This is a genomic window from Desulfosarcina sp. (assembly GCF_046496365.1).
Taxonomy (GTDB): Bacteria; Desulfobacterota; Desulfobacteria; order Desulfobacterales; family Desulfosarcinaceae; genus Desulfosarcina.
The window spans coordinates 1-49,038 of the sequence record NZ_JAWOHB010000125.1 but is presented as its reverse complement, the minus strand read 5'-3'; the positions used below and the strand labels follow the sequence as shown (position 1 = coordinate 49,038).

The 49,038-nt window shown below is 56.9% G+C and carries 44 protein-coding genes and 2 tRNA genes; 17 read left to right on the top strand and 29 right to left on the bottom strand.

Features of this window, described 5'->3' with window-relative positions; all coding sequences use genetic code 11:
- The 5 genes from recR to R6V78_RS11490 form a co-directional block, all read right to left on the bottom strand.
- Window positions 1–529, bottom strand: a 529-nt coding sequence (gene recR / locus R6V78_RS11510; RefSeq protein WP_410289505.1) for a recombination mediator RecR, incomplete at its 3' end; no start/stop codon positions are given.
- Window positions 529–840, bottom strand: a complete 312-nt coding sequence (locus R6V78_RS11505) for a YbaB/EbfC family nucleoid-associated protein (RefSeq protein ID WP_410289504.1) — start codon at window positions 838–840, stop codon at window positions 529–531. The genes R6V78_RS11505 and recR, both read right to left, overlap by 1 nt.
- A 12-nt stretch (window positions 841–852) precedes the next feature.
- The gene (dnaX, locus tag R6V78_RS11500) at window positions 853–2,529 is read right to left on the bottom strand and encodes a DNA polymerase III subunit gamma/tau (RefSeq protein ID WP_410289503.1); all 1,677 of its coding nucleotides are present in this window, start codon (window positions 2,527–2,529) and stop codon (window positions 853–855) included.
- A gap of 159 nt (window positions 2,530–2,688) precedes the next feature.
- Window positions 2,689–2,782: transfer RNA gene (locus R6V78_RS11495), tRNA-Ser, on the bottom strand.
- Window positions 2,783–2,882: 100 nt separating this feature from the next.
- Window positions 2,883–2,975: transfer RNA gene (locus R6V78_RS11490), tRNA-Ser, on the bottom strand.
- Between the two features lie 206 nt (window positions 2,976–3,181).
- Here R6V78_RS11490 and R6V78_RS11485 point away from each other — a divergent pair.
- Window positions 3,182–4,510, top strand: coding sequence for a DUF1015 domain-containing protein (locus tag R6V78_RS11485; RefSeq protein ID WP_410289502.1), 1,329 nt, complete (start codon window positions 3,182–3,184; stop codon window positions 4,508–4,510).
- Window positions 4,511–4,572: 62 nt separating this feature from the next.
- Here the strand turns inward: R6V78_RS11485 and R6V78_RS11480 are convergent, their stop codons facing one another.
- Together R6V78_RS11480 and R6V78_RS11475 are read right to left on the bottom strand one after the other, a co-directional pair.
- On the bottom strand, window positions 4,573–5,295 hold the full coding sequence (locus tag R6V78_RS11480) for a tRNA1(Val) (adenine(37)-N6)-methyltransferase (RefSeq protein WP_410289501.1): 723 nt from the start codon (window positions 5,293–5,295) through the stop codon (window positions 4,573–4,575).
- A 48-nt stretch (window positions 5,296–5,343) separates the two neighbouring features.
- The gene (locus R6V78_RS11475) at window positions 5,344–5,661 is read right to left on the bottom strand and encodes a DUF721 domain-containing protein (protein WP_410289500.1); all 318 of its coding nucleotides are present in this window, start codon (window positions 5,659–5,661) and stop codon (window positions 5,344–5,346) included.
- Window positions 5,662–6,076: 415 nt separating this feature from the next.
- Here R6V78_RS11475 and hflK point away from each other — a divergent pair, with 415 nt between their 5' ends.
- Window positions 6,077–7,048, top strand: a complete 972-nt coding sequence (gene hflK / locus R6V78_RS11470) for an FtsH protease activity modulator HflK (protein WP_410289499.1) — start codon at window positions 6,077–6,079, stop codon at window positions 7,046–7,048.
- A complete protein-coding gene (gene hflC / locus R6V78_RS11465; RefSeq protein WP_410289498.1) occupies window positions 7,045–8,037 on the top strand; it encodes a protease modulator HflC in 993 nt (330 codons plus the stop codon). Before hflK ends, hflC begins: the two co-directional genes overlap by 4 nt.
- Window positions 8,038–8,128: 91 nt before the next feature.
- Here the strand turns inward: hflC and R6V78_RS11460 are convergent, their stop codons facing one another.
- A complete protein-coding gene (locus tag R6V78_RS11460; protein ID WP_073474648.1) occupies window positions 8,129–8,227 on the bottom strand; it encodes a 30S ribosomal protein bS22 in 99 nt (32 codons plus the stop codon).
- Between the two features lie 133 nt (window positions 8,228–8,360).
- Here R6V78_RS11460 and R6V78_RS11455 point away from each other — a divergent pair, with 133 nt between their 5' ends.
- The 5 genes from R6V78_RS11455 to R6V78_RS11435 all read left to right on the top strand — a co-directional run bounded on the left by R6V78_RS11455 (window position 8,361) and on the right by R6V78_RS11435 (window position 12,842).
- The gene (locus R6V78_RS11455; protein WP_410289497.1) at window positions 8,361–8,912 is read left to right on the top strand and encodes a hypothetical protein; all 552 of its coding nucleotides are present in this window, start codon (window positions 8,361–8,363) and stop codon (window positions 8,910–8,912) included.
- 115 nt (window positions 8,913–9,027) lie between these two features.
- Entirely contained in the window at window positions 9,028–9,312 is a 285-nt protein-coding gene (locus R6V78_RS11450; protein WP_410289496.1) for an FmdB family zinc ribbon protein, read from the top strand.
- A gap of 290 nt (window positions 9,313–9,602) precedes the next feature.
- Complete coding sequence (groES, locus tag R6V78_RS11445; RefSeq protein WP_410289495.1) at window positions 9,603–9,890, top strand: co-chaperone GroES; 288 nt, start codon at window positions 9,603–9,605, stop codon at window positions 9,888–9,890.
- Window positions 9,891–9,930: 40 nt separating this feature from the next.
- Window positions 9,931–11,592, top strand: coding sequence for a chaperonin GroEL (gene groL, locus R6V78_RS11440; RefSeq protein ID WP_410289494.1), 1,662 nt, complete (start codon window positions 9,931–9,933; stop codon window positions 11,590–11,592).
- Between the two features lie 185 nt (window positions 11,593–11,777).
- Complete coding sequence (locus R6V78_RS11435; RefSeq protein WP_410289493.1) at window positions 11,778–12,842, top strand: LysM peptidoglycan-binding domain-containing protein; 1,065 nt, start codon at window positions 11,778–11,780, stop codon at window positions 12,840–12,842.
- Window positions 12,843–12,923: 81 nt separating this feature from the next.
- On the opposite strand, the gene R6V78_RS11430 is transcribed toward R6V78_RS11435, so the two are convergent.
- Together R6V78_RS11430 and R6V78_RS11425 are read right to left on the bottom strand one after the other, a co-directional pair.
- Window positions 12,924–14,738 (bottom strand): GspE/PulE family protein, encoded by a 1,815-nt coding sequence (locus R6V78_RS11430; RefSeq protein WP_410289492.1) that lies wholly within the window; start codon window positions 14,736–14,738, stop codon window positions 12,924–12,926.
- An 18-nt stretch (window positions 14,739–14,756) separates the two neighbouring features.
- Complete coding sequence (locus tag R6V78_RS11425; RefSeq protein ID WP_410289491.1) at window positions 14,757–16,175, bottom strand: hypothetical protein; 1,419 nt, start codon at window positions 16,173–16,175, stop codon at window positions 14,757–14,759.
- Between the two features lie 315 nt (window positions 16,176–16,490).
- On the opposite strand from R6V78_RS11425, the gene R6V78_RS11420 reads away from it, so the two are divergent.
- On the top strand, window positions 16,491–17,855 hold the full coding sequence (locus tag R6V78_RS11420) for an NTP/NDP exchange transporter (RefSeq protein ID WP_410289490.1): 1,365 nt from the start codon (window positions 16,491–16,493) through the stop codon (window positions 17,853–17,855).
- A 2-nt stretch (window positions 17,856–17,857) separates the two neighbouring features.
- A complete protein-coding gene (locus R6V78_RS11415; protein ID WP_410289489.1) occupies window positions 17,858–18,793 on the top strand; it encodes an aldo/keto reductase in 936 nt (311 codons plus the stop codon).
- A 48-nt stretch (window positions 18,794–18,841) separates the two neighbouring features.
- Here R6V78_RS11415 and R6V78_RS11410 read toward each other — a convergent pair whose 3' ends face one another.
- The 9 genes from R6V78_RS11410 to R6V78_RS11370 all read right to left on the bottom strand — a co-directional run bounded on the left by R6V78_RS11410 (window position 18,842) and on the right by R6V78_RS11370 (window position 30,714).
- Window positions 18,842–19,243: an SET domain-containing protein-lysine N-methyltransferase gene (locus R6V78_RS11410; RefSeq protein ID WP_410289488.1), complete on the bottom strand. Its 402-nt coding sequence runs from the start codon at window positions 19,241–19,243 to the stop codon at window positions 18,842–18,844.
- A 9-nt stretch (window positions 19,244–19,252) separates the two neighbouring features.
- A complete protein-coding gene (locus R6V78_RS11405; RefSeq protein WP_410289487.1) occupies window positions 19,253–22,480 on the bottom strand; it encodes an Npt1/Npt2 family nucleotide transporter in 3,228 nt (1,075 codons plus the stop codon).
- Between the two features lie 130 nt (window positions 22,481–22,610).
- Entirely contained in the window at window positions 22,611–23,498 is an 888-nt protein-coding gene (locus R6V78_RS11400; protein WP_410289486.1) for a formylglycine-generating enzyme family protein, read from the bottom strand.
- A gap of 76 nt (window positions 23,499–23,574) precedes the next feature.
- Window positions 23,575–25,008: an adenylate/guanylate cyclase domain-containing protein gene (locus tag R6V78_RS11395; RefSeq protein ID WP_410289485.1), complete on the bottom strand. Its 1,434-nt coding sequence runs from the start codon at window positions 25,006–25,008 to the stop codon at window positions 23,575–23,577.
- A gap of 103 nt (window positions 25,009–25,111) precedes the next feature.
- Window positions 25,112–26,095 carry an ABC transporter ATP-binding protein gene (locus R6V78_RS11390; RefSeq protein WP_410289484.1) on the bottom strand — a complete coding sequence of 328 codons (984 nt, stop codon included), beginning with the start codon at window positions 26,093–26,095 and terminating at the stop codon, window positions 25,112–25,114.
- 1 nt (window position 26,096) lies between these two features.
- Window positions 26,097–27,071 carry an ABC transporter ATP-binding protein gene (locus R6V78_RS11385; protein ID WP_410289483.1) on the bottom strand — a complete coding sequence of 325 codons (975 nt, stop codon included), beginning with the start codon at window positions 27,069–27,071 and terminating at the stop codon, window positions 26,097–26,099.
- Entirely contained in the window at window positions 27,068–28,024 is a 957-nt protein-coding gene (locus R6V78_RS11380; protein WP_410289482.1) for an ABC transporter permease, read from the bottom strand. The genes R6V78_RS11385 and R6V78_RS11380 overlap by 4 nt, the downstream gene beginning before the upstream one ends.
- A 1-nt stretch (window position 28,025) precedes the next feature.
- On the bottom strand, window positions 28,026–29,003 hold the full coding sequence (locus R6V78_RS11375; RefSeq protein WP_410289481.1) for an ABC transporter permease: 978 nt from the start codon (window positions 29,001–29,003) through the stop codon (window positions 28,026–28,028).
- Window positions 28,993–30,714: an ABC transporter substrate-binding protein gene (locus R6V78_RS11370; protein WP_410289480.1), complete on the bottom strand. Its 1,722-nt coding sequence runs from the start codon at window positions 30,712–30,714 to the stop codon at window positions 28,993–28,995. The genes R6V78_RS11375 and R6V78_RS11370 overlap by 11 nt, the downstream gene beginning before the upstream one ends.
- A gap of 355 nt (window positions 30,715–31,069) precedes the next feature.
- Here R6V78_RS11370 and R6V78_RS11365 point away from each other — a divergent pair, with 355 nt between their 5' ends.
- The 3 genes from R6V78_RS11365 to R6V78_RS11355 are packed head-to-tail and all read left to right on the top strand — an operon-like array spanning window position 31,070 to window position 34,368.
- A complete protein-coding gene (locus R6V78_RS11365) occupies window positions 31,070–32,305 on the top strand; it encodes an N-acetyltransferase family protein (RefSeq protein WP_410289479.1) in 1,236 nt (411 codons plus the stop codon).
- Between the two features lies 1 nt (window position 32,306).
- On the top strand, window positions 32,307–33,215 hold the full coding sequence (locus tag R6V78_RS11360) for a RimK family alpha-L-glutamate ligase (protein ID WP_410289478.1): 909 nt from the start codon (window positions 32,307–32,309) through the stop codon (window positions 33,213–33,215).
- A 1-nt stretch (window position 33,216) separates the two neighbouring features.
- Window positions 33,217–34,368 (top strand): hypothetical protein, encoded by a 1,152-nt coding sequence (locus tag R6V78_RS11355; protein ID WP_410289477.1) that lies wholly within the window; start codon window positions 33,217–33,219, stop codon window positions 34,366–34,368.
- A gap of 36 nt (window positions 34,369–34,404) precedes the next feature.
- Here the strand turns inward: R6V78_RS11355 and R6V78_RS11350 are convergent, their stop codons facing one another.
- The 10 genes from R6V78_RS11350 to R6V78_RS11305 all read right to left on the bottom strand — a co-directional run bounded on the left by R6V78_RS11350 (window position 34,405) and on the right by R6V78_RS11305 (window position 44,863).
- Window positions 34,405–34,893, bottom strand: coding sequence for an iron-sulfur cluster assembly scaffold protein (locus tag R6V78_RS11350; protein WP_410289476.1), 489 nt, complete (start codon window positions 34,891–34,893; stop codon window positions 34,405–34,407).
- Entirely contained in the window at window positions 34,859–35,749 is an 891-nt protein-coding gene (gene rnfB, locus R6V78_RS11345) for an RnfABCDGE type electron transport complex subunit B (protein ID WP_410289475.1), read from the bottom strand. Before rnfB ends, R6V78_RS11350 begins: the two co-directional genes overlap by 35 nt.
- 42 nt (window positions 35,750–35,791) lie before the next feature.
- Complete coding sequence (locus tag R6V78_RS11340; RefSeq protein WP_410289474.1) at window positions 35,792–36,748, bottom strand: electron transport complex protein RnfA; 957 nt, start codon at window positions 36,746–36,748, stop codon at window positions 35,792–35,794.
- A 1-nt stretch (window position 36,749) separates the two neighbouring features.
- Window positions 36,750–37,373: an electron transport complex subunit RsxE gene (rsxE, locus tag R6V78_RS11335; RefSeq protein WP_410289473.1), complete on the bottom strand. Its 624-nt coding sequence runs from the start codon at window positions 37,371–37,373 to the stop codon at window positions 36,750–36,752.
- A gap of 22 nt (window positions 37,374–37,395) precedes the next feature.
- On the bottom strand, window positions 37,396–38,310 hold the full coding sequence (locus tag R6V78_RS11330) for an FMN-binding protein (protein WP_410289472.1): 915 nt from the start codon (window positions 38,308–38,310) through the stop codon (window positions 37,396–37,398).
- Complete coding sequence (locus R6V78_RS11325; RefSeq protein ID WP_410289471.1) at window positions 38,307–39,365, bottom strand: RnfABCDGE type electron transport complex subunit D; 1,059 nt, start codon at window positions 39,363–39,365, stop codon at window positions 38,307–38,309. The genes R6V78_RS11330 and R6V78_RS11325 overlap by 4 nt, the downstream gene beginning before the upstream one ends.
- The gene (gene rsxC, locus R6V78_RS11320) at window positions 39,365–40,819 is read right to left on the bottom strand and encodes an electron transport complex subunit RsxC (protein WP_410289470.1); all 1,455 of its coding nucleotides are present in this window, start codon (window positions 40,817–40,819) and stop codon (window positions 39,365–39,367) included. Before rsxC ends, R6V78_RS11325 begins: the two co-directional genes overlap by 1 nt.
- Window positions 40,819–41,343, bottom strand: coding sequence for a 4Fe-4S dicluster domain-containing protein (locus tag R6V78_RS11315; protein ID WP_410289469.1), 525 nt, complete (start codon window positions 41,341–41,343; stop codon window positions 40,819–40,821). Before R6V78_RS11315 ends, rsxC begins: the two co-directional genes overlap by 1 nt.
- A 33-nt stretch (window positions 41,344–41,376) precedes the next feature.
- Window positions 41,377–43,464, bottom strand: a complete 2,088-nt coding sequence (locus R6V78_RS11310) for a molybdopterin-dependent oxidoreductase (protein WP_410289468.1) — start codon at window positions 43,462–43,464, stop codon at window positions 41,377–41,379.
- Window positions 43,465–43,840: 376 nt separating this feature from the next.
- The gene (locus R6V78_RS11305; RefSeq protein WP_410289467.1) at window positions 43,841–44,863 is read right to left on the bottom strand and encodes a hypothetical protein; all 1,023 of its coding nucleotides are present in this window, start codon (window positions 44,861–44,863) and stop codon (window positions 43,841–43,843) included.
- A 513-nt stretch (window positions 44,864–45,376) separates the two neighbouring features.
- Between R6V78_RS11305 and R6V78_RS11300 the strand changes: the two genes are divergently transcribed.
- The 4 genes from R6V78_RS11300 to R6V78_RS11285 form a co-directional block, all read left to right on the top strand.
- Window positions 45,377–45,958 carry a chalcone isomerase family protein gene (locus tag R6V78_RS11300; RefSeq protein ID WP_410289466.1) on the top strand — a complete coding sequence of 194 codons (582 nt, stop codon included), beginning with the start codon at window positions 45,377–45,379 and terminating at the stop codon, window positions 45,956–45,958.
- Window positions 45,959–45,963: 5 nt separating this feature from the next.
- Window positions 45,964–47,352, top strand: coding sequence for an MFS transporter (locus R6V78_RS11295; RefSeq protein WP_410289465.1), 1,389 nt, complete (start codon window positions 45,964–45,966; stop codon window positions 47,350–47,352).
- A 9-nt stretch (window positions 47,353–47,361) separates the two neighbouring features.
- Window positions 47,362–48,156 (top strand): DUF1295 domain-containing protein, encoded by a 795-nt coding sequence (locus tag R6V78_RS11290; RefSeq protein ID WP_410289464.1) that lies wholly within the window; start codon window positions 47,362–47,364, stop codon window positions 48,154–48,156.
- 613 nt (window positions 48,157–48,769) lie between these two features.
- Window positions 48,770–49,038 (top strand): neutral zinc metallopeptidase (locus R6V78_RS11285; protein ID WP_410289463.1); only part of this gene is annotated, 269 nt, incomplete at its 3' end.

Genomic DNA, 49,038 nt, shown 5'->3' with positions numbered 1-49,038 from the left:
CAGCGGTCGGCGGCGGGGTGCAGCGGTCGGCGGCGGGGTGCGGGTGGCGGTGCCGCGGCCGCGGGGCGGCCGTGGCTTCACCCTCCACATTGGTGCCGGTGGCCAGAATGATTTCGCGCAGACCTTCTTTTTCCACCCGGGCCACCAGTTCCGCAATTTTTATATCCTTGGGACCGATGCCATCCATGGGGGAAAGGACACCCCCCAGAACATGGTATCGTCCCCTGAAGGCGCCTGACTTTTCGATGGACGCCATATCGGCAGGCTGCTCCACCACACAGATCAGGCTACTTTCACGGGAAGCGTCACTGCATATCCGGCAAAGCACATCATCACTGAGCGAAAAACAGCGCACACACAGGCGCAGCTTCTTTTTCAGTTCCACAATGCTTCTGGCCAGCTGGTGCGCATCTTCATCCGGTTGCTGGAGGATGTGCATCGCCAGACGCTCGGCGGTTTTCTGACCGATGCCCGGTAGTCGGGCCAAGCTTCTGATCAAGGTTTTGATCGAGCCCGGGTAATGGTCCATCACATCAATCCGGGGATCTTCATGCCCCCGGTGAGCTTGCCCATCTCTCCGGAAACCATCTCCTGGGATTTCGCCAGGGCGTCATTCACCGCGGCCAGGATCAAGTCCTGAAGCATCTCCACATCATCTGGGTCGACGACCTCTTTTTCGATCCTGATGGAGACGATTTGCTGGGCGCCGTTAGCCACCACGGTGATCATCCCGCCGCCGGCTGTCGTTTCAACGGTTTTAGCGGCCAGTTCCTCCTGCATGCGCAGCATCTTGGACTGCAGTTTCTGGGCCTGCTTCATCATGTTTCCCATGCCCTTCATCGACGTCCCCTCCTAATTTATTTTTATCTCTTCGATTTTTCCCTTGAAAATATCAACCGCATCCGCAACCAAGGGGTGATTGAGCAGTTGCTGTTTGATGTCGTTGACCTGCTGTTTCCCCGCTGCAGCATGCTTGACACCCGCGTCATCGCTGGAAAAGGTGACCTGAATCCCCCTGCCGGCATGGTCGCGGCAAACCGCGTCGATCATGGCCAGATTCTTTTTTACCAGGTTCATGGTGTAGTCGCTGTCATGCACCGCCACCTGGAAGGCCTGTTCCGAAACAGACACCAATTGCGACCGCGAAAGCGCGGCGGCAATCGACGGCTTCGTTTGTGCGATTATGGCAACCATCCGGCCCCAGTCGGCATCGCCGGCCGGCCGAAGCGCATCTGGATCAGCCGACGGTTCATCCTCCACGGGGTTGACAGTCGTCTCCTGATCACCCGCCCGCGTATGGCCGTCTGGATCCGACACAGGCGCTGGCGCCTTGAGGTCGCCGTAGGTTGACTGAGCCTCCACGATCCCCGCCGGCGGCTTCAGATTGGGGCCTTTTAAAAGGCTGTCCAACCGTTCGATCAATAAATCGATGGGTAGCGCCGGGATGACCTGATGGATCTTGAAAAAGGCCAGCTCGATAGCCAGTCTGGGCTGGGAGGCATGCCGAACACTGGCCTCGGCGTTGAACAGCAAGGAGAATACCTGATCGATATGGGCAATGGAAACCCCCTCCGCTTGCCGGGTCAGGGTTTCAATTTCGGTGGCGCAAAGATCCACCAGCAGTTCGGGGCGGGCATTCATTTTGACCAGCATCAGATGGCGAAAATGCATCAACAGATCGGTGTAGAACCGCTTTAAATCCTGACCGCTGTTAAAGATGGCGTCGATCAGGGCCAATATGCGCGAGATGTCCCTGGCGAAAACAGCCGCGGAAAGATCGAAAAGCAGTTGGCGGTCCATGCCCCCCATCAGATTGGTCACATATTCGTCATCCACGTTGCCGTTGCTGCAGGCCAGGATCTGGTCCAGCAGGCTCAGGGCATCCCGCATGCTGCCGCCGGCCTCACGGGCGATGGTGCGTAGATTGCCTTCAGAGACGGAAACCGCCTCCTGCCGGCAGATGGTCTCCATCTGCTGCGAAATGGCTGCAAGATCGATCCGCCGCAGATCGTGGCGCTGACAGCGGGAGAGAATCGTGATCGGTATTTTATGCACCTCGGTGGTGGCGAAGCAAAACATGACGTGGGCCGGTGGTTCTTCCAATGTTTTGAGCAGGGCATTGAAGGCGGCAATGCTCAGCATATGAACTTCATCGATGATGTAGATCTTGTAGCGGCTGTGGGCCGGCATGTACCGACTGTTGTCGCGGAGCTCCCTGACCTGGTCTACACTGTTATTGGAGGCGCCGTCAATTTCGAACACATCCACGCCGCGCCCAGCGGTAATATCCTCACAGGACCGGCAGGTGTTGCACGGTGTCGGCGTCGGTCCGGATTCGCAGTTCATGGCCTTGGCCAGAATCCGGGCAACGGTGGTCTTGCCGGTTCCACGCGGTCCGGAGAACAAAATGGCATGCGCCACCCGGTTGCCGCGGATGGCATTTTTCAGCGTCCGGGTGACATGCTCCTGGCCGACCACGTCTTCAAATGTCTGCGGCCGGTATTTGCGTGCTAAAACCAGATAAGCCATTTGATCGGTCCCTTGAACGCCAATTTGCCGCCTGCATGTATCCCGGCTGCCGTTGGACGGCGAACCGCGATATCCTGGATTCCGTCCGTCAGGGGCCATGGGAATCGGTCTGAAAAAACGGATCCGCGGGGTGCAAGGTGGGACGGATGTAAAAAACAGTGGCGGAGAGAGAGGGATTCGAACCCTCGGTGCCGCTATAAACGACACACACGATTTCCAGTCGTGCTCCTTCAGCCAACTCGGACATCTCTCCGCGTGAGGCAGACAAAACTGAACGCTGCTGGTGCGAATCCTCAAGAAGCAGGGGGCAGGCAGCGGGTGCGCCCTCCCAGGACCGTGAAGACAACCGGTATTGGCGGAGAGGGTGGGATTCGAACCCACGATCCCGCTTTTGGCAGGATACCGCTTTTCGAGAGCGGGGCCTTCAGCCTCTCGGCCACCTCTCCTTCCCCCTCACAGGCACCAGGCTAAAAAACGCTTCGATATCCTTTTTGCGATCGGTTTGTCAACCCTCAAATTCGCCCTTCCGTCCGGTTCAGCGGACCACGGCGGCCAACGCATAAAAGGATTGTTCTTGAATGAATTGCATCTCCTATAGTATTAGACCCGATTTGTGATCCGACTTTGGGAAAAAGAAAGGAAATGACGATCCATGGCCACCGTTGAACCCTTTAGGGGCGTCCTTTACAATCCGGAAATAGTTGCCGACAGCGCGGCCGTCACCGCACCGCCCTACGATGTGATCACGCCTGAAGAGCAGGTGACCTTTTACGAAAGGCACCCCTACAATATTATCCGCCTGATCCTGGGCCGCAGCGAAGCGGGCGACACCGCCCGAAACAACCCCCACACGCGATCAGCGGCCTATTTCCGGCAATGGATGTCAGCAGGCATTCTCAAACAGGACGATCAAGCGGCCGTGTACCTCAAAGCCATCACCTACGTCCATGAGGCACGCACCATCACCCGCTTTGGCTTAATTGCACGGGTCGGTTTGGAGCCGTTCGAAAAAGGCGTGATTCTGCCCCATGAGAAAACCTTTTCTAAAGTCAGGTCCGAAAGACTCGAACTGATCAAGGCCACCCACTGCAACTATTGCCCGATCTTTTCACTGTATCCGGATGATGACGGAATTCTGGGCACACTCGAGCAATCTGTGGACAAATCCGCACCCATCGTGAATTTCATGGATGACCAGGGCCACCGGCACCGGTTGTGGCGAATCCTCGATCCGGCAATCCACCGGCGCGTGGCTGAAGCCATGCAGGACAAGCGGCTGTTAATCGCCGACGGCCACCACCGCTACGAAACCGCCTTGAATTTCAGAAAATACCTGCAGGACACCGATCCGTCCTTTAGCGACCAGCATCCGGCCAACTATGTCATGATGTACCTTTGCAGTATGCGCGATCCGGGAATGATTATTTTAGCGGCCCATCGCCTCCTTAAAGCGGTCGGTGTCGAGAATCTGCGACGGGCGATGGAAATTATCCCCACCTACTTCACGGTCGCCGAATACCCCTTTTCCCCAGTTGACCGCCGACAGATCCAAGGCACCTTTTTGGCCGATCTGGCGGCTGGCAAAGACCGACAGTCGATCGGCATGTATGCCCACAAATCGACGGCTTTCCACCTCTTGACACTCAAAGCCGGCATTATGGATCAGTTGTTCAAAAACGAACTGGATGAATCCTTGCGGTTGCTGGATGTATCGGTTCTGACCCACCTGGTGTTGATGAAGGTGCTTGGATTTGACCAGGCACGACTGGACAACGAACAGCTCATCGGTTACACCAGCTCGGCAGACAAGGCGCTGTCTTCAATCGACAGCGGTGCCTACGATGCGGCATTTATTCTCAACCCCACCCGCATCGAACAGGTCCAAGAGGTCGCCCACAAAGGGTTGATCATGCCCCGCAAGTCCACCTACTTCTACCCGAAGGTGCAATCCGGCCTGGTCATCAATACGCTGATGGAGTGACGCGGGCCGGGTTTGAAAACCAACCCGGCTGCGCCGACAGCCGTATTCGATCCGGATGCAGATCAGGCGGAAAACATCGCTTCGACAGCCCGGGTGTAGGCGCCATCCATACGATACAGGGTAAGCGGCGGGCCAGTCTCGAGCCCCGGTCGACCCCCTTTAATCCCCGTAATCGCCACCAGTCGGGCCGATGAGGCCGCACTGGCGTGGATCAACGTCATGGTTTTGGGCTCCAGCCCGGTTGCGCGCATGGCCGCCATGAGATCCACCGCCCGGGCCGACGGGTAAATGATGGTAATCCGCCCGGACTTGCGCAATAACCGCCGTGCGGTCAGCAGCAGCGACTCAAGATCGATCGCCAGTTCATGCCTGGCAAGGGCCCTCTGGTTGTCGGGATTGATCCGGCCGCTTTCGCGTTTGCGGTACGGCGGGTTGGTCACCACCAGATCAACCGGCCCCCCAATATCCGTTGGCGACAGATCGATCATATCCTTTCCCATGATACGGATCCGGTCGGTCATCCGGTTGTCGGCCACATTCTGTCGGGCGAGGCTGGCCAGCTCGGGCTGAATCTCAATTCCGATCACCTGGATATCGGCATGCCGAAAGGCCAGCATGATGGCAATCACGCCGCAGCCCGTGCCCAGATCCAGAACAGTCTCACCGGGTGCCGGACCGGCCAGGTGAGCGAGAATAACCGCATCAATGGAGAACCGGTAACCGCTCTTTGGTTGATTCAAGATGATGTTGCCGTTGAAGAAACGGTCATGCGTCAGCGGTTGCATACCAATGGGCGCCCATCCGGAAAAGGTGGATTCTGGTTCAGGCCGGCACTACAACGGGCCGATTTTGAATTTTATATCCTCGACCCGTTGGTTTTTGAGTCGGAGGTTGAGTTTGTCCAGCAATTCGGTTTTCAGAAACTGCAGTTGGTGCAGCCATGCAGAACTGGATACATGCACCAGCAACAGCGATCCTTTTACGGCAAAGGGCTTGGCATTGTCTGAAATCGGTGGCCCCACTGCGTTTTCCCACACATGTCTCAGGTGCAGGATACCGCCGGCGCTGTCGGACCGGCATTGATCCAGAATCGATTCCAGCACCCGGCCAATGGGTGTAAAGGTTTTGTTGGAAAGACGCTTTTTCTCCATGCAGTATGAAACTCCCAGGGTGGCTTGCGCGATGGAGTCGATATAGAAACTGCCTTTGCGGAAGTCAAGACAAACCGGGACCAGGCGCCCTCAAAATGGAAATCAAGGCGGCAACCAAATGATCGGAAGCGCTGTGCCAACCGATTTCCCTTGACTTAGCCGGACGCCAATCTTAAATTATCGTACGTTCACAAATTGTCTAGGGCCAGTAATACGCTTTCTACCGTCGCAATAAAAAATCCAGCCGAAACATCGTTGTTGTCACCACTGCCCGCGATTCGTAGGGCATGCCAACCACCATGCGGGCGACGGTAATAACCATGCAGGCAACACAACCACACAAGGATAAAAAATGGCTTGGGATTGGGAAAAGCTAAACCGGCAACATCAGCAACCCGGCGGGGTTCCCCCGCAAATGGATGATATTATCAAACAGTTGAAAAAATTCAAGCTGCCGGGTGGATCGCTGCTGATCATCATTGCCATCGCGGTATTGATGTTCGGCTACTCGGTCTTTTTCACCATCGAGTCGGGTTCGGTAGGCGTGATTCAGCGTTTCGGCAGGTTTATCCGGATTGCGGAACCCGGGGCCAACTTCAAAATGCCCTTCGGCATTGAAAAGGTCACCAAAGTGCGCCTTGACCGCGTTTACCGGGAAGAGTTCGGTTTTCAGTCGGATAATGGTCAATCCAGCCGCGAATTCACATCGGCGGCGGAGGAGAGCGACATCTCCTTGATGCTCACCGGTGATCTCAACGTGGCGGTGGTGCCCTGGATCGTTCAATACCGAATCAAGGATCCCTACGACTACCTGTTCAAAGTCAAGGACCCCAACGGTCTGCTGCGCGACCTGTCTGAATCGAGCATGCGTCTGGTGGTGGGAGACCGCAGCATCAACGAGGTGATCAGCAAGCGGGACGAAATTGCCGTGGAGGCGCACCAGGTGCTCCAGGAGGAACTGGACCAGGCGGAGACCGGCATCAACGTGGTCACGATAGAGATGAAAAAGACCAATGTCCCCTTAACCGTTCAGCCCTCCTTCAATGAAGTCAACCAGTCCACCCAGGAAAAGGAGAAAATGATCTACCAGGCCAGGGAAGACTATAACAAGGCCATTCCGGCCGCCAGGGGTGAAGCGGAGCGGACCATCAAGGCCGCCGAGGGCTATGCCCTGGATCGTGTCAACCGCGCCCAGGGTGATGCGGCCCGCTTCCAGGACCTTTACCGGGAATATGTCAAAGCCCAGGATGTGACCAAACGGCGGCTTTATCTGGAATCGTTGAAGGAACTGCTGCCCAAGATCGATCGCAAGTTCATCGTCGATGCCGACCAGAAGAATGTTCTGCCGCTCCTGAACCTCGGAAACAGTGGGGGTGAATCCAAATGAAAATTAAAATATTGCTGGTCATCGCCGGTGCAATTGTATTGACGCTGTACATCACTGCCTTCACGGTGGACGAAACCCAGCAGGTCGTGATCACCCGTTTCGATCGAATCCATCGCTCCTCGACCACACCCGGTCTGAAATTCAAACTTCCGGTCATCGAAAAAGCCATCATTTATCCCAAAAATCTGCAGGAGTGGGACGGGGATCCCGGACAGATTCCCACCCGTGAGAAGACCTATATCTGGGTGAACGCATTTGCCCGCTGGCGGATCGTCGACCCGGAGGTCTTTTTCAAGACGGTGGGATATCTTCACCAGGCCCAGCAGCGGCTGGACGAGATCATTGACCCCACGGTCAGAAACTTCATCACCGCCAACCGTCTCATCGAGGCGGTGCGCAACAGCAACCGCGAACTGGACACTTTCGAGGATTTGGGAACCATCACTGAAGCAGTTGTGGGCGAAAATCAGGAAACCGAAGCGGCGGACCAAATGCCGGTGAGGTATTCCCAGGTGATGATCGGCCGGGATGCAATTGACAACGGCATACTGACTCAGGCCAGGCCCAAGCTGATCAATTTCGGCATCGAACTGATGGACGTCAAGATCAAACGGGTCAATTACGTCGAGGAAGTCAGAAAATCGGTCTACGACCGGATGATCGCCGAGAGAAAACAGATCGCCCAGAAATTCAGGTCCGAGGGAAAAGGTGAAGCCCAGAAGATCCTTGGAGACAAGGAGCGCGACTTAAAGCGCATCGAATCGGAGGCCTACCGGACGGCCCAGGAAATCAAGGGCAAGGCGGATGCGGAATCAACCAAACTCTATGCACAGGCCTACGGGCTGGATCCGGAATTTTATTCCTTCGTGAAAACACTGGAGGTATACAACGAGGCGCTCTCCGAAAACAGCTCAATCATCTTGTCGACGGACTCGGAAATCTTCAAGTACATGAAAGGCTATGAAGGTCGGACGCCAAGCAGACCCTGACCTTGTTTTTAAACCAAGCCGGCAAAAGCACCGACGCGGGTTGTGTCGGTGCTTTTTTATCGGTATCCATCACAGAAGGGTGCAGGTAGCATTATTTACCCTTTCTTCTCTGATGCCGCGTGCGGGCCAACAGCTTACGGTGCTTATGCTTGCGCATTTTTTTTCTGCGTTTCTTGATTACGCTGCCCAACTGATCACCCCCATTCACAATATGGTATTCGGTTAAACCTGTTCTTTTATACCATCACCCTTGCCTTGTCCATATTTTTTTCCGGGGCCCTAAAGCCATTGATCCTTGAAAAGGTGTATGCTACAGGAATTTCATGCAAAAAAAGGCTGGCCTGACCCCATTTAAGCACGATGAACTGAATCTGGTCAACACTGCCGTAGCCATGGCGGAAGAGCTGGTCAGCAATCACTATAAAATGTCGGCCAGTCAATGGCTGCACCCGAAATACGATGTCAAAACCCTGGCAGACCTGACCGAAGATGAAATCGTCAGCGGTCCCTTTGCCCAAATCATCCGCTATGAGGGCAAACTCAAAGGCGGCGTTTTAGGATCAAGCGCATACGACTTCTACAAAATCTGTATTCAGGACCATGCCATCCTGGAAATATTGAAGGCTCATCCACAAATGGCGCTCGCCCCCTTCGCCTTGTACGTGGTCACCCATGAACTGGTCCACATCGTGCGTTTCAGCCGCTTCCTGCAGAACTTTAAGGCCAACGAGACTGAAAAACTCGTTGAAGAACGCCGCGTACACCGCATCACCCACGATATCCTCGACCCTGTAAAAGCCCATGGATTGGACATCGTACTAGATTTTTACGCCACATGGCGCACCCCCGTGGATGGATTGAAAACCATCCCCTGATTTTCATCTGCAGATTCTTGACAAGCATGAAACATGACATATATTAGTGCAGTCCAATCGACGGAACATCCTATTATATTTAATTTTTTGCGTTAATTTACAGGAGATTCGGATCATGCCGCTGTACGAATACCAATGTACGAAGTGCGGAGAAATTCAAGAGGCCATCCAGAAATTTTCAGACGCCCCGCTGAGCACATGCAGGTATTGCTCGGGAAAATTGAACCGACTGATTTCCCAGAGCAGCTTTCACCTGAAGGGCACCGGTTGGTATGTGACGGACTATTCCAAAAAAGCGGCATCCGCAGTGGAGAGCAAGAATTCAGAAGCACCGCCGTCTGACAATAAAAAGAGTCCTGCTAAAGCGCCCGAATCCAAAGCGCCCAAGACCGATGCTTAACGATCGCCGGGCGGAGCCTGCATTGCCGGCGTTTTGCGAGCCGGCCAAAATCCCGATAGCCCGGAAAAAAGGAAGCCATTGGAAACCACGCATTAAATATACTTTCTCGCTTTACAAATCATGACATGTGATTAGTTTACTGGATCTTTATTATCCTGAAAAATATTCAGCGCATGCGGTATTGTTCATTATTAAAAAAGGCTCTGCCGGCGGAGCCACAAAAAGTAATCGTGTAGGTTTGGTTTTTTGGTGATCAACAAGCGTCTTAACGAAAAAGGAGAAACGGAAACATGAAACTCAGACCATTGCAGGATCGTATTCTGGTGCAGCGCGTCGAAGAAGAGACCACAACCAAAGGTGGTATTATCATCCCGGACACTGCCAAGGAAAAACCGGCCGAAGGCAAAGTCAAGGCCGTGGGAAATGGAAAAGTCGGTGATGACGGCAAGCGTATCGCACTGGAGATCAAGGTCGGCAACCGGATTCTGTTCGGTAAATACTCAGGCACCGAAGTAAAGATCGACGGTGAGGAGTATCTGATCATGCGCGAAGACGACGTGCTCGGCGTCATTGAGTAATAAAAATTCTATTAACGCTTAGATATGGAGGTTACGAAAAATGGCTGGTAAAGTGATTAAATATGACATGAAAGCCCGCGAAGCAATGCTCAACGGCGTCAAGGCGCTTGCCGATGCAGTGGTTGTCACCTTAGGCCCCAAGGGTAGAAACGTCGTTATTGATAAGTCATGGGGATCCCCCACCGTTACCAAAGACGGGGTCACCGTTGCCAAGGAGATCGAGCTGGAAGACAAGTTCGAAAACATGGGCGCTCAGATGGTTAAGGAAGTGGCCAGCAAAACCAGTGATATGGCCGGTGACGGAACCACGACGGCAACGGTTCTCGCCCGCGCCATCTACGAGGAAGGCCAGAAGCTCGTTGCCGCCGGCAACAACCCCATGGCCATCAAACGCGGCATCGAAAAGGCCATAGAGGTAGCCGTCAAAGAGCTTCACAAGATGAGCAAGCCGACCAAGGATCAGCGTGAAATTGCTCAGGTGGGCACCATTTCCGCCAACAATGACGAAACCATCGGCAATATCATTGCCGAGGCCATGAACAAGGTCGGCAAGGAGGGCGTGATCACCGTAGAAGAAGCCAAGGGCATGGAAACCACCCTTGACGTGGTTGAAGGTATGCAGTTCGACCGCGGCTACCTGTCCCCCTACTTTGTGACCGACCCAGAAAAGATGGTCGCTTCCCTTGAAGACCCCTTCATCCTCATCAATGAGAAAAAAGTCAGCAACATGAAGGACCTGCTGCCGGTGCTCGAGCAGGTGGCCAAGATGGGCAAACCGCTGGTCATCATCGCCGAAGACGTTGACGGCGAAGCGCTGGCCACCCTGGTGGTCAACAAGTTGCGCGGCACCCTTCAGGTGGCAGCCGTCAAAGCCCCCGGATTCGGCGATCGCCGTAAGGCCATGCTGGAGGATATCGCCATCCTCACCGGTGGTCAGGTTGTTTCCGAAGATCTGGGCATCAAACTCGAAAATCTGACCCTTACCGACCTGGGCAAGGCCAAACGCATCAGCATCGATAAGGACAACACCACCATCGTTGATGGTGCCGGTGCGCGTTCCGCATTGGAGGGCCGCGTCAAACAGATCAGGGCCCAGATCGATGAAACTACTTCGGACTACGATCGTGAAAAGCTGCAGGAGCGTCTGGCCAAACTGATCGGCGGCGTGGCCGTGATAAACGTTGGCGCGGCAACCGAAACCGAAATGAAAGAGAAGAAAGCCCGCGTAGAGGACGCCCTTAACGCGACCCGCGCAGCAGTCGAAGAGGGCATCGTTCCCGGCGGCGGCGTCGCTCTGGTTCGCACCCTTCCCATGCTGGACAAGATTAAAATCAAAGCCGACCAGAAACTGGGCGTCAAGGTGGTCATGCGCGCCATCGAGGAGCCCCTGCGCCGAATCGCATCCAACGCCGGCTACGAAGGCAGCGTGGTGATCGACAAGGTCAAAAACGCCGAAGGCGCCATGGGATTCAATGCGGCTACCAATGAGTATGAAGATTTGATTGAGGCCGGTGTCATCGACCCGACCAAGGTGGTTCGCTTCGCCCTTCAGAACGCAGGCAGCGTGGCGTCACTGATGCTCACCACTGAGGCCATGATTGCAGACAAGCCCGATGACAAGGCCGCCGACCCGATGGCCGGCGCCGGTGCCGGCGGTATGGGCGGCATGGGTGGCATGGGCGGCATGGGCGGCATGATGTAATCGAGGGGTTCGCCCCGTTGAAATCGGATATTGCCAGCAACGCCCCCGCATGGGTTCATGCGGGGGCGTCTGTTTTTCTTGGGTTGGTATGGTAACGCTTGACAACACGCCATTAATCAGGTTACTGAAATCAATTGAAAAGTTGCAAAAGATACATCTATGACACCCAAAAGATGAGGTATCTGATGAATCGCAGAATTAATTCAACCGTTCTTTTTTCAGTCATTGTGCTGCTGTCCCTGTTTTTCCCATTGTCTGCACTTGCAGGGGAAAAGATCGATGTAGTCGAAAGCGAAACGGGATTTTATTACACGATCCAGAAAGGCGATACCCTGTGGGATCTGTCGAAACACTTTAACGATTCTCCCTGGCTGTGGCCGGAATTGTGGGAAGACAACGACCAGATCACCAATCCCCACTGGATCTTTCCCGGGGAACGCATCCGCTTGTATAAAAAATCGGGCGCTCAGGTCGTAGCCGGAACCGAGCCCGTCCAACCCGTAGTCGTTGCTCCGGTTAAACCGGCTGCGGCAAGCGCGCAAGAAAAAGAGTCGGCACCGTTTTTTGTCTATACCGCCATCGACAGGGTTGGTTTCATCCGCAAGCCGCCCGTAACACCGTCGGGGACCGTTTTTGAAGTTCAGGGAAGAAAAACCCTGATCAGCGAAGGTGACATCGTTTACATCCGTCCGTCCGAACCCGCCTCCCAGGGGGACCTCATTCCCGGCAGCCGCCATACCGTGTTCCGGTATATGGCCCCAACGGATGAACGCGATGCAACTGAAACCATCGGAACCCAGCATTATATTCTGGGAATCGTGGAAGTGACCCAAAAAGAGATCGATATGGTGCTGGCAAAGGTCCTGAAGTCGTTTCGGCCAATTCAGGTGGGTGATCTGTTGATGCCCTTCAGTCCGCGGCATTCAAAAATAGAACTCAAACCGAGCACACCCGGCATCGAAGGACAGATTATCACTTCCGAAGAGCATTCAATCCTGACCGGCGACTACACCCTGGCATTCATCGACAAGGGCCGTGCAGACAACATCGAAGTCGGCCAGCAATACAGCATCTACAACCAGAAAAAACTGGTCCTCGAAAATAATGAGATCAGCGCGAAGCGCCTGCCCCCGGTTGATTATGGTGCCCTTGTTGTCCTGCACACGGAACAGACCACCTCCACGGTGGTCATCACCAATGCAGTCAACACCATTTCCGCCGGGGAAAGATTCAGAACACCGGTCAAATAGAAATCGGCCAGCCGATAATCTCGAAAAAAAGCCTGTCCCACCGGGAGAGGCTTTTTTTATTGCGCTTTCGCGGCCATCCTTTCAAAAAAGGTCGTCGCTGGAGGTAACCCGAAGTACTTCCTGATAGGTGGTAATACCGCCGATCAGCTTTTCTAAAGCACTTTCGCGCAAAGAGGCCATGCCTTCAGCCCGCGCTTTTTCTGTCAGGGCGGCAAGATCCGCGTCCGGAACCGTCAGGGCCTTGATGGCATCGGAAAAAGGAAGTACTTCATGGATCGTGGTTCTTCCCAGATAGCCGGTTCCCCTGCATTTTTGGCACCCTTTGCCACGGAATAGCGACAGCATCCCCGATTTTCCGGTTTCCAGCGTCAGCGCCTGAAGTCGGGAGGACTCTATTTCAAAGGATGTTTTGCAGGCATTGCAGATTTTCCGAACCAATCGCTGAGACAGAATCCCCCTGAGCGTCGCCTGGAGGAGAAAGGATGGAACACCCAGATCCATCATCCGGATAATCGATGACGGCGCATCGTTGGTATGCAGGGTCGACAGTACCAGATGTCCGGTGAGTGCTGCCTGGATGGCGTTTTCCGCAGTTTCAAGATCCCTCAGCTCTCCCACCATGATAATATCAGGATCCTGTCTGAGGATGTTGCGCATGATCGAGCCGAAGGTAATTCCCACCTGGGGTTTTACGGCAATCTGGTTGAAATCTTCGTGCACCATTTCGATGGGGTCCTCGATCGTGGTTACATTTATCTTCGGGCTGCTGATTTTTCTGAGAGTAGAGTATAAGGTGGTGGATTTTCCACTGCCTGTGGGGCCGCAGACCAGAACCAGACCATGGGGATGGGAGATTATCTGATTGTATTTTTGCATGTCAGTTGATGAAAATCCCAGGCTCTCTAAATCCTGGAACAAAATGTCCGGGTCCATGACCCGCATGACCACCTTCTCCCCGAAAGCCACCGGCACCGTGGACACGCGAATCTCAACCTCCACCTCCTTCTTGGCGGTCTTGATGCGCCCATCCTGGGGCCGGCGCTTCTCGGACATATCCAGTCCCGACAGATTCTTGATCCGGCTGATAATGGCAGAATGCACATTTTTGGGCAGTTTGTAGACCGTGTGCAGCACGCCGTCAATCCGCATTCTGACCAGGCTGACCTCCCGCTTGGGCTCAATGTGGATGTCGCTGGCCTTTTGGTCGAAGGCATAAAGGAAAAGGTGGTTGACGGCATTGACCACGTGCTGATCGTTGGAAGGCAGTTCGTCAGCTGATTTTAGATGAATATAGCGCTCAAGATTGCCTAGATCTACCGTGGGTCCGGAGAACTGGTGCTCGGCGGCCGCAATGGAGCGCTTGAAACCAAAAAACTCTCCAATGAGCTTGATGATATCCGATCGGGGACTCACCACCGCGTTGACCCGCATCTGGCAGGCGCGGGTGATGTCCTCGAACACTTCCAGATTGAACGGGTTGGGCGTGGCTACGGTGAGTTTCCCCTGGCTGACTTCCACGGGCAGCACCAGATGATTTTTGGCAAAGGAGACGGGGATGGTGGCGGTGACAACATTCAGGTCCAGCTTGAGGGGGTCGATTTTGACAAAGGGAATCCCCCAGCCGTCCGCGAGGGTCTGAAATACCGTATCTTCGTCCAGGGTTTTGCAGGGGTCATCCTTACGCTTCAGATTCAGGGCCACGAGGGCATCGATGAAGACAAACGGCCTGTCGCGGTTTGCATTAAAATCGACATCACTCTGCTTGGGCCGGCGCCGCTCGAATTGTTTGACCACCTCAAACCGATTGCCATAAAGGTCCCGGGCCTGCTGAAATGTTATCAAACCTTTTTTTTCGAGCGCAGCGAGGATACGCTTCTCGGACAGCTGTTCGCTCACGTATGAATCTCCCTGCCTTTAGGCAGAATTCCAGTTGGTGGCGGTGATGCCGCGGATGACATTTTCGATCCATTCCATGGTTCGAACGACCGAGCGCTGATTTTCGGGTGTGGGGCTTAACTCGGACAACTGAAAGCCATTTTCGCTGATTTGCCTGAGCAGTCCCACATCGTCACGGGTGCCCACCCGACCCACTCCCCGAACAATAATCTTCAGGTGCTGCAAAAAAACCGGCAGATAGGTGGCCGCCCTCAGATTGCGGTAAATCCCCGACCGGGGATCGCCGTATTCGGTCAATGCAGAGATCAGGACATGGTGTGCGGTTTTTCCCGACAAGAGGGAAAGAAAGATAAAGATCTCTCGTTCGAGAAACAAAAGGTGGCGCACGGACGGGGACTGTTTAGCGGGTTTGGGTGATTTTAAAAGTGCGACCATCTTTGCATGAATGGTATGGACTTTGGCGGAGAAACGATATTCTACCGAATCGATTCGAAACTGTGCATAGTGCACCACGTTCCTGTCCAGTCCATTGCGCACATTAAGGACCTCCTCCGGTGTCATTTCGATATCGACATCCAGCTCCTTGTTGTATGTCCTGAGCAGGATGTTAGCCAGCATGATCGCATTGCGGTCCGAAGGCTCAACGCGGTCCGGGTGCCGGCAGAAATCGGCCAGCAGGAAGCGCAGGGCGTGTTTGGGCCGTTTAATCCGACTGATCAGGTGCTGCAGGGCATTGAGAAAAGAAACCCGATTGGCACGGCCTTTCAGTGCCTTGAAATAACACCAGAGCAATTCGAAGGCGTGGTTTCCGTGCCTGGCGAACTCATCAAGCATCGGTTCGAAAGTTTTTCGGATGAAGTTTCCCTGGCCGTCGAACAGTTTCTGGATTAAAAGTGTGATCCGCTCGGTGTCAGGTATGGGGATCTTGAAAGCATGGGCGACTGCCTGAATGGTCTCACTGTTACGGCGCTTGACCAGTTGATCGATGACGAGCAACTGCCGTTCAGCTTCACGGCTCTCTTTCCCCAGAGACAGGATCGTCAGGATTTCAGCATTAACGGTCCCGATAATGGTTACTTTTCCATCAATCTCCACCTGTATCGCATCCCGTCCAACGGTAACGGCATCCAATGCTTCGCCGTCCAGCTTGCAGATTCCTGTCCGCAAAAGGTTCGCCAGCAGGGTCAGCATCTGCGGAAAAACCGCCTTTTCTTTCAGGGCATCCAGGAGCAGGCTATAGGTGCGCAGTTGTTGCAAGAACGCCTTTGCCCCCATACCAGCGAAGTCATTCAAAATGGCTGCGGCTGCATCTTCATGCAGATTGTCACCGTCGGCCAATGCCTGCTGAACAAGCTCAAGGGCTTCCGCCTTCAAGTTTTCAACCCGGGTGTCCATGGTGGAATCGATGTCAGCGGAGATAAATCTGCTGTCCTTCATTCTGCGTCTCCATCAGGCTAAAGTCACCGATCTCAGATCGACCGTCATCCATGCAAGAGATGATCGACTGGTCCGCTTATGGTTCTGAACGGCAACATATCACAGCCGTTCGGCAAAAGCCAATTGGGCATTTCGTTATGGATTCAGTCCGGATCACCCCCGCGGACTTGAAATATCGTCTGAACGCCTTAGGGTTATAAAAGCCACCCGCCGCATGCGGCCGGGCAGGAAAATGCCTCACGGACAACAGATTGACTATTGTGCAGGCGGGCCCCCCCCGACAAGGCCCAATCAAAATATGCACAAGGAGCGCCGATGAATGATACACCCTCATCTGCGGCAGCTTCGGACCGGAAGCATGCCCACCGGGTTCGTTTTGATCCCAAGCGGCTGATTACCCTGAAACCTGGTGAACTGCCGGCTTTTTTCTGGTCTTTCACTTATTTTTTCGCCCTGCTGTGCAGCTATTATATCATTCGCCCCATGCGAGACGAAATGGGCATCGCGGGGGGTGTGGAGCACCTGCAGTGGATGTTCAGCGGAACATTCCTGGTTATGCTGGCCGCCGTGCCTCTGTTCGGCTGGGTGACCCGCCGCTTTCCCGTGCGCCGGTTTCTGCTTTACGTCTATCTCTTTTTTATCGCCAACCTGCTGCTGTTCTTCATCCTATTTAAATCCAACGTCACCGGCACTTACGTGGCCCGGGCCTTCTTCATCTGGGCCAGCGTGTTCAATCTCTTCATCGTATCGATTTTCTGGAGCCTGATGGCGGACATTTTCGACAATGACCAGGCCAAACGCCTGTTCGGTATGATCGCCGGCGGCGGGACTGCCGGTGCCCTGACAGGCCCCATCCTGACGGCGACCCTGGTTTTAAAATTCGGGCCGACCAACCTGCTGTTGATTTCCGCGGCCTTTTTAGGGTGGGCGGTTTTGTGCCTCCAACGGCTCATGGCCTGGCGCGATGCTGCCGGCAGGCCGGCTCCGGGAGAACCGCAACCCCAGGCCGACGCCGCCATGGGCGGCGGCATCTTGGCCGGCGTCCAATTGATCCTGCGATCGCCCTATCTGATCGGCATTTGTCTGATGATGCTGCTCTTTACGACACTGGCCACTTTCTTGTACTTCCAGCAGGCCCATATTATTCACGCCGGTTTCGACAACCCGGCCGAACGGACCGCCCTGTTCGCCGCCATGGATTTTGCAGTCAATGCCCTGACCATTATTCTGCAGATTTTTTTGACCAGCCGGATCGTAAAGCGTCTGGGTCTGGCCTGGACGCTGGCTGTGGTGCCCCTGATGGTGGCCCTGGGGTTCCTGGTCCTGAGCCTGGCTCCGGTCCTGGCGGTATTGATCACTTTACAGGTTCTGCGCCGTGCCGGCAATTATGCCCTTATGCGCCCGGCCCGTGAAATGCTGTACGTCGTTCTCGGCAAGGAGGAAAAATACAAGGCCAAGAACTTCATCGACACCGTTGTCTACCGCGGCGGAGATGCCATCAGCGCATGGATTTTTGCCGGATTGCAGCATGTCGGGCTTACCGCCGCCGGTATCGCCCTCGCTGCAGTGCCCTTTGCCGGCATGTGGGCCTTGATCGCCTACCGGTTGGGGACACGGCAGGAGCAGATGGCAAAACCGGGAAAGCAATCCAACCCCGTCTCCGATTCAGATAGGAGGTAGTGATGAACAATGCAACTAAAAAAATATCCCGCCGTACTTTCATCATTGCGATTGGCGCATTGACAGCCGGTTCGGCAATCGCGCCGCGCCTGCTTTGGGGAGAAGAACGAAAATTAAACCAGCACCCCATTCCATCATCCAGAGAGAACCTGCCGGTCATCGGCATGGGCACCTCGCGGACGTTTGATGTGGGTGCCGACGCCGGGCAAAGAGAAGAACTGGCCAAGGTATTGTCCGTGTTTTTCGATAACGGCGGAAAGTTGATCGACTCGTCGCCCATGTACGGAACGGCTGAAGCTGTCATGGGGGACCTGCTTGAGGGAAATCCTGATGAAGAGAAGCTGTTCGCTGCCACCAAGGTCTGGACCGACGGCCGCGAAGCTGGCATGCAGCAAATGGAGCGGTCCATGCAGCGCATGGGTGTCAGGGTCATGGACCTGATGCAGATTCACAACCTGCGCGACTGGCATACCCATCTTCCGGTTCTGAGAGAATGGAAACAAGCCGGCAGGATCCGTTATATCGGCATCACAACCTCCCACGGTCGTTTCCACAGTGCCCTGGAACAGATCATGCGGACGGAGCAACTGGATTTCGTCCAGTTATCCTACAACCTGGCGGACCGCGAAGCTGAATCGCGACTGCTGCCGCTGGCCGCCGACCGTGGCATCGCCACCTTGATCAACCGGCCCTTCCAGCGCGGAGAATTGTTCCGCAGCGTTAAAGGCCGGCCCCTGCCGCCTTGGAGCGCGGATTTCGACTGCGACAGCTGGGGCCGGTTTTTCCTCAAGTATGTCGCCTCGCACCCGGCCGTTACCTGCGTGATCCCGGCTACATCGAAAGCGCATCACATGCTGGACAACATGGGCGCGGGATTCGGACGGATGCCGGATGCGGGCCAGCGCAGGCTTATGGAGCAGTACTTCCATGCCCTGTAGCGGACGGGCGCCGCTTATTTTGAAAATCGGATGCGGACCGGTTGCCTGCTACTCGGGCATCACGGCTCTCGATTCCCACCACTCCTTACCGTAATTGACGAAAAGCTGTTTGCCGGCGGAGACTGCTTTGATGGTGTGGAAAACGATCAAGCCACGGTCCGTATCGTGCCAATACTCGGTATTGTGATTGTATGAATGGTTGAAGAGGCTGCCCCAGCCAAGAACCAGAGAGTAATAATCCGATTCACCGTTTTCTTCCGCCGATTCCAGATTAAACACATAATCATCCAACGAAGGGGCGCATTCATCGGCTTTTATTCGAAGATAAGGACACTCTTCAAGGGTGGTATCGGCGGGGATAAAGGCTGCCGTAAAGATCCCATGACCGAATCCACACGGGAGGATAACAATCTTTGGATGCCTGAACAGTGGCTTAGGTTTAGGCTTCATCGGTCATTTTCAACAGCTATGGTCCGAGATTTTGCCATGCAGGCGGCGGATTCTCATGCTGAGAACCCGGCAGACATGCAGCGCGATCTGGGGATACTCGCGTACAATTTCCTGCAGCTCCTGCTTGTTCAGCGTCAGAAACCGAGCGGATTTTTTTACCCGTATGGTTGCCGAGCGTCGATCATCACCGAAGAGCGACATTTCACCGAAGTATTCGCCGGCGCCGATGCTGTCCAGTTCGATCTCTTTGGCGTCGTTGCAGTCCTTGATCACGGCCACAGCACCATCAAGCACCAGATAAAGGGTATCACCTCGCTCTCCCTCACTGAATACCTGTTCCCCCTGGTCAAACACCGCCTCTTCAGTCACGGATGCCACCGCGGCCAACTCGTTGATCGACAAATCACGGAAGATCTCGATGTTTTTGAGATACAGGATCTTGTCGGTCAAGGGAATCGACGCCGTTTGCATGTTTTCCTCCTGTCCGGACCGGCGGTCCGAATTTTCTTCCATCAGTTGTCCGGCCGCCAGCGACACATGGCGGTTGAGGTGTTTTCTGAGCGCCTCAACGCGGCTGATGGATTTCGGCGCCAGGTCCATTTGCCGCATCAGCCCCAGCGCAAGGGTAAGGGTTACCCAGTTGCGGCTTTCCAATAAATCTTCGAAAAGATCGGCTGTCGACGGTTCTTTCACATCGGCGGGAAACAGCCGCTGGCCGGCGATGATGCGTTCACCGGCATCCATCTCTTCCAAAAGCGGCATGAGCAGCCGGACGAGACTTTTATCCAGGATGTCGTCCAGGGCTTCAAGACTGTTGGCTCGCTGCCGCTTGTCACTGGAAAAGATGCTGCGGGCAATGCGGTGCATTCGACCCGAGCGGTCCTGGGTGCCCAACACCTGCAGCGTCGTCTGCAGGGCAAACCAGACCCGCTCGTCCAGATGGGCGCACAGCAGCTGTTGCAGATCACCGTTGCCAAGCCGCCGGATGCCCTGAGCCTGAACGGTCAGTTGATAGCAGGTCCGCGCCTGAAACTGAACAAAACGGAAGACATCCAGATCCTTGATGGCCATGTCCGCCAACAGATCCAACAGGGCCTCTTTCACTTTTTTCTGAGGCAGTGAAAGGGATTTTATCAGACGCAAGCTGTTCTGGTAGTCGGCGGTTCTGATTTTCTCTCGCGCGCGCCGAGCAATGTCCTCGGATTCATCCCCCAGCAACCGGATCACTTTTTTCAGCGATTCCTCATCGTCGATCTGGTAGACATCGAGTACAGCGCGCCGCATGCGGGCATCCGGGTTCTCCAGCAATTCCACCACCAGGGTGTTGAGGCCGGTGACGTCAATGGTGCCAAGGCTCTCCAGGGCCAGTGTCAGTGTGGCCTCATCGTTTGCGGGGTCCGCTAAAATGGATTTTAGCTGGTCTGCGAAACCCTTATCGCGGCAGACGCCGACTGCAATAAGGCCGGCTTTGACCGTTCCGGCATCTTCTGACGCCAGCCATGCTTCGATAATCGGACCGTACTGGTCTTGATCCACGCTATGAAGGGAGCCCACGGCATGGGCCTTGACTTCAAGGGGCAGAGATGATTCTGAATAGACATAGCGGTTAAAGGGAGCAAAAATTTGCGGCGACATCCGGTGGCCTGCATCGATCATGGCCGCGGCCAGTGCCGGCGCTTCTGCATTGATCAGTTCGGTGAAGGCGTCAACGGCAGCCGGTCCAGCCCGGTCCGAAAGCAGGTCTATGAGTCCGATGCGGTTGCTGATATCCTGCTCTTGGCGCAATGCTTCCAACACATGGTCGTCCAGATCCTTGACGGCAATGGATCTAAGCAACCGGCCGGTCCACAGGCGGTTTTCCCCTGATGCCTGGTTGAATCGCCGGATGAGGTTCTCCTGAACTGTTTTATCCCGGAAGACATGGCTCAACTCACCGGTCTCCATGGAGCGGAAATCGATTCTCTCCTTGGCAAGCAGGTCCAGGAGAATACCGGCATAGCGGTGCTTGAGGATAAAAGGAGTCACCGCCCAGGCCAGCACGAAAGGCATGGCCACCAAGGAGAGGTAGCGCGGGTGGAACAGGGTATCGGAAAGCAGAATGAGCCCGGACCCGAGAAACAGTCCGATACGGACCACGGTGCCCCGCAGAAAGGGACGGATCATGGCGCGGTAGGATTCCGGAAAGAGTCCGGTCACCACCGCCGTGGCCGGGATGTTGATGGTGGTACGAATGATATTGGCCGACATGCGTGCATACATGGCCGCCACGGCATCGAAGCGCAAAAGGAAGGTAATAAAAACCAACAGGTAGTTAAACGGGTGAAACATCAGGGCCACGGGCAGTCCGAAGCGGTCATACAGTTTGCCCACGAAAAGCAGGATAACCAGACTGACGATGTTCAGTACCCCCCTGAAATAGCTGAAAAACTCAATGAGACCCGCTTCGGTTGAGAACTGTTCATTGACAGCAAAATTGAACTGGTAGTTCATGATGGGGATTACCACATTGGGCATGAAGGTAAGCACCACAAGTATTTTCACCAGCACCGAGGATTTCATCATGGGCAGCACCGTTTTGAACTCCTCGATCATGGAGGTGCGCCGCTCATTCGCGTCGGCCTCCTTGTGTTGGAACAGCAGCGTGGGATATCGCCTTCCCATGGCCTGGACAACCCAGGCACCGCTCAGGGCGGTGACCATATAGACGATCAGCAAATTGTCCAAATAGAGCCAGCGGGCTACCAGGGGCGTGGCAAAACTGCCCAGGATCTGGCCGATGACCCCACCGGCGGTGATCAGCGGGAAGAGCCGTTTGGACTGCCGGGTGTTGAACAGGTCATTGGCCAGGTTCCAGAACAGAAGCGCCAGAAGCACCTCGTACTGGGATTTGAGCATAAACAGGACGGGGTATATCAGGTCGAAACCGAAAGGAATGGCCGCCCGTATGACCGCAATTGACAGCCCGCAGAACACGAAAAGCCGGGCCAGCAGCCTGGCGCCGGGCAGCCGGGTCATGAAACCGGTCATGAGGCCCATGACGAAAAATGTCACCACCGCGTTGATCATGTTCACGATGGGCATGTACTCAACCCCATATCGCTTTAAAAACGCGGTCTCTGCATAATTGTTCAGAAAAATCCCGGAACTGCGCACCAGAAAAAGCAGGGCAACCGTCCACATGAACAGGCCGAACTCCTCTTCATGGACGCTGAACCAGCGGGCTATCTTTTTATGCAATCCCAATGCGAGTCTTCCCTTTCAGGAGGCAACAAAACGGTTCCGGCCCGGTGCCTGCGGCAGTGTGTATCGTGCATCGATTCGCTGTCGTGGAGATGCGGCCACCTTTTTGGGGATGAGACGTGTCTTTTTATCGATCGGGTAAGGTCATGACCAATCGGAAGCCGGTATTCTGAAGCCGGCTCATGGGATGCGCATGGGCACGGTTGGCACTGCGGCACGCATATCCGGGGCCGAACCAGCTCCCCCCGCGGCGGACACGATCCTGGCCCGATTCGGTGTTGTATGGATCAACGATCAAAACGGTATCATAGCGATCGAAAAGATCCCCGCACCACTCCCAAACATTGCCGTGCATGCCGTACAACCCCCATCCATTGGGTGGATAATGCTTGACCGGTGCCGGCCGGCCGGCAGACAGACCCGAAGATCGGTTGACGGAAACACAATCGTCATATTTCATGGGGTTGTTGGCGAACATGGCACGTGTGCAGTCGATCTGATCTCCCCAGAAATATGCCGTCGTGCTGCCGGCCCGTGCCGCGTATTCCCACTGCGCTTCAGTGGGCAGCGCATAGCGATCCCCGGTCATCCGATTGAGCTTGCGGATAAACTCATAACAATCATGCCAGGATACTTTGACGACCGGCATATCTCCGGCCCCTTTTTTTCCGGCAAACCATCGTCGACCCATGACCGCCCGCCACTGATCGACGGTAACTTCGGTGGTCTGCATATAAAAGGGTCGGCTGATGGTGACCGGATGCTGGACTTCTGAGATATCACGATTGGACTCGTCAGTGGGGCTTCCCATGACAAACATGCCCGAAGGGATCAACACGAATTCCATGCCCTGTGGATTGACCACCTTTTTTGCCTGGTCACAGGCGCCCGGAGCAGGATGGAATCCACACCACAAGGCGAGAACCATCAAGAGCCCGTCAAAAACCAGTTTTCCCCTGCAGCGCCATTCAATGGCGTTCAAGCGTTTGCGGGTAAGATTGCGCGCATCCATCATCAGGCCGCCCCCTTATCGGGCAAGCGATCTTTTCTTTGCGCTTGCGAAGAATCAGCGGGTGTTCACTTGATTGGTGTCAGGCTGCATGCATCCAGCGGGTCAGCAACTCCCGGTCCTGTTGATCCATGTAAGTCACATGCAGCCGATAAACGGGCGGATGCCCGCTGTTTTCCACATCCACCACTTTGGCGTAGATGTCTGAAAAGCAGTGTGCATCCTGGCAGAACGTAAATAAGAGCTTTACGTTTGTCAACGCTGCCAGCTCAACCTGTGCAGTCACGACGAACGCAGCCCCACTGAATTGTCGGGTTTCACCGGTGATGGGGCCGGCAACCACTTTTTTGTCTTCCAGTTGCCATAATTGAAAGGGCAAACGGATTTCCAACAGCGGAACAGGCGCTTCCACCGAAAAGTGAACCCGGTAAGGTGGACCGATAGCAGTCACCGCATAGCAGACCAAAGGCCGCTTCAATCCCTTCATCATGACGGTCATGGGTGGCTGGGCCTTCACCAGTTGACCGACCAATGCAAAGGTGGCCTCGCCCACCAGCACCTGCCCCCCAACCGTGTTGGATTCAATGCGGGATGCCACATTGACCACAGAGCCGACGATGCCATACTTGGTCCGGGTTTCGGAGCCCAGGTTTCCCACCACCACCGGACCGGTATTGATCCCGATCCCCATCTCAAGCGGTGGCAGGTTGTCCGCCACCAGGTCACGGTTCAGATGGGCAAGGGTTTGCTGCATGGCCAGCGCACAGGCCACGGCCCGGGCCGGGTCGTCGTCTTTTTCTTCGGGGATTCCGAACACGGTGAGGATGGCATCGCCGATAAATTCATCGATCACACCATCATAGCGTTCGATCACCTGCGTCATGGCCTCCAGGTAGCGGTTGAGTATCCGCACCATCGCCTCCGGGTCTCGGGAATCGGACAGATCGGAAAAGCCCCTCAGATCGGACATGAGCACGGTCACCGTCTGCCGACGGCCACCGATGCGCCGGCCGTCAGGGGACTCCAGGATCTCGTCGACAATCTTGTGGCTCAGGTAGCGGCCGAAGGTCTCCTTGATGAATTTGACCAGCTGAAGTCGCTGATTGGACACGTTCAGGATGGCTGCGAGCATTTTGGCGCGGGTGGAAACGATCTCCCGGATCTCCACGGCCACATCGTCGTCGAGCGGCACATTGTCCCCCTCCGGGTGGCTCACATCCAGACGGAGATTGGCTTCGGCCACGGCCTCCAGCGGCCGGATGATCTTCTTTTCCAGAAAGCGGCGCAGGGTTACCATCATAAACAGAAGGATGACGACAACCAGCAGTATGATTCGCAGGGCATACCAAAGCAGCTCCTGGCTGCCTGCATCCTCCGACACCCACTTGTAACCCACAGACCATGCGAGCAGTATCATCTCAATGACCAGAATGCGCCAGAAGACGCCTGCCAGCAGAATTTCGCGGATGCCGCGCCTGACAGGGATATTTTCAGTCTGCTGATTCGATGGGTCCATTTTCACAGGCCACAGGGAATTTAGGGTTTGGTCCGGCATATACGATCATGGCGACATTTTGAAAAGTAAGTCCGACTGACGATCCAGGCAATAGCGGCCGGCGTCAAAACAGAAAACAGGAGACCCGATGGCCGGCCTCCAGCGTTTTCAACATCGGTGCACGCCGGTTGCAGGTGTCCTCCACGGCCAGACTGCAGCGGGGGTAGAACAGACAGTGATCGGTGTCCGGTCGCGGTCGTTCGTCCGCCAGCAGGGTGCCGTACCCGTTTTGGCTGCGGCATCCAAAACGGGGATGGGCATCCAGCAGTGCTTTGGTGTATGGATGGCGTGGATGCATGATGGTTTCCTGGGCCGTCCCCTGCTCCACCAGCCGCCCTTGGTAGATCACCCCGACCCGGTCACAAAGATTGCGGGCCGCTGCCAGACTGTGGGTAATGAACAGCATACTGACACCGAAGGAGGTCCTCAGGCGGTGCAGCAACCGGAAAATTTGAAAGGCGATGGAGGCATCCAGCATGGAGGTCGGTTCGTCGGCGATAAGAAAGCGGGGTTTCAGCACCATGGCCCGGGCGATGGCCACACGCTGTCGCTGCCCACCGGAAAGCTGATGGGGATAGCTGCCCAGGTAGCTTTCCGGTGGTGTCAGTCCGGCGGTTTCGAGGGCTGCGCAGACCCGATCCAAACGCGTCGTCCGGTCCCCGATGCCGTGGATAACCAAGGGCTCGCAGACCGTGTCGTAAATGGTTAAATGGGCATTGAGGCTCTGGTAGGGATCCTGAAAGATCACTTGGACATCCCTCGTGAACCGTCGCCGTGCACGCCCTTTGAGCCCGATGACATCCCGCCCGTCAAAGCGGATCCGTCCGTCATCCGGGGATTCCAGTCCAAGTATCAGCCGGCTGACCGTCGTTTTACCGCTGCCGCTCTCTCCAACCAGGCCGAAAATTTCCCCGGCGTTGATGTCGAGGGAAAGGTGGTCCACAGCAACGACACGGTTGCCGGCTTTCCCGAACAGAGACGCCCCCGAACGATAGATCTTGGTCAGGTCGGTCATCGAAAGGATCGGAGCGGTGCCGGCGTTGTCCATGTCAGCGCCCCTCCCCGGCCTGGGGACAGCGCACCCGATGCGTAGCACTGAGGTTCACCCAGTCTGTCTGCTTAGGCGTGCAGGCCGCGTCGGCATCCGGGTGAGTGCCACGGATGGGACAACCGCCGTCCTTAGCCGGCGCAGTGTCGCCGACTGCACAAGCACCATCCGACAGGTCGGCCGGCTGATCCGACAGGGTCAAAAGACTGCCCACCAGCATCCGTGTATAAGGGTGCCCTGAGCATTCGAGAACTTCCCGCCGGCTGCCGACTTCCACCAACCGGCCGGCGTGCATGACGCCGATATTCGTGCAGACATCAGCCACCACAGCAATGTCGTGGGAGATGAAGATCATCCCGATGTTCATCTCCTTTTGAAATGTAGCGATGGCACCCAGAATCTGATTCTGGACGATGACGTCCAGAGCGGTGGTGGGTTCGTCGGCAATGATCAGAGAAGGGTTGCAGGCCAGGGCCATGGCAATGATCACCCGCTGGCGCATTCCCCCGGAGAACTGATGCGGATAATCCTGGAGGCGGCTGCCGGGAATCTTAACCAGTTCAAACAGGGCGCGGGTCCGGTGGGCCACTGTGTGGCTGGACAGGTGCGGCTCATGCGTGATGATGGCTTCGGAGATCTGATCCTGAACGCGATGCACCGGGTTCAGCGCGTTCATGGCGGCCTGGAAAATCATGGAGATCCGGCGCCAGCGAAGCTGCCGTATACGGGCAGGGGTGGCGCTCACAAGGTCCTCGCCTTCCAAACGGGCCTGCCCGGAAACAACTGTCGCATTGGGCTGAAGCAGTCCCATGAGGGCCATGCCGATGGTGGTCTTGCCACACCCGGATTCACCCACCAGTCCGAATGAGCCGCCCCGTTCCACGGCAAAGGAGACCCCGTCCACCGCCAGTTGGATGCCGCTGGCAGTCCGGTAGCCGATGCTCAGGTTTTCCACATCCAACAGGGGCGCGGTCACGCTTGGGCCTCCTCTTTACGCAGCCGCGGATCCAGCACGTCGTCCATGGCCCGGCCGGTCATGTAAAAGGCCATGGTGATCAGGGAGATGCAGATCCCCGGGGGCAACAGCCAGTAAGGGGCTTGAAACATGTGGCCCGTCTTCCACACCCACTGGAGCATCATCCCCCAACTGACGGTGCCCGGATCACCAAACCCTAAAAACGCCAGCGCGGCCTCGATGATGATGGCCGATGTAACCCGGAAGGTCATGTAGAGCAGCGCCAGGGGCATCACGTTGGGCAGAATGTGCCTGAAAATAATACGCAGGTGGCTGGCACCGGCTACCCACGCCGCTTCGATGAAAGGCCGGTGCCGCAGTGACAGGGTCTGGGAGCGGATCACCCGGGCCACCCCGGGCCACCGGAACAGGGCGATCATTAGCACGATGATCCAGATGTTCAGCTGGCCGAACAAGGCCGACAGAATCAGGACCACCAGCAAGGTGGGCATGACCATGATCATGTCCGCCAGGCGCATGAGCACCAGATCTGTTTTTCCGCCGGCATATCCGGCCACCATGCCTATGGTGGTGCCGAAAAGGATGCTGATCAGCGCGGACGAAATGCCTACCATGAAGGCGATCCGCGCGCCGGCAAGCAGCTGGCTGAAGATGTCCCGGCCGATGAAATCGGTGCCCAGCCAGTGGCGCAGGCTGGGACCCGTGCTATGGGAAATCAGCGGGTCAACACCGGTCATGGGGTGGTAAACGGGGTCTATCCATTGCGGGACAAAACTGACCGCTGCCATGAGGGCGAAAAGTCCCAGCAGGGCCAACCCGATGCGACCAATGGTGTTTTTCCGGTATACCGACCAACCGTCCAGAAAACGTTCCACCCAGTGAGATCGGTGCCTGGCGGTTGATGTGTCCGATCGGTTGCCCGGTTTGCGGGATTGGGGAGATGGCTTGGGCATATCAGTAGCGTATCCTCGGGTCCAGGTATGCGTAAAGCACGTCCACCACCAGGTTGGACAGCAGCACCACGATGGCGATGAGCAGAAAAGCCGCCTGGGCCAGGGGGTAGTCGCTGTGACTGACGGAAAAAACCAGTTCCCGGCCGATACCCGGCCAGGTGAACACCGTCTCGGTAAGGGCCCCACCGTTGATCGAAAAGGCCAGACTCAGCCCCACGCTGGTCACCACGGGAAGGGCTGCATTGGGGGCCGCGTGGTGGTCCCGGATGGTCTTTTCCGTCAGCCCTTTGGCCCGGGCGGTGATGATATAGTCATCCTTGAGTGTATCCAGCATACTGCTGCGCATGACCAGCAGGTAGCTGCCGAAATGGATCAGGACCAGGGTCATCAGCGGCAGCGCCATGTGGTGGAGCACATCAAGGGCCTTGGTGACCGGCCCGGCCCCCGGATCGATCCACACCTGAGGTGAAACCATCCCGGTGATGGGAAACCAGCCCACCCAGTAGGCAAAGAACCAAATCATGATCAGCGCCAGCCAGGGCAGAAACAGCGTATGGCAGAATAGCGCGGTGACGGTCAACCAGGTGTCGGTTCGCTCCCCCCTCCTCCAGGCGGCGATTTTTCCAAAGAACACACCCAACAGGGCCGACAGGATGATGGACGTCGTAAACAGCAAAATGGTGTTGGGCAGGCGGTTCATCAGGATATGGGTTACCGGCTCACCGTAGTGAAAAGAGACCCCCATGTTGCCGGTAGCCACGTTTTTCAGGTAATAAAGGTACTGAACCCAAAGCGGCTGATCCAGCCCCATGCTCTCCATGAGCAGGCGGGCGTCCTCCGGCGTCATGGACGGATCCACCATGCGCGAAACCGGATCTCCCGGCGCCAGGCGGAACAGAACAAAAAGCACCGTCATGATCACGAAAAAGATCACCCCGATCTCCGCCAGCCGTCTGAAAACAAACCGTTTAAGCCCCATTGTCCGTCACCGGTTTAACCAGACACATGGACCAGATATTGCCGATCCCTTCCAGCATATCCACCCAGCCCACGAAGCGGTCTGTGCGCACGGCCTCCACTACGGAAGGCTTGTAAAGGGGAATATAAGGCAGATCACGGGCGATCAGCTTCTGCATCTCCATCACCAGCGCCTTTCGCTTGACGGGATCCATCTCGAATACGGACCGGTCGGCCGCCGCATCGAAGTCAGAATCGCTGTATCCGCTCATGTTCCACCCCCCGGACGTGTCGTTTTTCGAATGAAACAGGTTGCGCACATAGTCCGGATCCAGCCGCAACCGTCCGTACCCCAGGATAAAGGCATCAAAATCGTGATTGCCCTTAACCTGCTGCAACATGGACGAAAAAGACATGGGCCGGGCATAGGCAGGCATGCCCAGTTCTCGCAGCCACTCCTGAATCATCAACCCGCTGGTTGCGCGATGCGGGTCATAGTCCGCCGGCGGGGTCAAAATGGTGAACCGCGCCATGGCCTGCCCCCCGGGAATTCGGATCTGACTGGCGGTCTGAAGGTTGCCCCCGCTGTCAACCGGCGGCACATCCCACGTGTAGCCCGCTTCGGACAGAATGCGATAGGCGCTTTTGATTCGACTTTCCCGGCTCAGGCCGTCCCCGTAGTGCGGCAGGTCCGTGCAGTACCATAAGCGATTTTCCGCCGGCACCACCGAAAACATCTTGGTGCCCTGTCCCTGGAGGATTCGCGAAACGATGAAGTCCTTATCGATGAGATAGGCAATGGCCCGGCGCAAGTCGTCATCATCAAAAGGAGGCCGCCGCAGATTGAATCCCATGAAGTAAAGCGCACTCTTCTCGTTGATGAACAACTGAATCTGTTCCTGTCGGCGCAGGTCGGCCATGTATCCGGGCTGGATGGGCCACCAGAACATGTCGATATCGCCCTTTTTGAGGGCCAGAATGGCCACATCCGATGTTCCGAAGACGGTGTAGACCAGATCGTCGAAAAATGGTCCCAGGGTGCGCCCGGCAATGGTTTGACCGGTACCGAAAAAATGCGGGTTTCTCTTGAGATGCAAAAAGGCCCCCTGCCGCCATTGCTGCAGGGTAAAAGGGCCGGTACCCACAAGATGGTTCATCCGCTGGTTGATCAGGGTGGCCAGCGGCTTTTCAGTGGCCTTGGCTTTGCGGACAATGTCCGTCCATTCCTTTTCCTGAACGATGGGGGTGGCCAGGGTCCCGCTGAGAAAGGCTGCCATGGGCTGCTTCAGATAAAAGGTCACCGTACGGGGGTCCGGCGTTTCGATGCGCGCGACAAAGCTCCAGTTGGACGCAAAACGGGGGACCTTGAAAGCTTGAATCAGGCTCCCGGTAAAGGCGACGTCGCGCGAGGTGAACGGGGTGCCATCCGACCAGCGCGCTTCGCGGAGGCTCAACGTGTAGGACAAGGTCTGGGCATCATAGACCGGCATGGCGTCCGCCAGCCACGGCACCAGATCCAGGGTGTCGGGGTCATACACGTAAAGGGGCTGATAAATCAAGGACAGGACCTTGCGGGAATTGGCGTCACTGGCCAGCCAGATGTTCAGGGTTCGGGGTTCTTCGGCCAGACCGATTTGGAGGGCATGGGGAAGCCGTCGCTCATGACAGGCAGACAAGGCAATCGCCAGCAGCATCAACGCGGCCAGACCACAGCACCATTTTCCAAAGCGCATGCTCAAACCTGCTTTCGGTGCGGCGGGTGGGCGATAAGCTTTTTTGCAATCCGCTTCGCCTTGATGGGCTCGCGCCGGGCGCAGGATTCATACGCCCGCATATGATAAAGGTTTGCGATCTTCATGGCTGCGGCAATCCTTTAGGGGGGCCTCGATAACCAGATGCACACATCTACTTCAAAATCGTCAAATTAGCAAGCCTATGCGTCAAGACGGCCTCACGGCTGGTATCCCGGGGCCTTTGCAATTGACACAAGCGGGCAAGTTCCATATATTTCGGACCGGTGGGATCCTTCTGAAATGATTGCCAACTATCGCAGCAGCACCGATACCCCGCAATTGGAAATCAACCCGTATGACCCTTGCACCGCCGCATTCAATTCTGCTGATTCATCCGCCCCCGGCAGCGCCCCTCCCGCAGCCGGCGACCGTGGCACAGGCCCGGCGGATCTTTACCGGTCGGGTGGTGACAACCCACATGCTGGGGGGCGGTCCGGACATTTTCAGCGGGGGCTGCAAAGGCTTTGTCGATCTCCTGGTCCGCCTGTCGGCGCAAACCGGCACGGTCCATTGCATGTTCACGGATGATATCGAGCCGGTTCGCCTGCAAAACATCATGACAACACTTAACCAACGGCAGCCAGACCTGCGCGTATCCCTGTGCTGCCGGATTGACCGGTCTGTAAAACCGGCGATCATGACCATCCATGCAGGTGGCGCCATCGTCCAGATCCAATGGCGGATTACGGGCCCCCTCCCGGATTTGGGTTTCTTCAAAACCTTTTCCCGGACCGGGGCCTGGAACCATTTGGTGCTCGAAGGGACAGCCGCGACCGCGGAAAACTGCAGGACCGTCTCCAGCCATCCGAACATCGTGCATTCGTGGGAGGCGGTCGACGCCGGCAATGGGTGCTGCAATTCCGGTCTGACCTACGGTCCGGTGCGACCGCTTCCCGGCCAACCCTTGTGGCACAAGGCATCCGATCCGGTCGACCGCTTTCTGCTGGCAGACCATTTGACCAAGGCACGGCTGCTCAGGATGCGTGTCGATGACGACGGCGAGCGCATCTATACAGTTGGCGACGCCCTTGAATACCACTTTCTGGCACCTGACGCGTTGCCCGACGGATGCCTGGAAGAAATCTGCGCCATGGTGGCGGCGGGAGGGACGGTGGCGGACACCCACGTGCGTTTCAATCTGGAAAGGGCCCATCTCATCGGCTACGTGCAGGAAAAAGGCGTAATTGTCGGCAATTCCAGCCTCAAGAACCCCAGGCGCGAATACATCGACACCGTCCGCCGTCTGTCGGGACTGGACCTCACCGGTTTCCTGGAACGGGGGTACACGTCCGTACGGCCCGAATACCGCGGCCTGGGTATCGGGACCAAACTTCTTGAAGGGCTGACCCGGCGGGCCGGCGACCGTAAGATTTTTTCGGTCATCGCCGAGGACAATGCCGCCACCAAGGTTATCGCCATGCGCAACCGCACCCGCAAGGTGGCTGCCTATTTCAGTGAAAAAGCCGGTAAGCAGGTGGGCATCTGGATGCCGGAGTGGATGATCGCCACCGACGGGGAAAAGAGGTCATGAAATGACCTTGCGCATCGGCATCATCACGGTACAGGAACCCGGCTACCACCCCAACCGCCGCCTGCTGGAAGCGGCCGGAATTGCCGGTCATGAGGCGGTACTGATCCACCCCTATCGCCAGTGGCCAAAAATGGTGGCAGGACAGTTGGGGGTGACCGCTAAAAATGGTGCGGGTCTGCCTCACGTGGTGATGCCGAGGCAGGGTGCCCAGGTCGGCGATGCCTGCCTGGCCCTGATGGGCCAGTTTCAGCTCATGGGCGTTCCAATGGTCAACGATCATCAAGCCGTCAGCATCGCCCGCAACAAATTTATCACCCAGCAGGTGCTGACGGCCGCCGGCCTGCCCTGCCCCGACACCGTTTTCATCAACCACGAATCCGGATTTTTTCAGGCAGTTGATCAATTGGGCGGCTACCCGGTGGTAGTCAAGCCAGTCAGCGGGCGTCAGGGAGACGGCGTATTGCTGATCATGGACGGAGTCGATGCCCGCCGGCGAGGCCTGCCCGCGTTGAATCCGCAACGGGGACTGATGGTTCAGCGCTACATCCCGGCGGAAAAACGCCGGGACATCCGGGCGCTGGTCATCGGCGGGGCATTGATCTGTGCAGCCTCTCTTGTTCCGGCCAGCGGTGAATTTCGGGCCAATTTTCATCTGGGGAGCGAGATACGATCCACGGTGCTTGCAACCGATCTCAAACAAATCGCCCTGAGCGCCGCAGCGGTCGTAGGATGCGACGTGGCCGGTGTGGACATCATCGTGGACAGCGATGGCCGCCCATTCATCGTGGAAGTGAACTACTCACCGGGTTTCAAGGGTCTGGAGGCAGCCACCGGGCGTGACATCGCCGGACGGATCATCCGGTTTGCCACAGACCGGTATCACGAAAAACGACACCCCACGGACGTCTGAAATGAAACTTTCCAATCTGCATGTAAAAAAGAACCATGGCCTGATCCGGGCCGTGGCTGCAGTCCGCTTCGAGGATTGCGATCAGCCGGCGCAGGAGATCTTCATCGAAACTGAAACCGAATATGCTGAAGGCATCTTTGCCAACCCCCACGCCTTTGCCGTGGGCTGCATCATCCCAGCCCTGTGGTTCGGTGAGCGGCGACTGGCCCTTGACGAGCCTGTCTGCCCACGGCTCAAAGAGGGACTGGAAACGGTCATGGCCCTCATGCACCACTGGACCGGTGGCACCTTTCAGCCCCTGGCCATCGATGCGCCGCTGACCCAGACGGCCCTGCAGACTTCAAAAAAACGCCATGCGGCAATCTTTCTGTCCGGCGGCATGGATTCCCTGGCCGCCCTTAAACGGATCAAGGACAGTTATGCCCCGACGCACCCCGGGTATCCCAAAGACGCCCTGCTGGTTCACGGCTTCGACATCGGCGGCGTGATCGAGCGGGGTGCAAAATATCCTGTGTTCGAACGGGCCAGGGCAGCCATGACGCCCGTGGCGGAGGACACCGGCCTTACGCTGATTCCCATTTATACCAACATCAGGCACCTGTGCGACAACCGCGACCTGTGGCTGAACCAGTTTTTTGGAGCCGTGCTGGCCGCCGCCGTGCATGCCTTTTCACCCCGCATCAATCTGGCCTGGCTGGCCTCCTCCTACGACATCCCCCACTTGCACCCGTGCGGTTCCCACCCCCTGCTGGACCCGGAGTACGGCAGCACCGACCTTCAGATCCGTCACCGTGATGTGGGATTGTCCCGAATGGAAAAATTAAAAATCGTGGCCGGATGGGATGTAGCCTTCCAGAATTTTCGCGTCTGCCTGGCCAATCTACCCGACAAACTCAACTGCGGACGCTGCGAGAAGTGCGTACGTACCATGCTTGAATTGGAAGCCTTGGACCTGCTGCACAAAACCCGTGCCTTTGAAGCGGACAAGGTGGATCCGGCTTGGCTGGACGCGTTCAGCATTACCATCCGGGTGCGTGAACCCTTTTACAAAGAGCTGATCGAACCGCTGCGCAGGCGGGGCAGACAGGATCTGGCGGAAAAGATAGAACGCAAATTAACCGACAGAACCGGACGGCCGCCTGGAAACGGGTAATCGCTGCTGTTGATTGGCAACGCCCAGGTGCATGTTTCAGGGCGGCGTTGATCTCTTTAGATCAGCCTGCATGTAGTCGTCTATGGCCGCGTGCAGCGTGTCGGCCGCCAGGGTCGAGCAGTGCCAGTGGTCCCTGGGCAATCCGCCGACAGCCTGCCGAATCATGGCCGCATCGATATCCAGGATCTCCTGGGGAGTTTTTCCCCTGGAGAGGTCCACTGCCGCGCAGACACAGTTGAAGCTGTGAGCACAGCCATTGGTCCACGAAGCGCCCTTTGCCATGCACTGATCCTTGAATTTCAGGCAGATCTCCATCACGTCGCCGCAGGTCCCGACAATGCGCGCTTTGCCGTCCGGTTTGACCACGTGGGGGGTTAGCCAGTAATAGACGGCAAACCACGCCAAGGCGACGACCAGGAGGATCCCGGTACCCAGCAGGATGTTGACACCGTTCATGATCGGGCAGCCGCCTTTCCGGTTGCGGTCGCTCTTACAGGGCCAGCGCCTCCTGGGGAGTGGGCTCATGGCCCGCTTCCTTCTGAAACAGGGGACGCACGCAATAGGGTTGGATGGCATGCGCGATGAAACATGCCTTGATGCAGGCCTCGCCGCATTGCGGACCGTATTGCATGCACGTGTGGTGATCGATGCGGATAACCCCGTCGACCAGGGCCACGGCCTCAGCGGGACAGGCCCGCACGCAGGACATGCAATGCATGCAGCCCGCCGCACAGATCTGGTGAGTCATCTTGCCGCTGTCCCGGCTGCTGCAGCGCACCACGGCGCGAGCCGTTTTGGGCACCAAGGTGATCAAGTGTTTCGGGCAGGTCATGACGCAGGTGCCGCAGCCCACACACAGGTTTTCGTCGATCACCGGAAAATGGTTTTCCATGGTGATGGCATCAAAGGGACAGGCCCCCGCACATTCGCCGAAACCGACGCACCCGAACTGGCAGTCCGTTGGACCGGCAAAGGCCAGGTTGGCCCCCGAGCAGACCCCGTAGCCGATGTAATCGTATTTCTGATAGTCCCGGCGAATGGATCTGGCACAGTGAACCACCGCCACCAAGTCCTCAACCGCCCCCATCTGTTTCCCGGTGATGCGGGCCACGGCCTCGGCCACCGAGGCCCTGCCCGGATAGCACAAGTTGGGCGGGACATCCGGATCGTTGACCACAGCCTCGGCATAGGCTTCACACCCGGCGAATCCGCAACCGCCGCACTGGGCTCCGGCCAGTACCTCTTTGACCGCCTCCACCTTGGGATTGACTTCGACGGCGAACTTATGGGCCGCCAAGGCCAGCCCGATGCCGAAGAAAATCCCGATGCTGCCCAGCAGCGCCAGCCCCCCGATCGCCAGTTTGATGTATGACGGATCCATCGCTGTCTCCTCGATTGCACGCGAGAAAGAATCTCGCAGCGACTAAAAAATCGACATCCCGGAAAAGCCCATGAAGGACAGCGCAAAAAGCCCGGCCACAATGAAGGCGATCGGCAGCCCCCGGTAAGACCCGGGGACATTTGCGAATTCGAGCCGTTCGCGCACGGACGACATCAAAAAAAGCGCCAATAAAAAACCCAGCCCGGCCCCCAGGGCCAGCATGAGGCTTTCGAGCATGTTGAACGCGTTGTCGGCCAGGATCAACGGCACCGCGATGACGATGCAGTTGGCAATTACCAGCACCAGGTAAACCCCGAAAGCCTTGAACAGGGCCGGGTTGATCTTGCGCAAGATGGTGTCCACGGCCTGGACGGTGAGCGATACCAGTCCGATGAAAACGATGATCTGCAAGTAGTCGAGCCGATAAGGCGTAAGCACGAACTGGTAGAGAAACCAGCTCATCAGGGAGGCGAACACGATAACGATGGTGAAGGTGATGCCCATGCCCACAGCGGTGGACTTTTTCTGGGAGGTGCCGAAAAAAACACACAGGCCCAGGTACTTGGAAAAAACGAAGTTTTGGATGACCAAGGCGCCGAGGAAAATCCCCAAAAGATGCCCAAGGTAAAATTTAACCACCGTGACGGTGCGGGTGCCCAGATTCCGGCCCTGGGCCAGAATTTCCTTGGCCGCCACCTGGTGGGGCTGGTCCGTGTTCAAAGGGTCGGTCAGCACGATTGTCAGTTGGGTGTGATCGGAGCTTAACCATGTACGTTCGATTTCCAGCAGAATGTCCGGATCGGGCTTCTCATTGACCGTAAAATTGGCGTGGTCGGCAGCCCAATTTGCGTCCACCGGTCCGGCAAAGGTCAGTACAATCGCGTTGTTGGCTTTGAAATCGGCCTTCTTGACGAATCGCGGCGCGTTTTCACAGCCGCCGATAATCATCACCGCCATTGCCACGGCGATAGCCATGAGCGCGGTCACTTCTTTTTTCATCTCACGCTCCTCGCTGCGCTTTGCGGCGGAGCACCGTTTCCACGTAATTGAAGATGGCCATCATGAACCCGACCAGGAAAAAGCCGGCCGCCGGCAGCACAAAGAACAGAAGTGGCCGGAACCCGAGCAGGTCGCAGCCCATAAAGGTGCCCATGCCCAAAATCTCGCGCACTGTCCCGAGCGTCACCATGCCAAGCATGAACCCGAAGCCCATGCCGATGCCGTCCCAGAATGAGGCGCTGACGGTGTTGCGGCAGGCAAAGACCTCCAGCCGCATGGTGATGATGGCAAAGGCCACGATCAGACGCACGAAGATGCCCATGGCCTTGTAAGCCACCGGTAGATAGGCGGCCAGCACCAGGTCGATCACCGTCACCCATGTGGCGATGGTCAGGGTGTAGGTCGGGATCCGGATCCGCGGATGAATGTAATCCTTGATCAGCGCGATGGTGCAGCTGGAAAAGACCTGTACGAAGAGAACTGCCACCCCGAGAAGCAACCCGTTTACCACCGTGGTGCTGATTCCCACGGCCGGACACATGCTCAGGGCCAGGCGGAAAATGGGGTTTTCGTTGAGCAGTCCATTGACGACCAGTTGGAAATTGGTTTTGGTGGTCGCTGCCACAGCAGATATCCCCTTTCTTGGATTAGAATAACACCGGAATACCACCGGCATCGATCGCCCGGTCCATGATCTGGATGCGGTAGGCGAACTTCTTAACCATGTTCCTGACGCCGAGGGTCACGGCGGTACTGGAGATGGTGGCACCTGTCAAAGCATGGATATCCTTGTCCTGATAGCGTTTTTCCATCTCGGCCATCGCCTGCGCCGACGGTCCGCCGTCTTTTAATCCGATGCTTTTCAGGAATTTTTCGTAATCGGCAGGAATCGGCTCTTTGACAACGGTCAGGCGCCTGAGCTTCTCGAAGGACTTGCCGATGAACTGGTTCTTGAAATAATCCTGCGTAATCTCTGCGCCCAAACCCGGGTCTTCCTCGTGTTCGATGACTTCCAGACCGAGCATCTCGAAATCGGCCCCCAGGGCCACCATGGCCTTGATGAAGGTCTTGAAACCGGGGAACTCGCCCGGCAGCAAATAGGCGCTGCGCCGATCGCCCATGCAGGCGATGATCATCGTGTCGGCGAAGTCGATCTCCATGGAGGGCTTCATGACACGCACCAAGGCTTTTTTGCGATCGTCGGCCGACAGGGCGGTTTCGCCGGTCATGGCCAAGGCGCGGCGGTCGATGAAATTCCCATTCAAGTCAAGCAGCATCAATTCGTAGCCCTCGTCGGAGCCGGCCTCGACCGGCAGCAAATACCCCATGCGGGTCGACGCGCCGTCCTTGACGATGTAGCGGTGGACCTGGCGCAGCCTCAGTTCAGGTGGGGCCGGGTTGTTTTTGCCGTAGCCGAGCAGGCCGAGCATGGTCTGCTGCACGTTAAGATGTTCGTTTTGCTGCTTGGCCCTGGCCGTGAAGATGAAGGTCGTTCCGATCACCAACCCCGCCACCAGGCAGGAGATCGTCAGGGCAATGGTAATCTTGATGATTTCTCTCATTGGTCCGCCCCCCGGGAGAAACGCTTCGGCTTGAACCACTGATCCAGGGCCGGCGTTAAGGGGTTCATCAGCAGTATCGCGTAGCAGACGCCTTCCGGATAGCCGCCCTTGAGGCGGATCAGGACGGTCAGGGCCCCGACGCCGACCCCGAAAACCACCTGGCCGCTGCGCGGCGTCGGACAGGTCACATAATCGGTGGCCATGAAAAATGCCCCCAGCATCACCCCGCCGGAAAGCACTGCGAGCAGTGGATCACCGGTGAACATCCGCTCACCGCCGAAGATCCAGGTCAACACAGCCACGGTCGCGATGGTTGAGACCGGAATGTGCCAGTTGATGTAGCGTTTAAAAATCAGATACATACCCCCGACCAGCAGCAGCAGGGCGGAGGTCTCACCGATGCAGCCGGGCATCACACCCAAAAAAAAGTCGGTGTACATCGATGCCCGGGACCCGAACTGCTCGCGCATGGCCGCCATGCCGTAATGCTTCAAAACATAAAGCGGCGTGGCCGAACTGACGGCATCCACACCGGCGTCCATGTAGCTGAAAATCGCCGCGCTGCGGATCGGCTCCAGCCAGGCCGTGGTCATGCTCACCGGGTAGGTGGCCACCAGGAATGCGCGGCCGATCAATGCCGGGTTGAAGATGTTGAACCCCAAACCGCCCATGAGCGTCTTGGTGACGAAGATCGCCATTACCGCCCCGAGAATGGGCATCCACAGCGGGACCCCGGGTGGAATCACGTAGGCCAGCAGAACCCCCGTGATCACGGCGCTGCCATCTTTAACGGTGATCGGCCGACCCAGCAGCTTTTGCGAAACCGCTTCGGTGGCCAGACAGCTGACCACGCTCACGGCGGTAATGATCAGGGTCTGAAAACCGAAGACGAAGACCGACAAGACCAGCGGCGGCATCAGGCAGGCAACCACGGTCCACATGATCCGTGCCACGGTTATATCGGTTTTCAGATGCGGTGATACCGATACCAGCAGGTGGTGCCCGTCCACACGGTCACATGGCTGATTGACAATTGGGGATATTTTTGCTGCCATTAGCCTGTTTTTCTTTTCTGTTCCCGGATTTCTTTAAGCTTGCGGGCCTGGTTGACCTCCAACCGGGCCAGGCGGATGAACTGCACCAGGGGACGTTTGGCCGGACAGACGTAGGCGCAGCTTCCGCACTCGAAACAATCGTCCATGAAACCGAAGGGTTCAGTCTCCGCTCCCCTGCCCGCCTCCACGTAGATACCGATGTTGTTCGGCTCCAGCCCCATGGGGCAGGCATCCAGGCAAAACCCGCAGCGGATGCAGGGTCCGTGTGCGTGTGCATCGACTTCGGCATGGGTCAGAAACAACACGCCCGGGGTCGTCTTGGTGATCGGGATATCCAGGTCGGAAACGGCAAAGCCCATCATCGGGCCGCCGACCACGACCTTGCACAGGTCCGCCGTGGTGCCGCCCAGGTAATCCACGATTTCCCCAATATGGGTGCCGATCTTGACCCGCAGGTTGGCCGGCCGCGCAATCCCGCGTCCGGTAACGGTTATCACCCGGTCCGTCAGGGGCTTGCCCAGAACCACGGCATCGTAAACCGTCTTGGTGGTGTAGACGTTTTGAACGATGATGCCGATGCTCGATGAGCGCCGGCCCGACGGCCTGATTCGACCGGTGAGGCTCTGCATGATCTGATCGGCTGAGCCCTGGGGATACTTGACCGCCAGCGGTTTGACCGCGATCTTGAACCCATCTCCCGGGTCCGCCTGGATGATGGCTTCGTTCAAGGCCGCAATGGCGTCCGGTTTGTTGTTTTCCACCCCGATAACGCAACAGGCAACGCCCAGGACGGTCAGCAGGATCCTGGCCCCTTCGACGATCTCCCGGGCGTGCGCCACCATGACACGGTGATCGCAGGTGATGTATGGTTCGCACTCGGCGCCGTTCAGAATAAGGGTGTCGAGCTTTACACCCGGCTTGACGTTGAGCTTGACATCGGTGGGAAAACCGGCGCCCCCCAGACCGACGATGCCGGCGGCGGCAATGCGCTCCTGGATCTGCTCCCGGGATAATTGGCGCCAGTCCACCGCGGCATAGGCCGGGGCGACGGCCTCGGGATCCGTCCGGATGACAATCGCCGGGGCCTTGCCCACTTGAAAGTGAAGCACGGTCTCCACTCCCTGAACCGTTCCTCCGACGCTGGCATGAAGCACTGCGCCGAGTCGGGTGCCGATTTCACCGACCCGGTCGCCCTCCTTGACGCGGTCCTTTCTGTCCACCAGAAGCCGAAGCACTCCCCCGGGGTTCTCAGTGGCGAAAAGAAGTCCGTCGGCTATCGACGGATCAGGCCGGTGCGGCACGGCCATTTCACAGGGAGCCCCAACATGCTGTTTGAGAAACAATGACACCTTACACGGATCGGGCATCCTTTCGATGGGCAATGTGTTGGTGAGGTCCTTGTTTTCCATGGGGTGGACCCCGCCCTTGGGAAAAGTCGCCAGTGAGGTCGTCATCAACGCACCTTTGCCGCCCAGAGTTTCTTTTCGAGCAATCCGTTCCCGTAAGCTTCCCGGGTACTGTTGGAAAGGTCCTCGGGTCTGCCGAACTGCAGCGCGTTGGTCGGGCAGACCGACACGCACACCGGCTCCTCGCCAGCGTCGATGCGATCCATGCACAGGTCGCACTTGATCGCCTTGCCGGCCTCCGCGTTCCACTGGGGGATGTGCCACGGACAAGCCATGATGCAGGCCTTGCAGCCCACGCACAGGCTGTCGAGGATATAGACCAGGCCGTCTTTTTCCCGCCGACGGATTGCCTCCGTGGGGCAGGCCTCCATACACCATGCCTGTTCACAATGAAAACAGGCAACGAAGACGGAGGTCATCTTGGGTTTGCCATTGACCATCTTGGGTCCCAAGACGACGATTTTGCCCAGGGTTGCCTCCAGCGGGACTCTTTTTTCCGATTTACAGGCTATCTCACAGGCATGGCAGGCAATGCAGCGCTGCGGATTGGTGGAAATGATGTAATCGCCCATATCTTCAAATACCTCCAGTAAACCGATGGGGTTTCAGATCTTTTTAACCGTGATCCAACTGTGGTCCAGGGCCGGACTACCGCCGATTCTGTCGTAGTGGCGCTCCTGAAAGAGCGCATCGGCGACGCCTTTTCCATAACTGCGTTTACTCTCGATCTCCTTGTGACCGAACCCATGGAGCATGAAAGCCGCTTCGGGGTGGATCATGTCGGTGACGTAGGCGCGCATTTCCGCTTTGCCTGTCTTGGATTCGACAATGATGCGGTCGTTGTCTGCAATCCCCAGTTCCTTGGCCCGGTTGACGTTGATCCAGAGCCGATTTTCGGGAACCAGATAGTTGAGGTAGGGATTGTTCTGGGTCATCACGTTGGTATGGGCCACGCAGCGGCCGCACATGAGCCGGAAGGCCCCCGGCTCGACATCGAGTGGCTCATAGGGCGGCAGCGATGGGATTCCGTGCCTTTCCATCAGGTCGGAGACGACCTCGATTTTGGCGGAAGGGGTCTTGAAGGTGATCCCGTCGTTGCGGTCCCACCAGATGGCCTTGTCGGCGAGGGAGACGAAACCGGTCGCGTCGAAATCTTCGATCTGGATATCCAGGTCCGCCAGTTGGTAATTCCAGATGTCTTCGGCCGTTTCAAAGGGAAAATAGTGACCGGCGCCCAGACGATCGGCCAACTGCTTGACAATCCACCACATCGGCTTGGTATCGAAGCGGGGTCCAACGCAGGCGATCCGGCGGTTGATGGCCGGTTTCAAACTGGATCCCATTTGCAGCGGGTCGGAGCGCTCCAGGAAGAACGATTCGGGTAAAACCACATCCGCCAGGGCTGTGGTGCCCCCGAAGTTGACATCGCTGGCCACGATCAGGTCCAGTTTCCTGAGTGCCTTGAGATTGGTGTTATAGTCCGGGTTGGACAGCAACGGGTCGTAGCGAAAGGCAAACAAAACCTTGATCGGATAGGGTTCTTCGTTCAGGATCGCATGGGGCAACATGAAGCCTACGCCATGGGCTGGATCAGCGATGGGGAAGGTATCCTGGCCGCACCCGTCGAAGCGGCGGGTGTCCTCCATCTCGGGGAACTTCTGGGATGAAAAGGTCTTGAGCCCGGCCTGGTAGCCCGCGTCCTTGAGGCCCTTTTTGATAAAAATGCCTCCCTTGCTTTCAATGCTGCCCATCAGCGCATTCAGGATCATGATCGAACGGCGAAAGTAAGTCTCCGTCGGGTGGTGAGAGCCGCGATAGCCGTAATGGAAGACCACCGCCGGCTTGACCTTGCTGACATCCCGGGCCAGTTTGACGATTTCCGCAGCCGGGATCCCCGTTTCCGTCTCGGCCCATTGCGGCGTATAAGGAATGACAAAGCTGCACAGCTCTTCAAATCCCTCCACCCACCGCCTCACGTAATGGGCATCGTAGAGATTTTCCTCGATGATGACATGCATCAGGGCGTAATTGAGCGCCAGGTCACTGCCAGGACGGATCATCTTGTAATCGGTGGCCTTGGCCGCCGTGATCGTTACCCGCGGATCGATGTAGGTCAGCCTGGTTCCCTTTTCCATGGCCGCAATAAAGCTGTTCATGGCCTTGATTTCGAGGGATTCAAAAACATTGCGGCCATAAAGGACCACGTGCTTGGCATTGGACCAGTCGGCGTTGATCTGGCCGTCGGTGTAACCGATGATCGAGCGGCAGGCCGTGTTGATGGACCCCTTGCAGACCGTATCGTGGGTGAAATGGTTCGGGGAGCCGATGGCCTTTTGAAACGACTTGGAGATATCGGATATCAGGTTAGCCCGCTCGCAGTAAATCGAACTTTTGGCCCCGTAAGTGTCGAAGATATGCTTGCACCGATCGGCGGTGTAATCCAGGGCATCTTCCCAGCTCACCCGTTTCCACTGGCCTGAACCGCGCTCACCGGTGCGAATCAGGGGAAATCGCACCCTCTGGGTATCATTCAGGCTGGCCACTGCCGCAGCAGCCTTGGGGCATATGCCGCCGTTCATGGCCGGCACGTGGGGATTGCCCCGAATTCTGACCACCTGTTCATTTTCTACCTCAACCTGGATCGGACAGCGTACGGAACACATAAAACAGAGCGTATAAACAACCTTTTTCATTGAATGGTCCCTCCAGCATTGGCGGAAAAATAAAAAATGATCCCGGTGTGACCCCGATATACGGTCTGTTTCACCTCGAATCAGCCCGGTGCTTAATGAGCATATGCGCGATTATAATGAACATATGCGCGGATTGTCAACCTAAAAAAGACAAATGTTGATTTCCAAAAACGGCGGCAGCGGCAACAGGCGGTCGGTTTGGTTTTGGCGGAGAACGGATTACTGAGGATTCTGGAAAAGATGGGCGTGATGGCTCAACACCGCCCAGGCAGATCATGCCGCAGAGGAATCGGCGAGGACGAATTCGATATGCTTCAGGAATTCATTGCAACCGGCAGCATCAATGATTTAAGCAGCCAAACTTTTGATTTTTGGTTCAAAAGCCTTTCTTCAGCAGTGCATTGATCTCCTCCGGATAGGCCATACACAGGGTTTCGTTGAACAGGTTGCGCAGGGCGCCGATGTCCGGTGTGCCCAGCTTCTGGTTGAAAAAAGTGCGCGGCGAGAAGATCAGATGAAACCGGAAGTGGTCGTCCCCCCAGACAGCCGTGAAGAAATTCATATTGAAGCTGTAGAGCCCCATCTTATCGTATGCGTCCATCAATCGGGCAAGGCCGGTGGCCATGTCCTTCAGGTCTTCAACGGTCAGATCCAGCGTGCAGCGGGCATCTTCCACAACGGCCAGGACATCCCCGGCAACGCCCATGGGAGCGAAGGCGGTCATCCAGTGCGTGCGGCCAATCCGCCCCAGGTAGCGTTGGCCGGAGTCCTTTTCCGCAGCCACCAGGTCATCCCAGTAGGTGGATCCATGGGCGTCCCTGTAGTTTTGGGAAGCCTCGATCTCCTGTCGCATGAGATTGGGAGCGGTGGATGTGGAGAAAACCTGCAGGTGGGGGTGGATCAGCGAACTACCCGCCGGCGGCATATAGTTCCAATTGACGATATGATAGACGGATTCCGGATGACCGGCGGCCGCCACGCGGCGGAAGAACTCCAGGACAAAACCGAACGCGTCGGCCATGTGGGCAGGCGTGAACGCCGTCATGGGAATGTAATGGCGCGCACCGAAGGTGGCTACAGCGCCGATACTGTCGTAGGGAGCGATGTTGGGGAAAATGACCATGTCGTCCTTTTGCATGCGCCCCTCGGCGATCAGGTCCCTGGGAAAGCAGGGTGTTATCTCCAGCACCTTGTCACCACAAAACGGACACCAGGCTTCGGTGCCGGCCACGAGAGCATCGAAATCAGGCTTTTCCCACTGCAATTTCATGAAATGGCAGATCCGGGCGGTTCTTCCAGTCAAAGGGTCGATGCGGATCTCACTGGGAATGCGCCGCTCAGTCATCTCTTTTTGCGGATTGAGGATGACCGTCTCTTTCCTGATAGCCTCGAATTTCATGGTGGCTCCTTTGAAACCGCCCCACGGCCAGCCGGGAGGGGGTCTTCGCTGAATGGTTGATGGGACAGGGCACTGCTGCTGACTGCAGGCGGCGCAGATTAATCACCCAACGCAAGCTCGCGGTGATGCCCGGTAAAACGCTGCGCAACGGAGTGCCAGACTTTGTTTGGCCCTTCAGGGGGCGATGGATCATCGCCTTGATGGGTATTTGAGAAGCCAGGGACCCGTTTTCAGGAATGATAATGAAAATTGAACATAATTCTATTTCAATGTCAATGCGTTGACTGCATACACCTGCTCACCGCCATACCCGCAGCTGCTTTCGCCGGATCGGTACAATCTCCAGCGTCTGATCCCCGCAGCCGGCCCGACAGTCCTTAATGTGGCAGGTTCAACCTGTCAATGACCACCGATTCTAATCGTATTGAATGTTTATTGCACACTGGCAATTTTAATGATGTAGAATTAACCAGGCAAAAAGGAACCGTAACGCCTGGACAAGGAGGTGGCCGGATGACGATTATAAGGTGGTTGACGAAGCCCGTCGCTTACATTTTGACGCTGACCATGCTTATCGCACCCACCGCAGGTGGAACCGAAGTGGGGCGTGTTTTTTTCGACAAGCAGGTGGTGGTCGGCAGCCAATTGCTGGAGATCAGGGGCACGGGGATTCTTCGGTACATGCGGTTTATTAAGGCCTACGCGGGAGCACTGTACACCCTGCCCGGCCTTGACCCTGGCAAGGTGCTTGCGGACACACCAAAACGGCTGGAAGTAGCCTATTTTTACGCGCTGAAAGGCAAGGACTTCGGACCGGCGACCTACAAGGGACTGGCCAGAAACCTGGATGCGCCGGAGATCGAACGGCTGCGGCCGCGCATCGACCACCATAACAGCCTCTATGTGAACGTTGAGCCCGGAGATCGCTATGCGTTGACCTATATTCCCGGGATAGGCACGGAACTGGCCCTCAACGGTCGGCGCCTGGGTGTCATCGAGGGTGCGGATTTTGCGGCGGCCATCTTCTCCCTCTGGCTGGGGGAAAACCCCTTTGATGCACAATTCAAAAACGAGCTGCTGGGCCTGGACGGTTAACCCCCATGCAAACTGAATCCATTAAAACGCGTCTGGCATATGCCCTGCCGGCCTTTGCCCTGGCGATTATCGGCATTCCGGTATACGTGTACATCCCCAAATTCTATACCGATGTGGTGGGCATCGACATTGCCACGGTAGGCGCGCTGCTCTTCGGCGTTCGCCTTTTCGATGCCGTAACCGATCCGCTCATGGGGACCCTGTCCGACAGAACCCGTTCGCGCTTCGGCCGCCGCAGGCCCTATATCTTGGCCGGCTCGATCCTCATCGCCGTTGCCCTGATTTTTCTATTCAATCCCCCGGTGACATCGGTCGCCTGGAGCACGGTCTGGTTTGCCTTCTGGATCTATGCGCTGTTTCTGTTCTGGACCCTGGTTACGATTCCCTATGAGTCCCTGGGTCCGGAAATCACCTATGACTACAATGCCAGAACGGCCCTGTTTGCCTGGCGGGATGGTTTTCTGATCGCCGGCACCCTGGCTGCAGCGGCATCTCCGGCCCTGGTGCAGGCCATCTTCCAGACCGGTGACGACGCCACCGGCCAACGCAGCCAATTTTTCTGGATTTCCATGATCTATGCCCCACTGGTTGTGGGCATGTGCGGGTGGTGCGTCAGGGTCGTCCGCGAAAGGGAGTATGTACCTTCTGTTGCCGCAGCCGTCGGCTGGCGGGACCTTCGAACGGTCTTTGCGAACCGGCCGTTTATGATTCTGCTGGCGGCCTATACCATCAGCGCCATCGGCAGCAACCTGCCGGCCACACTGATCCTCTATTATGTGCAATACGTACTCGGTTCAAACCAGGCGGACCTGTTCCTCCTGCTCTACTTCGTGACCGGCATCCTCCTTCTGCCGGTCTGGGTCCGCCTGGCCCGCCGCTTCGGCAGAAAAGAGGCCTGGATTGCCTCCATGGCGGTCAATACCGGCGCCTTCATGGGTGTATTTTTTCTGGGTCCCGGGGACACCGCCATCTACGCGATCCTGGTGGTGGTCTCCGGCATCGGATTCGGCGCCACCCTGGCCCTGCCGTCGGCCATCCAGGCGGATGTGATCGATTACGACGAACTGAAAACCGGCCGCCGCCGGGAAGGCCAGTACATCGGTCTGTGGTCCATCGCCAAAAAAATGGCCGCCGCCATCGGCGTTGGCGTGGGGCTGGCTGTGCTCGGTGCCGTGGGCTACACCCCCAATGCGATCCAGACCGACATGGTGCGCTTGACCCTGCGTATCCTCTATGCGCTGATACCATCCGTGTGCAACCTACTGGCCATCGCCATTGCCGTGTACTACCCCATCAGCGGCGACATGCATAGCCGCATCCGGGCGGCTATCGGCAGGCGGCAGGCGGGCCATGCCGTTGCAGACCCGCTGAAACCCGCAGAAACTATTGGATAGGAAATGACCATGGAGTCCTGGATGACCCTAGCGCTGATCAACCTGGCCACAGTTACCGCGATGATGACCGCCGGATGGGTAGTCAGCGTAATCCGGCGCAATGTCACCATCGTGGACAGCCTGTGGGGCTTGGGCTTCGTGCTGGTGGCTGGTGTTACCTTTTGGACGGGAAATGGGTTTGGCGGACGCAGCCTGCTGATCCTGGTGCTGACCGCCGGCTGGGGCTTGCGCCTGGCCGGGTATTTGACCTGGCGCAACTGGGGCCAAGCGGAAGACCATCGCTACGGCCGGTGGCGGGAGAAAAGCGGGCAGCGCTTCTGGTTCGTCAGCCTCTTCAAGGTGTTCTGGCTGCAGGCGCTCTTTCTTTGGTTCATCTCCCTGGTGCTGCAAAAGGCCCAGCTGTCGCCGATACCCTCCCGATTCACCGCCCTGGACGTTGCCGGTACCGTTGTGTGGGGGATTGGTTTTGTTTTCGAGTCGGTCGGGGACTGGCAATTGGCCCGGTTCAAATCCGATCCGAAAAACCGCGGACGGGTCATGGACCGGGGCCTGTGGGCCTGGAGCCGCCATCCCAACTATTTCGGAGAATTTCTGATCTGGTGGGGTTTCTTCCTGGTGGCCCTGGCCACGCCGGGCGGGTGGTGGACGGTGGTCAGCCCGGTCATCATCTCCGCAGTCCTGCTGAAGATGACCGGCGTGCCGCTTACCGAAGCAGCCCTCAAGACCCGGCGTCCAGGCTACGCCGAATACATTAACCGCACCAGCACCTTCCTGCCACGGCCACCTAAAAAGGAGGACCGATGAAGCGGCTCATCGATCTGGCGGACCGCGCCTGGCTTCCCGACGCATGGATACGCCTGGGGCCGAAACCAATGTCTTCCCTTTGGGTTTTGGCAGGCTGGCACACGAATCGTTGAGATCGGCTTTTGTTGTGGGCTGGCCATGGCGTGCTTGTCTGGTCATTAAGATTCTGGCCACTGACCCGAAGCCTGTCTATTCAATGATTTGACATGGGTTGCCGTCATGGATTAAATTGTGGACAAAGGCGTTTCACCCTCCCGGCTCCCCGCCAAGGGATGCGGACCCGATCGCCCTGCCGCCGACAACGCGGCCAGGCAGGGTCGTTCAAAGAGCTGTCGGGTTAAGACACCCAGGTCCTTCAGCCGTTGATCTTTTAGCGGCATGCGCATGCGGGCCGGCCCATGTGGATACGGGTCGCGTGGCAGCCGCGTAACACCGAAAAATCAGCCGAGGGGAGAAAAATTATGCGTTGGCGTAAAAATAGCAAAAGCAGCCGTGTGGAAGATAGACGTGGTGTGCGAGCCTCTGGATCCGGAAGCATGGGGGGCGGTAGTGGTATGTTACGCCTGCTTCCCATGGTATTTAAGTTTTTAACAATCTGTCTGTCCTACAGGAGTTGCAGGCTGACTGCCTCGCGGGCGTCTGGGCCCATCACGCCAACCGCACGCGGCAACTGCTCGACGTGGGTGATTTAGAAGAAGGGCTGACTGCTGCCAGCGCCATTGGTGATGATACGCTGCAGAAACAGTCGCAGAGTTATGTAAGCCCGGATTCGTTTACCCACGGCAGTTCGGCACAACGCGTTAAATGGTTCAAAATGGGATGGGAGAGCGGCGACATGGCCAGTTGTGACACATTCAACAATGATGAACCCGTAAAAAGTCA

Coding starts and splice junctions, on each gene's coding strand:
- R6V78_RS11400 (WP_410289486.1), bottom strand. CDS start 23,498: ATGATGGATGCGCGCAATCTTACCCGCAAACGCTTGAACGCCATTGAA.
- R6V78_RS11355 (WP_410289477.1), top strand. CDS start 33,217: ATGAAACTTTCCAATCTGCATGTAAAAAAGAACCATGGCCTGATCCGG.
- R6V78_RS11310 (WP_410289468.1), bottom strand. CDS start 43,464: ATGAAAAAGGTTGTTTATACGCTCTGTTTTATGTGTTCCGTACGCTGT.
- R6V78_RS11370 (WP_410289480.1), bottom strand. CDS start 30,714: ATGCGCTTTGGAAAATGGTGCTGTGGTCTGGCCGCGTTGATGCTGCTG.
- R6V78_RS11290 (WP_410289464.1), top strand. CDS start 47,362: ATGGAGTCCTGGATGACCCTAGCGCTGATCAACCTGGCCACAGTTACC.
- R6V78_RS11435 (WP_410289493.1), top strand. CDS start 11,778: ATGAATCGCAGAATTAATTCAACCGTTCTTTTTTCAGTCATTGTGCTG.
- R6V78_RS11330 (WP_410289472.1), bottom strand. CDS start 38,310: ATGAGAGAAATCATCAAGATTACCATTGCCCTGACGATCTCCTGCCTG.
- R6V78_RS11340 (WP_410289474.1), bottom strand. CDS start 36,748: ATGAAAAAAGAAGTGACCGCGCTCATGGCTATCGCCGTGGCAATGGCG.
- R6V78_RS11325 (WP_410289471.1), bottom strand. CDS start 39,365: ATGGCAGCAAAAATATCCCCAATTGTCAATCAGCCATGTGACCGTGTG.
- R6V78_RS11390 (WP_410289484.1), bottom strand. CDS start 26,095: ATGGACAACGCCGGCACCGCTCCGATCCTTTCGATGACCGACCTGACC.
- R6V78_RS11420 (WP_410289490.1), top strand. CDS start 16,491: ATGAATGATACACCCTCATCTGCGGCAGCTTCGGACCGGAAGCATGCC.
- R6V78_RS11415 (WP_410289489.1), top strand. CDS start 17,858: ATGAACAATGCAACTAAAAAAATATCCCGCCGTACTTTCATCATTGCG.
- rnfB (WP_410289475.1), bottom strand. CDS start 35,749: ATGGATCCGTCATACATCAAACTGGCGATCGGGGGGCTGGCGCTGCTG.
- R6V78_RS11480 (WP_410289501.1), bottom strand. CDS start 5,295: ATGCAACCGCTGACGCATGACCGTTTCTTCAACGGCAACATCATCTTG.
- R6V78_RS11395 (WP_410289485.1), bottom strand. CDS start 25,008: ATGGACCCATCGAATCAGCAGACTGAAAATATCCCTGTCAGGCGCGGC.
- R6V78_RS11485 (WP_410289502.1), top strand. CDS start 3,182: ATGGCCACCGTTGAACCCTTTAGGGGCGTCCTTTACAATCCGGAAATA.
- hflC (WP_410289498.1), top strand. CDS start 7,045: ATGAAAATTAAAATATTGCTGGTCATCGCCGGTGCAATTGTATTGACG.
- R6V78_RS11450 (WP_410289496.1), top strand. CDS start 9,028: ATGCCGCTGTACGAATACCAATGTACGAAGTGCGGAGAAATTCAAGAG.
- R6V78_RS11300 (WP_410289466.1), top strand. CDS start 45,377: ATGACGATTATAAGGTGGTTGACGAAGCCCGTCGCTTACATTTTGACG.
- R6V78_RS11475 (WP_410289500.1), bottom strand. CDS start 5,661: ATGGAGAAAAAGCGTCTTTCCAACAAAACCTTTACACCCATTGGCCGG.
- R6V78_RS11295 (WP_410289465.1), top strand. CDS start 45,964: ATGCAAACTGAATCCATTAAAACGCGTCTGGCATATGCCCTGCCGGCC.
- R6V78_RS11410 (WP_410289488.1), bottom strand. CDS start 19,243: ATGAAGCCTAAACCTAAGCCACTGTTCAGGCATCCAAAGATTGTTATC.
- R6V78_RS11350 (WP_410289476.1), bottom strand. CDS start 34,893: ATGAGCCCACTCCCCAGGAGGCGCTGGCCCTGTAAGAGCGACCGCAAC.
- R6V78_RS11380 (WP_410289482.1), bottom strand. CDS start 28,024: ATGCCCAAGCCATCTCCCCAATCCCGCAAACCGGGCAACCGATCGGAC.
- R6V78_RS11505 (WP_410289504.1), bottom strand. CDS start 840: ATGAAGGGCATGGGAAACATGATGAAGCAGGCCCAGAAACTGCAGTCC.
- rsxC (WP_410289470.1), bottom strand. CDS start 40,819: ATGACGACCTCACTGGCGACTTTTCCCAAGGGCGGGGTCCACCCCATG.
- R6V78_RS11315 (WP_410289469.1), bottom strand. CDS start 41,343: ATGGGCGATTACATCATTTCCACCAATCCGCAGCGCTGCATTGCCTGC.
- R6V78_RS11375 (WP_410289481.1), bottom strand. CDS start 29,003: ATGGGGCTTAAACGGTTTGTTTTCAGACGGCTGGCGGAGATCGGGGTG.
- R6V78_RS11360 (WP_410289478.1), top strand. CDS start 32,307: ATGACCTTGCGCATCGGCATCATCACGGTACAGGAACCCGGCTACCAC.
- R6V78_RS11305 (WP_410289467.1), bottom strand. CDS start 44,863: ATGAAATTCGAGGCTATCAGGAAAGAGACGGTCATCCTCAATCCGCAA.
- groES (WP_410289495.1), top strand. CDS start 9,603: ATGAAACTCAGACCATTGCAGGATCGTATTCTGGTGCAGCGCGTCGAA.
- R6V78_RS11425 (WP_410289491.1), bottom strand. CDS start 16,175: ATGAAGGACAGCAGATTTATCTCCGCTGACATCGATTCCACCATGGAC.
- R6V78_RS11365 (WP_410289479.1), top strand. CDS start 31,070: ATGACCCTTGCACCGCCGCATTCAATTCTGCTGATTCATCCGCCCCCG.
- hflK (WP_410289499.1), top strand. CDS start 6,077: ATGGATGATATTATCAAACAGTTGAAAAAATTCAAGCTGCCGGGTGGA.
- dnaX (WP_410289503.1), bottom strand. CDS start 2,529: ATGGCTTATCTGGTTTTAGCACGCAAATACCGGCCGCAGACATTTGAA.
- R6V78_RS11455 (WP_410289497.1), top strand. CDS start 8,361: ATGCAAAAAAAGGCTGGCCTGACCCCATTTAAGCACGATGAACTGAAT.
- groL (WP_410289494.1), top strand. CDS start 9,931: ATGGCTGGTAAAGTGATTAAATATGACATGAAAGCCCGCGAAGCAATG.